Source organism: Pseudomonas cuatrocienegasensis (assembly GCF_900110925.1).
Lineage (GTDB): Bacteria > Pseudomonadota > Gammaproteobacteria > Pseudomonadales > Pseudomonadaceae > Aquipseudomonas > Aquipseudomonas cuatrocienegasensis.
Genome location: NZ_FOFP01000010.1, coordinates 56,720 through 113,915 on the forward strand (window position 1 = coordinate 56,720; position 57,196 = coordinate 113,915).

At 63.7% G+C, this 57,196-nt stretch carries 52 protein-coding genes (2 of these 52 cut by a window edge); 36 read left to right on the top strand and 16 right to left on the bottom strand.

Annotated elements, in window-relative coordinates:
* From rhlE1 to BMW49_RS14700, 4 genes are all read right to left on the bottom strand, one after another.
* Positions 1-897, bottom strand: the 5' portion of a protein-coding gene (rhlE1, locus tag BMW49_RS14690) for an RNA helicase RhlE1 (protein ID WP_069520531.1). The gene continues 432 nt to the left of window position 1, outside the view; only the first 897 of its 1,329 coding nucleotides appear in the window; it begins with the start codon at positions 895-897; the stop codon falls past the left edge of the window.
* 140 nt (positions 898-1,037) lie between these two features.
* Positions 1,038-1,214: a DUF6435 family protein gene (locus BMW49_RS24580; RefSeq protein WP_139133841.1), complete on the bottom strand. Its 177-nt coding sequence runs from the start codon at positions 1,212-1,214 to the stop codon at positions 1,038-1,040.
* Positions 1,215-1,310: 96 nt separating this feature from the next.
* Positions 1,311-1,922 (bottom strand): 3'-5' exonuclease, encoded by a 612-nt coding sequence (locus tag BMW49_RS14695; RefSeq protein WP_069520529.1) that lies wholly within the window; start codon positions 1,920-1,922, stop codon positions 1,311-1,313.
* 7 nt (positions 1,923-1,929) lie between these two features.
* Positions 1,930-2,409 carry an NYN domain-containing protein gene (locus BMW49_RS14700; protein WP_069520631.1) on the bottom strand — a complete coding sequence of 160 codons (480 nt, stop codon included), beginning with the start codon at positions 2,407-2,409 and terminating at the stop codon, positions 1,930-1,932.
* Positions 2,410-2,561: 152 nt separating this feature from the next.
* Between BMW49_RS14700 and BMW49_RS14705 the strand changes: the two genes are divergently transcribed.
* Positions 2,562-3,227 (top strand): YciC family protein, encoded by a 666-nt coding sequence (locus BMW49_RS14705; protein WP_069520527.1) that lies wholly within the window; start codon positions 2,562-2,564, stop codon positions 3,225-3,227.
* 37 nt (positions 3,228-3,264) lie between these two features.
* Here the strand turns inward: BMW49_RS14705 and speA are convergent, their stop codons facing one another.
* From speA to BMW49_RS14725, 4 genes are all read right to left on the bottom strand, one after another.
* Complete coding sequence (speA, locus tag BMW49_RS14710) at positions 3,265-5,178, bottom strand: arginine decarboxylase (protein WP_069520525.1); 1,914 nt, start codon at positions 5,176-5,178, stop codon at positions 3,265-3,267.
* A 261-nt stretch (positions 5,179-5,439) separates the two neighbouring features.
* On the bottom strand, positions 5,440-5,811 hold the full coding sequence (locus BMW49_RS14715) for a translation initiation factor Sui1 (RefSeq protein WP_069520523.1): 372 nt from the start codon (positions 5,809-5,811) through the stop codon (positions 5,440-5,442).
* A 227-nt stretch (positions 5,812-6,038) separates the two neighbouring features.
* Complete coding sequence (locus BMW49_RS14720) at positions 6,039-6,578, bottom strand: NUDIX hydrolase (protein WP_069520518.1); 540 nt, start codon at positions 6,576-6,578, stop codon at positions 6,039-6,041.
* Between the two features lie 3 nt (positions 6,579-6,581).
* Positions 6,582-7,652: a DUF2333 family protein gene (locus BMW49_RS14725; RefSeq protein ID WP_069520516.1), complete on the bottom strand. Its 1,071-nt coding sequence runs from the start codon at positions 7,650-7,652 to the stop codon at positions 6,582-6,584.
* A gap of 242 nt (positions 7,653-7,894) precedes the next feature.
* On the opposite strand from BMW49_RS14725, the gene BMW49_RS14730 reads away from it, so the two are divergent.
* The 19 genes from BMW49_RS14730 (at position 7,895) to urtE (ending at position 33,398) form a co-directional block, all read left to right on the top strand.
* On the top strand, positions 7,895-9,508 hold the full coding sequence (locus BMW49_RS14730; protein ID WP_069520515.1) for a response regulator: 1,614 nt from the start codon (positions 7,895-7,897) through the stop codon (positions 9,506-9,508).
* 1,167 nt (positions 9,509-10,675) lie between these two features.
* Positions 10,676-11,596: a methyl-accepting chemotaxis protein gene (locus tag BMW49_RS25650; RefSeq protein WP_425272765.1), complete on the top strand. Its 921-nt coding sequence runs from the start codon at positions 10,676-10,678 to the stop codon at positions 11,594-11,596.
* A gap of 117 nt (positions 11,597-11,713) precedes the next feature.
* Positions 11,714-13,477: a protein-disulfide reductase DsbD gene (locus BMW49_RS14740; RefSeq protein ID WP_069520513.1), complete on the top strand. Its 1,764-nt coding sequence runs from the start codon at positions 11,714-11,716 to the stop codon at positions 13,475-13,477.
* 558 nt (positions 13,478-14,035) lie between these two features.
* Positions 14,036-14,479, top strand: coding sequence for a type II 3-dehydroquinate dehydratase (gene aroQ, locus BMW49_RS14745; RefSeq protein ID WP_069522626.1), 444 nt, complete (start codon positions 14,036-14,038; stop codon positions 14,477-14,479).
* Positions 14,480-14,501: 22 nt separating this feature from the next.
* The gene (accB, locus tag BMW49_RS14750; RefSeq protein ID WP_069522624.1) at positions 14,502-14,960 is read left to right on the top strand and encodes an acetyl-CoA carboxylase biotin carboxyl carrier protein; all 459 of its coding nucleotides are present in this window, start codon (positions 14,502-14,504) and stop codon (positions 14,958-14,960) included.
* A gap of 17 nt (positions 14,961-14,977) precedes the next feature.
* Entirely contained in the window at positions 14,978-16,327 is a 1,350-nt protein-coding gene (gene accC, locus BMW49_RS14755) for an acetyl-CoA carboxylase biotin carboxylase subunit (RefSeq protein WP_069522621.1), read from the top strand.
* A 262-nt stretch (positions 16,328-16,589) separates the two neighbouring features.
* Positions 16,590-17,468 (top strand): 50S ribosomal protein L11 methyltransferase, encoded by an 879-nt coding sequence (gene prmA, locus BMW49_RS14760; protein WP_069522619.1) that lies wholly within the window; start codon positions 16,590-16,592, stop codon positions 17,466-17,468.
* Positions 17,469-17,813: 345 nt separating this feature from the next.
* Positions 17,814-19,199, top strand: coding sequence for a DUF3426 domain-containing protein (locus BMW49_RS14765; RefSeq protein ID WP_069519599.1), 1,386 nt, complete (start codon positions 17,814-17,816; stop codon positions 19,197-19,199).
* A gap of 179 nt (positions 19,200-19,378) precedes the next feature.
* Positions 19,379-20,377 (top strand): tRNA dihydrouridine synthase DusB, encoded by a 999-nt coding sequence (gene dusB / locus BMW49_RS14770; RefSeq protein WP_069519600.1) that lies wholly within the window; start codon positions 19,379-19,381, stop codon positions 20,375-20,377.
* Positions 20,374-20,694 (top strand): DNA-binding transcriptional regulator Fis, encoded by a 321-nt coding sequence (fis, locus tag BMW49_RS14775; protein WP_069519601.1) that lies wholly within the window; start codon positions 20,374-20,376, stop codon positions 20,692-20,694. Before dusB ends, fis begins: the two co-directional genes overlap by 4 nt.
* Before the next feature lie 73 nt (positions 20,695-20,767).
* Positions 20,768-22,375, top strand: a complete 1,608-nt coding sequence (purH, locus tag BMW49_RS14780; protein WP_069519602.1) for a bifunctional phosphoribosylaminoimidazolecarboxamide formyltransferase/IMP cyclohydrolase — start codon at positions 20,768-20,770, stop codon at positions 22,373-22,375.
* A 115-nt stretch (positions 22,376-22,490) separates the two neighbouring features.
* Positions 22,491-23,789 carry a phosphoribosylamine--glycine ligase gene (gene purD / locus BMW49_RS14785; RefSeq protein WP_069519603.1) on the top strand — a complete coding sequence of 433 codons (1,299 nt, stop codon included), beginning with the start codon at positions 22,491-22,493 and terminating at the stop codon, positions 23,787-23,789.
* A 114-nt stretch (positions 23,790-23,903) separates the two neighbouring features.
* Entirely contained in the window at positions 23,904-26,702 is a 2,799-nt protein-coding gene (locus BMW49_RS14790) for a hybrid sensor histidine kinase/response regulator (protein ID WP_069519604.1), read from the top strand.
* 110 nt (positions 26,703-26,812) lie between these two features.
* A complete protein-coding gene (locus tag BMW49_RS14795; RefSeq protein ID WP_069519605.1) occupies positions 26,813-27,409 on the top strand; it encodes a MarC family protein in 597 nt (198 codons plus the stop codon).
* Positions 27,410-27,607: 198 nt separating this feature from the next.
* Positions 27,608-28,876 carry an urea ABC transporter substrate-binding protein gene (urtA, locus tag BMW49_RS14800; protein ID WP_069519606.1) on the top strand — a complete coding sequence of 423 codons (1,269 nt, stop codon included), beginning with the start codon at positions 27,608-27,610 and terminating at the stop codon, positions 28,874-28,876.
* Between the two features lie 123 nt (positions 28,877-28,999).
* Positions 29,000-30,571: an urea ABC transporter permease subunit UrtB gene (gene urtB / locus BMW49_RS14805; RefSeq protein WP_069519607.1), complete on the top strand. Its 1,572-nt coding sequence runs from the start codon at positions 29,000-29,002 to the stop codon at positions 30,569-30,571.
* Complete coding sequence (gene urtC, locus BMW49_RS14810; protein WP_069519608.1) at positions 30,571-31,659, top strand: urea ABC transporter permease subunit UrtC; 1,089 nt, start codon at positions 30,571-30,573, stop codon at positions 31,657-31,659. The genes urtB and urtC overlap by 1 nt, the downstream gene beginning before the upstream one ends.
* Complete coding sequence (urtD, locus tag BMW49_RS14815) at positions 31,659-32,510, top strand: urea ABC transporter ATP-binding protein UrtD (protein ID WP_069519609.1); 852 nt, start codon at positions 31,659-31,661, stop codon at positions 32,508-32,510. The genes urtC and urtD overlap by 1 nt, the downstream gene beginning before the upstream one ends.
* Before the next feature lie 189 nt (positions 32,511-32,699).
* Positions 32,700-33,398: an urea ABC transporter ATP-binding subunit UrtE gene (gene urtE, locus BMW49_RS14820; RefSeq protein ID WP_069519610.1), complete on the top strand. Its 699-nt coding sequence runs from the start codon at positions 32,700-32,702 to the stop codon at positions 33,396-33,398.
* Positions 33,399-33,508: 110 nt separating this feature from the next.
* On the opposite strand, the gene BMW49_RS14825 is transcribed toward urtE, so the two are convergent.
* Positions 33,509-34,294: an aldolase gene (locus BMW49_RS14825; protein ID WP_069519611.1), complete on the bottom strand. Its 786-nt coding sequence runs from the start codon at positions 34,292-34,294 to the stop codon at positions 33,509-33,511.
* A 208-nt stretch (positions 34,295-34,502) separates the two neighbouring features.
* Here BMW49_RS14825 and BMW49_RS14830 point away from each other — a divergent pair, with 208 nt between their 5' ends.
* Entirely contained in the window at positions 34,503-35,822 is a 1,320-nt protein-coding gene (locus BMW49_RS14830) for an aspartate aminotransferase family protein (RefSeq protein WP_069519612.1), read from the top strand.
* A 74-nt stretch (positions 35,823-35,896) separates the two neighbouring features.
* On the opposite strand, the gene pdxR is transcribed toward BMW49_RS14830, so the two are convergent.
* Positions 35,897-37,393, bottom strand: coding sequence for a MocR-like pyridoxine biosynthesis transcription factor PdxR (gene pdxR, locus BMW49_RS14835; RefSeq protein WP_069519613.1), 1,497 nt, complete (start codon positions 37,391-37,393; stop codon positions 35,897-35,899).
* Positions 37,394-37,568: 175 nt separating this feature from the next.
* Here pdxR and BMW49_RS14840 point away from each other — a divergent pair, with 175 nt between their 5' ends.
* The 5 genes from BMW49_RS14840 (at position 37,569) to BMW49_RS14860 (ending at position 41,443) form a co-directional block, all read left to right on the top strand.
* Entirely contained in the window at positions 37,569-38,453 is an 885-nt protein-coding gene (locus BMW49_RS14840) for a transporter substrate-binding domain-containing protein (RefSeq protein ID WP_069519614.1), read from the top strand.
* Between the two features lie 104 nt (positions 38,454-38,557).
* Positions 38,558-39,199, top strand: coding sequence for an amino acid ABC transporter permease (locus tag BMW49_RS14845; RefSeq protein ID WP_069519615.1), 642 nt, complete (start codon positions 38,558-38,560; stop codon positions 39,197-39,199).
* 10 nt (positions 39,200-39,209) lie between these two features.
* Positions 39,210-39,872, top strand: a complete 663-nt coding sequence (locus BMW49_RS14850; protein ID WP_069519616.1) for an amino acid ABC transporter permease — start codon at positions 39,210-39,212, stop codon at positions 39,870-39,872.
* Positions 39,865-40,623: an amino acid ABC transporter ATP-binding protein gene (locus BMW49_RS14855; RefSeq protein ID WP_069519617.1), complete on the top strand. Its 759-nt coding sequence runs from the start codon at positions 39,865-39,867 to the stop codon at positions 40,621-40,623. The genes BMW49_RS14850 and BMW49_RS14855 overlap by 8 nt, the downstream gene beginning before the upstream one ends.
* 61 nt (positions 40,624-40,684) lie before the next feature.
* Positions 40,685-41,443 carry an SDR family NAD(P)-dependent oxidoreductase gene (locus BMW49_RS14860; RefSeq protein WP_069519618.1) on the top strand — a complete coding sequence of 253 codons (759 nt, stop codon included), beginning with the start codon at positions 40,685-40,687 and terminating at the stop codon, positions 41,441-41,443.
* A 108-nt stretch (positions 41,444-41,551) separates the two neighbouring features.
* Here the strand turns inward: BMW49_RS14860 and BMW49_RS14865 are convergent, their stop codons facing one another.
* Positions 41,552-42,274, bottom strand: a complete 723-nt coding sequence (locus tag BMW49_RS14865) for a sulfite exporter TauE/SafE family protein (RefSeq protein ID WP_069519619.1) — start codon at positions 42,272-42,274, stop codon at positions 41,552-41,554.
* 424 nt (positions 42,275-42,698) lie between these two features.
* On the opposite strand from BMW49_RS14865, the gene BMW49_RS14870 reads away from it, so the two are divergent.
* The 5 genes from BMW49_RS14870 (at position 42,699) to ureC (ending at position 46,572) form a co-directional block, all read left to right on the top strand.
* Complete coding sequence (locus BMW49_RS14870; RefSeq protein WP_069519620.1) at positions 42,699-43,532, top strand: urease accessory protein UreD; 834 nt, start codon at positions 42,699-42,701, stop codon at positions 43,530-43,532.
* Positions 43,533-43,631: 99 nt separating this feature from the next.
* A complete protein-coding gene (gene ureA, locus BMW49_RS14875; RefSeq protein WP_069519621.1) occupies positions 43,632-43,934 on the top strand; it encodes an urease subunit gamma in 303 nt (100 codons plus the stop codon).
* Positions 43,935-43,936: 2 nt separating this feature from the next.
* The gene (locus BMW49_RS14880; protein WP_069519622.1) at positions 43,937-44,455 is read left to right on the top strand and encodes a GNAT family N-acetyltransferase; all 519 of its coding nucleotides are present in this window, start codon (positions 43,937-43,939) and stop codon (positions 44,453-44,455) included.
* Positions 44,452-44,760: an urease subunit beta gene (locus BMW49_RS14885; RefSeq protein ID WP_069519623.1), complete on the top strand. Its 309-nt coding sequence runs from the start codon at positions 44,452-44,454 to the stop codon at positions 44,758-44,760. The genes BMW49_RS14880 and BMW49_RS14885 overlap by 4 nt, the downstream gene beginning before the upstream one ends.
* Positions 44,761-44,871: 111 nt before the next feature.
* Positions 44,872-46,572, top strand: a complete 1,701-nt coding sequence (gene ureC, locus BMW49_RS14890; RefSeq protein WP_069519624.1) for an urease subunit alpha — start codon at positions 44,872-44,874, stop codon at positions 46,570-46,572.
* Between the two features lie 18 nt (positions 46,573-46,590).
* Here ureC and BMW49_RS14895 read toward each other — a convergent pair whose 3' ends face one another.
* From BMW49_RS14895 to BMW49_RS14910, 4 genes are all read right to left on the bottom strand, one after another.
* Positions 46,591-47,034, bottom strand: coding sequence for a hemerythrin domain-containing protein (locus BMW49_RS14895; RefSeq protein ID WP_069519625.1), 444 nt, complete (start codon positions 47,032-47,034; stop codon positions 46,591-46,593).
* 251 nt (positions 47,035-47,285) lie between these two features.
* Complete coding sequence (locus BMW49_RS14900) at positions 47,286-47,552, bottom strand: DksA/TraR family C4-type zinc finger protein (protein WP_069519626.1); 267 nt, start codon at positions 47,550-47,552, stop codon at positions 47,286-47,288.
* Positions 47,553-47,703: 151 nt separating this feature from the next.
* A complete protein-coding gene (locus BMW49_RS14905) occupies positions 47,704-48,567 on the bottom strand; it encodes an isocitrate lyase/PEP mutase family protein (RefSeq protein ID WP_090390992.1) in 864 nt (287 codons plus the stop codon).
* A gap of 102 nt (positions 48,568-48,669) precedes the next feature.
* Positions 48,670-49,395, bottom strand: a complete 726-nt coding sequence (locus tag BMW49_RS14910; RefSeq protein WP_170829058.1) for a substrate-binding periplasmic protein — start codon at positions 49,393-49,395, stop codon at positions 48,670-48,672.
* Positions 49,396-49,697: 302 nt separating this feature from the next.
* On the opposite strand from BMW49_RS14910, the gene BMW49_RS14915 reads away from it, so the two are divergent.
* From BMW49_RS14915 to BMW49_RS14930, 4 genes are all read left to right on the top strand, one after another.
* A complete protein-coding gene (locus tag BMW49_RS14915; RefSeq protein WP_069519629.1) occupies positions 49,698-50,426 on the top strand; it encodes a VC0807 family protein in 729 nt (242 codons plus the stop codon).
* Between the two features lie 24 nt (positions 50,427-50,450).
* Entirely contained in the window at positions 50,451-50,903 is a 453-nt protein-coding gene (locus tag BMW49_RS14920) for a YqaA family protein (protein ID WP_069519630.1), read from the top strand.
* A gap of 117 nt (positions 50,904-51,020) precedes the next feature.
* Positions 51,021-51,968, top strand: coding sequence for a lysylphosphatidylglycerol synthase transmembrane domain-containing protein (locus BMW49_RS14925; RefSeq protein WP_069519631.1), 948 nt, complete (start codon positions 51,021-51,023; stop codon positions 51,966-51,968).
* A 120-nt stretch (positions 51,969-52,088) separates the two neighbouring features.
* Positions 52,089-53,354 (top strand): Hsp70 family protein, encoded by a 1,266-nt coding sequence (locus BMW49_RS14930; RefSeq protein WP_069519632.1) that lies wholly within the window; start codon positions 52,089-52,091, stop codon positions 53,352-53,354.
* A gap of 198 nt (positions 53,355-53,552) precedes the next feature.
* Here the strand turns inward: BMW49_RS14930 and BMW49_RS14935 are convergent, their stop codons facing one another.
* Positions 53,553-55,868, bottom strand: a complete 2,316-nt coding sequence (locus tag BMW49_RS14935) for a YgiQ family radical SAM protein (RefSeq protein WP_069519675.1) — start codon at positions 55,866-55,868, stop codon at positions 53,553-53,555.
* Between the two features lie 208 nt (positions 55,869-56,076).
* Here BMW49_RS14935 and BMW49_RS14940 point away from each other — a divergent pair, with 208 nt between their 5' ends.
* Positions 56,077-57,196: the 5' portion of a diguanylate cyclase domain-containing protein gene (locus BMW49_RS14940; RefSeq protein WP_425272766.1), read on the top strand. The gene runs 758 nt beyond the window's last position; only the first 1,120 of its 1,878 coding nucleotides appear in the window; it begins with the start codon at positions 56,077-56,079; its stop codon lies beyond the right edge, outside the window.

Below are 57,196 nucleotides of genomic sequence, written 5' to 3' on the forward strand. Positions count from 1 at the left end.
CACCAGTACCTTGACCTCGCCATCCTTGAAGCGCTGCAGGGCGCGCTGGCGGGTGGCCTGGGGCTTGTCGCCGTGGATCGAGTCGGCGCTGATGCCATGGCGTTGCAGCTCGGCTTCCAGCTCATCGACACCCTTGCGGGTTTTCACGAAGACCAGGGCCTGGCTCCAGCGCTTGTTCTGGTAGAGGTGCAGGAACAGCTCGCTCTTGCGCTTCTTGTCCACCGGCACCAGCCATTGCTTGACCGATTTGGCAGCGGCGTTACGCGGGCTGACCTCGATGCTCAGCGGGTCTTTGAGCATCTCGCCGGCCATGCTGCGAATGGCTTCGGAGAAAGTCGCGGAGAACAGTAAGGTCTGGCGCTGTTTGGGCAGGGCACGGAACACGCTCTGCAACTCGTTGGCAAAGCCCAGGTCGAGCATGCGGTCGGCTTCATCGAGCACCAGGGTCTGCACCTGGTTGAACTTGACCGCGTTCTGCCGGTACAGGTCGAGCAAGCGACCAGGGGTGGCCACCAGCACATCGAGGCCTTTGCGCAGCTTCATCATCTGCGGATTGATGCTGACCCCGCCGTACACCGCATAGGTGCGCAGCGGCAGGTGCTGGCCGTAGGTGACAAAGCTCTGGTGAACCTGCTCAGCCAGCTCGCGGGTCGGCACCAGCACCAGGGCGCGTACCGAGTTGCTGGCAACCACAGGGCCTTCCATCATCAGGCGCTGCAACACGGGTAACGCAAAACCAGCGGTCTTGCCGGTGCCGGTCTGCGCCGCCGCCATCAGGTCGCGGCCGTTGAGCACGGCAGGGATGGCCTGGGCCTGGACGGGTGTGGGGGTCTGGTAGTCGAGGCCATCGAGGCAGCGCAGCAGCGGCTCGATCAGGCCGAGGGAAGCAAAGGTCATAGGGGTAACCGGTAGACGCGGGGGACAATGGCGCACAGTTTATCCTGCCTGAGGCGCCACGGCCCGGTCTTGTATGCCCCTAGGATCTTTTGACGTTTCTTCGCCGGCCACGTTGCCGCGAACGAAACATCAACAGCGCCTCAGCGCTTGGCCTGCTCCAGTGGCTCGAGTTCTTTCCACAACGCCTGGGCCTCTTCGGTGAGGGTGGCATAGCCGCGGATATCACCGTTGCGCTGGGCCTGCATGGCCGCTTCGAGCTTGGCGCTGTACTGCTCACGCAGGCGCTTGACCGGGTCACGTTTGAACAGACCGAACATGCTGTATTGCCTCGATAAAACGGGTTGCCGATCAACCCGACACCTGCAGCTTAAACCCGCCAGGGGCATAAGGCCGGCGGGTACTGTGACAAGGTGCTACGCGCCGCGCCAGCGCTGCAGGGTCTGGCCAATCTTTGCCGCGGGCACTTTCTGCAGGTCGCAGAACAGCCGGTGGGACACCTCGGCCAGGCCGTGGCGTTCACGCAGTAGCGCGGCCATAAAGCAGGTCAGGTTCGCCGCCATTTCCGCATCGGCAAGGGCACGGTGGGCCTTGCCGGTGGACGGCAGTTGCGCCCAGCGGTTGAGCACACCGAGTTTGTGGCTCGGCGCCATGGGCAGCAGACGACGCGATAGCAGCAGCGAGCAGGCGAATGGCTGCACACGCTGGCGGCCCACCCGTGCCAGCTCGGCGTCCCAGAACTTCTGGTCGAACGCGGCGTTGTGCGCCAGCAGCGGCAGGTCGCCGACAAAGTCCGCAACCTCGTGCATCACCTGGGCGGCCGGCGGCGCATCACGCAGCATGGCGTTGCTGATGCCGGTCAGTTGTTCGATAAACGGCGGCACCCAGGCGCCGCTGTTCATCAGGCTCTGGTAGCGCGCAACGATCTGGCCCTGTTCGATGATTGCCACGCCGATTTCCGTGGCGCGGGCGTCCTGGGCCGGCGACATGCCGGTGGTTTCAAAGTCGATAACAGCGATGGGGCGCATGCAGGTCTCAGTGTTTGAGCAAGAGCGTGCCTTCGATCGGCACATAACGGCTGGCGGCGCGCACCAGCGATTGTGCGGTCAGGCCCGGCACGCCGTAGGCCACTGCCTCGACACCATGGCTGGCGCGCACCTTGTCCAGCAGCATGTCGAAGTCGCCATCACCGGAGGCCAGCACGATCTGATCGACCCGCGGCGCGGCGTCCATGATGTCGATGGTAATGCCCACGTCCCAGTCGCCTTTGGCCGAGCCGTCGCTGCGCTGGATAAACGGCTTGAGCTTCACCGTGAAACCCAGGTTGCGCAGGATCTGCTGGAACTGCTGCTGCTTGGGGTCGCCCCGGTCGATGGCATAGGCGTAGGCCTCGACAATCTGCCCGTGCTGGCTGATATCGGCCCAGAGCGCGGCGTAATCGAAGTGGCAGCCATAGGCCTGGCGTACCGTGTAGTAGAGGTTTTGTACGTCGGCGAATACCGCGATCGTCTTCAACGGGCCATCCTCGTCAGCCCGCAACGGGCCGCTGGGGCTCGCCATCAGGCATGGGCAAAGGAGCGCAGTATGCCAGACCTGCGCCGCCACGCGCGGGCGTAGGTGCCAGGGTCTGCTAAAGTGTCAGGCCAATCCCTGTTTATGCCCTTGCCATGAATGCACTCGATGCCCTACGCGACGCCTGCTACTTCTTCAGTCACAACCTGGCAGCCATCGCGCGCCTGTGCCTACCGCTGATTCTGCTCGAATCCGTGGTTCAGCAAGTGTTCGGTGGGCAGGTCGACACGGGCTCGGCAGCCCTGGCCAGCGTGATGATCGGGCTGCTGTTCTACCCGCTGTACAGCGGCGCGCTGATTCTGTTTCTCGCAGCACGCAGCCAGGGCGACACGCCCAGCAACCGTGACGTACTGGCCCACAGCCTGCGCCTGTGGCCGGCCTATGCCCTGCTGGCGAGTGTGAGCACCCTGGCGATCATGCTCGGCGCCTCGCTGTTCGTGCTGCCGGGGCTGTGGCTGATGATCAAGCTGTCGTTCGGCGAGTTCCTGTTGGTGCTGCGCGGCCTGCCCCCACTGAGCGCATTGCGCGCCAGCTTCGACATGACCACGGGGTACTTCTGGCCCATCCTGCTCTGCGTGCTGGCGGTGATGGTGCCGGTCTGGACCCTGGAGGTCTGGCTTTTTCCCACCCCGGAAAACCAGCCAGACGCCCTGCTCAGTGTGCTCATCAGCACCCTGGGCGGCTTCCTGCAGTTGTTCACCTGCGTGGTGCTGTTCCGCCTGTTTATGCTGCGCGAGAACCTGCCAACGCCAGCGGAATGACCTGGCGAACGGCCCCTGGGGCCGTTCGCAGGGCGCCTCAGGACGACAGGTAGGACGAACGGGTCAGGCCCAGGCGCAGGGCATCGAGGTACTGGGTGCGTTCGCGTGGGCTGATCTTGGCGCTGGCCACCTTGTCGCGGTAGTGGGTCATCAACTCCTCGGGCGACAGGTGCACGTAGCGCAGCATGTCCTCGATGGTGTCGTGGGTCTCGATACCGGCGTGGTACACGCTGCCATCAGTCTTCTGGTAGATGTTCACCGAATCGGTGTCGCCGAACAGGTTGTGCATGTCACCGAGAATTTCCTGGTAGGCACCGACCAGGAAGATCCCCAGCAGGTAGTCCTCACCCTCGCGCACTTCGTGCACCGGCAGGCTGGTCTCGATGCTCTGCTCATCGACGTACTGGCGGATCTTGCCGTCGGAGTCGCAGGTCAGGTCCTGCAGTACGGCGCGGCGCAGCGGCTCTTCGTCGAGGCGATTGAGCGGCAGAATCGGCAACACCTGGCCGATGGCCCAGGTGTCCGGCAGGCTCTGGAACACCGAGAAGTTGCAGATGTACTTGTCGGCGAGCTTGTCATTGAGCTCATCGAGCACCTGGCGGTGCGAACGCTGCCGCGCCTTGAGCGAGTTGTGCAGGCGTCGGCAAACGGCGAAGTAGCATTGCTCGGCCAGGGCCTTGTCAGTCAGGCTGAGCTTGCCTTCGGCGTACTGCGCAGCCACGTCGCTCATGTAGTGCGTCGCGCGCCAGTAGGTCTCGGTGACCATTTCCAGGTCAGTCGGGCCGAGCAGTTCAACCAGGTAACGTACGGTCTCCGGCAGGCCGGTGACGTCCTCGATGGTCGGGATGACGTCGTTGTGTTTTTCCACGTCAGTGACCTGCACCACCAGCATGGCGTGGTGCGCGGTCAGCGAGCGGCCGCTCTCCGAGAAGATGTGCGGATGGGGCAGCGCCTGGGCATCGCAGAACTCCTTGAGCATGCCGACCACTACACCGGCGTAGTCGTCCATGTCGTAGTTGATCGAGCTGGCATTACGCGAATGGGTGCCGTCGTAATCCACACCCAGACCGCCGCCCACATCGATATGGTCGACCGGCAGGCCGAGGCCGCGCAGCTCGCCGTAATAACGAATGGCTTCCTTGAAGCCGTGCTGGTAGTCGGCCAGGTTGGCGATCTGCGACCCCATGTGGAAGTGCAGCAGGCGGATGCCCTGATCCAGACCGGCCTCGCGGAAGCGCTCGACCACCGACAGCAGTTGCGCCGCCGACAGGCCGAACTTGGACTTCTCGCCGCCGGTGTCGGCCCACTTGCTCGAGGCAAGGGACGACAGGCGCACGCGCAGGCCGATCTGCGGGGCGACCTTGAGTTCGGCCGCCTCCTCGATCACCAACTGCACTTCGGATTCTTTCTCGATGACGATAAATACGTTGTGGCCGAGCTTCTGGCCCATCAGCGCCAGGCGGATGAACTCGCGGTCCTTGTAGCCGTTGCAGACGATGGTGCCGCCCTTCGGCGCCAGCGCCAGCACCGCCATCAGCTCAGGCTTGGAGCCAGCCTCCAGGCCGATGGACACGTCCTGGGTGGCGATGATGTTTTCCACCACCGCTTCCTGCTGGTTGACCTTGATCGGGTACAGCGCGGTGTAACGGCTTTCGTAGCCCAAACGCGCGATATTGGCGTCGAAGGCACCGGTCAGCTGGCGCACGCGGTCCTGAAGAATATCCGGGAAACGCACCAACAGCGGCAGGCTGAGGCCGCTCTGGCGCAGTTGGTCGACCTGTTCGAAGAGGTCGATCGGCGTGCTCTGCGGGCCGTTGGGACGCACTTCGACACGGCCCTGGTCATTGATCGCGAAATACCCCGCGCCCCAATGCCGGATGCCATAGACGCTGCGACTGTCCGCGACTGTCCACTGGCTGCCGTCATCTTTGCGTGTGCGTCGTGCAGACATCGAAGTCTCCCTTGGTGGCGATAGCGCCCGGCGAAACCGGACGGGAAAAGAATAAGTCATGCCATAGCTGGCTGTTGATGCAGCAATCGTGCAGGTGTAGGAGCGAATTTATTCGCGATTGTGCCGCGAATTTCGCGAATACATTCGCCCCTAGAACGCGCTCAACAGGTAACTCATACATGGCCGAAGAATAGGGTGTGGAAATGACAGTTACCCGGCAATTGACTGATCAATGGCCGGGGAAGTTTACAAGGCAGGCCATCAGCCGCCGGATTTCTTGGCCTTGAAGCCGCGTTTACCCAGCTCGTCGAGCAGCAACTCGACATGATCGCCCTGGATCTCGATAACCCCATCCTTGAGCGAGCCACCGCAGCCGCAGCGTTTTTTCAGGGCGCTGGCGAGATCCTTGAGTGGATCTTCAGCCAAGGGCACGCCGCTGACGGTGGTGACTGTCTTGCCGCCGCGACCTTTGGTCTCGCGGCGCACACGGGCAATGCCGTCACCTTCAGGGATCAGGGTCTGCTTGCAGATACAGGCATCCACCGGCTGACTGCACTCGGGGCAGTGGCGACCGCTGTCGGTGGAGTACACCAAACCGCTCAGGGCGGCGAATGACGAAGCTTTCTTGACCACCGGCTTTTCCTCGTAGGGGTCAGGATAGCGACTGGCCGACCGAAGACGACCGCGAGGCCCCACTCTGGCAGGGGCGGCGCATCCGAGCGCAGTGGCTCGGGCGGCGCAGTGTACCGGCAAACCCGCGCGCTGCTAAGGGTAAAAATGCGGCAAAAACCCGTGAAAGGGCGACGCCGTGCAGGATGCTGAACAGCCTGTAAACGATCCCAGGCCGCTGGCAGGTGAATTCAGGAAGTCGTGGACGCCAGATAGTGCCGCAGCGCCTGCAGCGAATCCGGGCAGTAGTCGCGCTCGGCGGCTTCGGCCAGAGCCTGCTGCGGGGGAATGAAGCGTGCTTCCAGCACCTCTTCGGGCTGCAGCAGCAGCGGCGCATCGGAAACCGCCGAGAACACCGCGCACCACAGGCGATTGTCCGGCTGATCGAAGAAAAAGCGTCGGTGCGCGCGCAAGGTCACGCCGCTCACGCCTAATTCCTCGAACAGCTCACGCGCCGCCGACTCTGCGTAGTCCTCGCCGGCCGCCACCATGCCGCCGGCGGCGACATCCCAGTACCCGGGATACACTGCCTTGCTCAGGGTGCGCCGGTGCACGCACAGCTCGCCACGGCTATTGAACAACAGAATAAAGGTGCCCCGACCGATCAGCCCGCGGGCACGCAACTCGGCGCGCGGCAGGCTGCCCAGCAGAACATCCTGCTCGTCCACCCAGGCGATCAGCTCGGCATCGGAGGCCGCACGGTGCGCGGCCTCACTGGCGCTATGCGACACGCCTCAACCCTGCGACAGCAGTTGACGCAGGTCGATCACCGCGGCATTGGCCCGCGAAATATAGTTGGCCATGACCAGCGAATGGTTGGCCAGCAAACCATAGCCGCTGCCGTTAAGGATCATCGGGCTCCACAGGGTTTCCTGGGCAGCCTCCAGCTCACGGATAATCTGCCGCACGCTGACGGTGGCATTCTTCTTGGCCAGTACATCGGCAAAGTCCACCTCGATCGCGCGCAGCAGGTGCGACAGCGCCCAGGCCTGGCCGCGTGCTTCGTAGAACACGTTATCGATCTGCAGCCATGGGGTTTCGTAGATGCGTTCGGTGACTTCCGGCACTTCGCCTTCGGCCAGGGTTGCTGGGTCTTTGGCATCAGTGTTCAGGCGCACCTGGCCGACACTCGCCGACAGGCGCTGCGACAACGAACCCAGACGCGTAGCTACATCGCCGAACCAGTTGTTCAGGTTGTCGGCGCGGGTATAGAACTGCGCATTCGACTGGCTCGGGTCGGCCAGGCGCGCCAGGTAGCGATCCAGCGAGGCAATACCGTCACGGTACTCGGCTTCCGAAGCCGGCAGCGCCCAGCTCTTGTTGTCGAAGTTGAAGCGCGGCTCGGCGCGCGCCAGGTCGGCGTCCTCAGTGGACTGCGACTGCGAGCGGGCGAAGTCCTTGCGCAGCGCGCGAGACAAGTCACGCACCTGCACCAGTACGCCGTATTCCCAGCTGGGCATGTTGTCGAGCCACAGACCAGGCGGCGCCAGGTCGTTGGACAGGTAGCCACCGGGCTTGTCCATCAGGGTGCTGGCGACCTGCTTGAGGGTTTCGACCGTGGTATAGCCCTTGGTCATCTGCCGCTGTGCCGACTGGGCCGCAGCCTCGGCATGCTGGGTCACCGGAAACAGATCAGGCTCCTGACTCCAGTACCAGCCGACCACCACGCAGGCGATCAGGTACAGGCCCAGCAGGACCGCCAGCAGGCGACCGATGCGCCCACCCGGCAGGCTTCGGCGAGTGCCGGAGTCCGCGGCGGTTGCGCCGTCAGAGCCAGCAGCGGTGCGGTTCTTCCAATCCAGCATGGCAGTATCCTTCCATCGAGAGGCATTCAGGTGTTCGACCACGACCCCAGCCAGGGGTTGCGCCCTTAATACCACCACTATAAGGGAGTGAAGGCACAAACGCAGCGCTGCACTGGCGCAGCCACCGCGCTGACGTAATGATGAAAGGCTGGCGCCAGTTGATCGACGGTACTAGTCGTGGCCACCCACGGTGCTAGCATACCGCCACCACTTGCGCAAATTTCTGCCCCAGGGGCCAGCCCATGCCCGACCACGAAGAACCCAGCCACGACCGCCTCAAACAGCACTTCGCACAGCGGGTGATCCACCAGGCGCGACAGGTTCTGGAAACCTGGCAGCGCATGCAGCGCAGTGAGTGGAGCGACAACGGCATGCAGGAACTGGCCGACGCCACGCTTCTGCTGCACCGCTACGCAGAGCGTTTTGAGCAGGCCGAGCACAGCCAGCTGGCCGCCAGCATCGTGCGCTGCCTGGATGCCGTGGCCAGTAACCGCGGGCGCCTCAACAGCGGCATGATCAGTGAGCTCAACCAGCTGATGCAGCGCCTCTCGCGGACTGGTCTACGCCGCGGCGACCATTTCGAACAGACCATTCTGCCGCCGCTGCGCAAGCCGGTTTACCTGGCCTTGCAGCATGTAGAGCGGGCTGAGCGCCTGGCCCATCAATTGGACTATTTCGGCATGAGCGCGCAACCCCTCGAAACGGCCAACGCCTTTCGGGCGGCCATGCTCGAACGTCACCCGGCGGCGATCCTGATGGATGTCAACTTCTCTGGCACCGGGATGGGCCTGGCCCTTGCCGAAGCCGTGCAACAAGGCCTGGAAGACAAGATCCCGCTGCTGTTCTACAGCCACGACGACACCGACACCCCTACCCGCCTCGCCGCCGTACGAGCTGGCGGGCAAGAATTCTTCACCGGCACCCTGGACGCCTCGAGTCTGCTCGAGCGTATTGAAGTGCTCACCCATGTCGCCCAGTACGACCCTTACCGCGTATTGATCGTCGACGATTCACGCGCCCAGGCTACCCATACCGAGCGGGTACTCAACAGCGCCGGCATCGTTACCCGTACGCTCACCGAGCCCATCGAGGCCATGGCCGAGCTGGCCGAGTTCCAACCAGACCTGATCATCCTCGACATGTACATGCCGGCCTGCAGTGGCACCGAACTGGCCAAGGTGATCCGCCACAATGACCGTTACGTCAGCGTACCGATCATCTACCTGTCCGCCGAAGATGACCTGGACAAACAGCTCGACGCCATGAGTGAAGGCGGCGACGACTTTCTCACCAAACCCATCAAACCACGCCACCTGATCGCCACGGTACGCAACCGCGCCGCCCGCGCGCGCAGCCTCAAGGCGCGCATGGTGCGCGACAGCCTGACCGGGCTGTACAACCACACGCATACCCTGCAACTGCTCGAAGATGCCCGCTACCGTGCCCAGCGTGACGAGCAGCCGCTGAGCTTCGCGATGATCGATATCGACTTTTTCAAGAAGGTCAACGACAACTACGGCCACCCCATGGGCGACCGGGTGATCAAGAGCCTGGCGCTGTTCCTCAAGCAGCGGCTGCGCAAGAGCGATCATATCGGCCGCTACGGTGGCGAAGAGTTCGCCGTGGTAATGCCCAATACCGACGCGCGTACGGCGGCCCATGTCCTCGACGAAATTCGTCGTCGCTTCGCCGAAATCCACTACCCCGCGCAACCTCAAGACCTGTGCTGCACGTTCAGTTGCGGTATCGCCGAGCTGGCTGGCGAAATGGACGGCAAGACCCTTTCACAGCAGGCCGACCAGGCGCTGTACGTGGCCAAGAATGGAGGCCGCAACCGCGTTGCGGTATTCGCCTGACAACAGGCGCCAGAGAAGCGTCTGTCATTTTACTGTCACCAAACTGCCATAACCTATGCGCCATGACGGCCACCCAGGCCGAGCCTTCGCCCCCTGCCGGTCGAGCCCGCCATGCGCCTCAAAACCCTTACCAACCTCAACACCCTGCTGCTGGTTACCGTGTGCATCGCCTTGGGCATGACCCTCTGGTGGTCCCAGCGCGCCCTGGAGCGCCCTTATCAGCTGATGGAGCGCTACCTCAGCCTGTCGCAAGACTTCCAGCAGCAAGTGGCCAACGACATCGACGCCTACCTCGCCAGTGGCGACGCCACGCGCCACAGCAGCGCGCTGCATAATCTGGACGCCCTCGCCCCACTGCTGGCCGAGCTGCCGGCGGATCTAGCCACGGACCTGCAGCGCAGCCTCGCAGAACTGGCCGAATTCAGCCGCGGCGAGTTGCTTGCCGCTGGCAAGCTGGCGGGTGATCCCCAGGGCCTGCTGCTGCAGGCTGAACGGGAAATGGCCGGCAACCTGGCGCAACTCGTCGCTTACGCCGACCAGGCCGGCAGCACCAGCGATACAGCCGCCTACCCACGCCGCCTGTTCGACATCGCCCAGCACCTGACACGCCTGGCCCACGCCCGTGAGCGCTTGATGAGCAGCGGCCGCAGCGAACTGGCAGCTGACGTCGAGCGCGAGCTGGCTGCCCTGGGTGAGCAACTGCGCCAACTCGAGGCATTGCCATTGCTCGGCGTAGCCCAGACCAGCGAAGCCGACCCAAGCAACAACTTCGCCGCGATGATGGGCCTGGAGCAGGAAACCGAGGCCGCTCCCAGCGAAGACCGCGGCATCGCCCTCAAGCGCGAACTGGCCAGTCTGGTCGCGCGCTACCCGGCCGAACTGGCGCGCACCCGCACACTGATCGAACAGCGCCAGGCCCTTGCCCAGCAAACCCAGGAGCGCATCGGCCAGGTGCAGCAGGCGCTTGCTGCGCTGGAGCCACGGGTACGTGCCGAGCACGGCCGCATCCAGGGCGAAGTGCGCCTGCTGCAAGGCGTGATGATCGGGCTGATCCTGCTGATCGCACTGACCATCGACAGCCTGCAGCGCCGCCTGAGCCGCCTGCTGAGCAATCTGGTGCCAACTCTGTCGGCCTGGGCAGCCGGCGACTTCTCGAGCGGGGTACAAATGGCCACGCGCACCCGCGAGCTGCAGGATATCGAGGCCTCGCTCAACCGTCTGCGCACTTACCTGGGCGAGCTGGTCGGCACCATTCGCCAGCATGCAGAAGCCGTGGCCAGCACCAGCGGCAGCCTGGCCGAACTCAACGGCGGCCTGCATGACAGCGCCGAACACCAGGCGGTCGAGACAGCGCAGATCCGCGATGCACTCGGCGCCCTGGAGCAGACCATCCAGCAGGTCGCCGGGGATACCCAGCAAGCCGCCGACGCCGGTCGCGAGGCCGAACGTGCGCTGAGCGCAGGTCAGCAGGTCATCGCGCAAAGCCTGAGTGGCCTGCATGCACTGGTCGATGAAGTGCAGCACAACGCCCAGGCCATCGAGTCCCTGGCAGCGGAAACTGCGACCATCGACAGCGTGCTGACGGTGATTCGCAGCATTGCCGAACAGACCAACCTGCTCGCGCTCAACGCCGCCATCGAAGCGGCGCGCGCTGGCGAGGCCGGGCGTGGCTTTGCCGTGGTCGCCGACGAAGTACGCTCACTGTCGCAACGCACCACCAGCGCCACCAGCGAGATCCAGGGCGTCATCGGTCGCCTGCAACAAGCCGCCCACCAATCGGTCAGCGCCATGCGTGCGCAAGTCGACCACGCCCAAGCCACCGCAACCCAGGCCGAATCGGCTGAAGGCGCGCTGGACGACAGCGTCGCGGCCATTCGCACCATAGCCAGCATGACCCAGCGCATCGCCGATGCGTCGGCGCAGCAACGTGACGCCGTTGCCGACGTGCGCGACCACAGCGAGGGCATTCACCAACTCGGCAGCGACAACCTGCAGCGCATCACCCAGAGCCGTGAGCAGGGCGACACCTTGCTGCAACTCGGCGGGCAACTGCATCGCGCCGTGCAACGCTTCCGCGTGCAGGCCTGACAGCCGGCGCCCAGGCGCCGCCAGCAATATCCGCTGACAGCCTGCGCCACTGCGCCGCCTGGGGTCGGCGCCAGGACTTGGGTATGATGCGCGCTCAGCCCGCCCTGCGAGTACACCATGCGCCGCCTGCTGCCCCTGCTTCTGCTGCTGTTGACCCTGCCGGCCAGCGCCGGCCTGTTTGATCAGCGCCCTGCCGCCACCCCACTCGGCGCGCCCTTGAACAACAGCGCGGACTTTCTGCCCGTGCACGAGGCGTTCAAGCTCAGCCTGGTCGAGAGCACGCCCGAGCGGATCAAGCTGCGTTTCGTCGCGGCCGAAGGCTACTACCTGTACCGCCATCGCCTGCAATTCAGCACCCAGCCAGACGGCCTGATCGCCGGCGAGGTGAGCCTGCCGCAAGGTCAGCACAAGACCGACGAGTTCTTCGGCGATGTCGAGGTCTACTACGAGGTGCTGGATGTCGACGTCCCCGTCAACAACCCGAATAACCAGCCGTTCAACCTGACCGTTGGCTACCAGGGCTGCGCCGACAAGGGCCTGTGCTACCCGCCGGAAAGCGAAGTGCTGAAAATTGGCGGTGGCCTGGTCGACGCAGGTACGGCGGCGCCAGCCAGCAGTTGGCAATGGCGCGACATGGCGCTGTTCTTCCTCGCCGGCCTGGGCCTGACCTTTACCCCCTGCGTGCTGCCGATGCTGCCGATCCTCTCCGGCGTAGTGCTGCGCGGGCGACCGAGCAACCGCCGCGGCCTGGTGCTGTCCCTGGCCTACGTGTTGCCGATGGCCGCCTGTTATGCCGTGCTCGGCGCCCTGATGGGCCTGTTCGGCGCCAGCCTCAACCTGCAGGCCATGCTGCAGTCGCCGTGGATCCTGGTGCCTTTTGCAGCGTTCTTCAGCCTGTTCGCTGCCGCCATGTTCGGCGTCTTCGAACTGCGCCTGCCGGCCTTTATCCGCGAGCGCCTGGACCGCAAGGCGGCGCAGACCCAGGGCGGCTCGATTGCCGGCGCAGCGACCCTGGGCGTACTCTCCAGCCTGATCGTCTCGCCGTGCATCACCGCCCCACTGACGGCCCTGCTGCTGTATATCAGCAGCACCGGCGATGCCGTCGGCGGCGGCTTGCAGCTGTTTGCCCTGGGCCTGGGCATGGGCACACCACTGGTGCTGTTCGGCGCCGGTGGCGGCGCGCTGCTGCCGAAGTCCGGCAACTGGATGGTGGTGGTGCGCAACGCCTTCGGCGTAATGCTGCTGGCGGTGTCGATCTGGCTGCTCGAGCGCGTACTGCCCGGCCCGCTGTCGCTTGCCCTGTGGGGCCTGCTGGCGGCAGGCGTGGCACTGTTCCTCGGCGCCCTGGAGTTCACTGCCAAGAGCAGCCGCGGCAAACTCGCCCAGCTCGCTGGCCTGGCCCTGCTGGTGTACGCCCTGGCCGCCTGGACCGGCGCCCTGCGCGGTGAAGAAGACCCGCTGCGCCCCCTCGGCCACCCGGTGAGCACAGCAACAGGCGCAGTCGTGCAGGCAGGTAACTGGCAGACCGTCAGCCAGCCCGCCGAACTGGACGCCGCACTGGCCAGCGCGGCTCAGGCCGGCCAGCCCCTGCTGCTCGACTGGTACGCCGACTGGTGCATCAGCTGCAAGGTGATCGAACGCGAAGTGCTCAACGCTCCCAGCGTCGGCAGCCAACTCGGCGACTACCGCCTGGTGCGCTTCGACATCACCGACAGCACCCCGGCGCAGCGTGCCCTGCTTGACCGCTACCAGTTGTTCGGCCCGCCAGCGATCCAGCTGTTCGCCGGCAACGGCCAGGAATGGCAGGACCTGCGCGTCGTCGGCGAAATCAACGCCCGCGACTTCGCCGCACGTCTGGAACAGGCCCGCACCCGCTTCTAGCAGACCCTCTGTGGCGTTCTGTAGGAGGGGCTTTAGCCGCGACCAACGTTCAGTCGCGCTGAAAATATCGCCGCTAAAGCGGAACACCGCCCGGCCGGACGAGATTTTCCGCCTGGGCGCACAGAACCACGACTCCAGACACACTCCTAGGGTCTGTTGCCGTTTCGTCGCGAGCCGCGTTGCCGCGAAAAATCTCGCCTGGCCGGGCGGCGTTCCGCTAGGCGGAGGACGCAGGTAATGGTTGTTCCCTTGCCAAGTCCTCCAACAACGCATGGCGAGATTTTGCGCGCAACCTAGGCGGCCCCACCCGAAGGGCCGGGCCAGTTTTAGCGCGATGCTGCGTTTCTCGATGGCTCATTTAGCCAGCTAAACCTCGCATCTCGTGCCTTGCCTCGCGCTAAAACTGGCTCCGGCGCGGCCGCGAACGAAACGGCAACAGACCCTAGTCATTTAACTCACGCAATCTACGGGCATCGTGCTGACTATTGCCGAGAACTGGACAGTCGCAAGGCGACTCCGGCATAGTCCTGCGCAAGCTAAAAACAAGGATTGCCCCGAATGTCCACCTTTCTGGTGCTGCATGGCCCCAACCTCAACCTGTTGGGTACCCGCGAACCCGGCGTCTACGGCGCCACCACACTGGAACAGATCAACCTCGACCTTGAACGCCGCGCCCGCGATGCCGGCCACCATCTGCAGTACCTGCAGAGCAACGCCGAGTACGAGCTGATCGAACGCATTCATGCCGCAAAGGCCGAAGGTGTCGACTTTATCCTGATCAATCCCGCTGCTTTTACACACACCAGTGTCGCATTACGTGACGCGCTGCTGGCGGTGAGCATCCCATTCATCGAAGTGCACCTCTCCAACGTGCACAAGCGTGAACCATTTCGCCATCACTCCTACTTCTCAGACGTTGCTGTAGGGGTGATCTGCGGCCTTGGCGCCAGCGGGTATCGGTTGGCCCTGGAGGCCGCACTCGAACAACTTGAACGACCCTGACCTCACCGGGAGTTAGACCACTATGGATATTCGTAAAGTCAAGAAACTGATCGAACTGCTGGAAGAGTCCGGCATCGACGAGCTGGAGATTCGCGAAGGCGAAGAATCCGTGCGCATCAGCCGTCACAGCAAGCAACCGACCTTTATGCAACAGCCGATGTACGCCCAGGCGCCTGCGCCGGCCGCTGCTCCGGTTGCTGCCGCCCCTGCTGCTGAGGCCGCTGCTCCCGCTGCTGCCAAGCTGAACGGCACCGTGGTCCGCTCGCCGATGGTCGGCACCTTCTACCGCGCCTCCGGCCCAACCTCGGCGAACTTCGTCGAAGTGGGTACGAGCGTGAAGAAAGGCGACATCCTCTGCATCGTCGAAGCAATGAAGATGATGAACCACATCGAGGCTGAGACCAGCGGCGTGATCGAATCCATCCTGGGCGAGAACGGCCAGCCGGTGGAATACGACCAGCCCCTGTTCACCATCGTTTGAACCGCGGAGAGCCTGCGATGTTGGAAAAAGTGCTGATCGCCAACCGCGGCGAGATCGCCTTGCGCATCTTGCGAGCGTGCAAAGAGCTGGGCATCAAGACCGTCGCGGTGCATTCCACCGCCGACCGTGAACTGATGCACCTGGGCCTGGCCGACGAATCGGTGTGCATCGGCCCGGCTGCCGGCGCCGCCTCCTACCTGAACATCCCGGCGATCATCAGCGCCGCGGAAGTCACCGGCGCCACCGCGATCCACCCCGGCTACGGCTTCCTCGCGGAAAACGCCGATTTTGCCGAACAAGTGGAGAACTCCGGTTTCGCCTTCATCGGCCCGAAAGCCGACACCATTCGCCTGATGGGCGACAAGGTCTCGGCCAAGCACGCCATGATCAAGGCCGGCGTCCCTGTGGTACCAGGCTCTGACGGCCCGCTGCCGGAAGACGAGGAAACCGCTCTGGCGATCGCTCGCGAGGTCGGCTACCCAGTGATCATCAAGGCCGCTGGCGGCGGCGGTGGTCGTGGCATGCGCGTGGTGTGGAAAGAAGAAGACCTGATCAAATCGGCCAAGCTGACCCGCAGCGAAGCCGGTTCGGTGTTCGGCAACCCCATGGTCTACCTGGAGAAATTCCTCGGCAATCCGCGTCACGTGGAAGTCCAGGTGCTCTCCGACGGCCAGGGCAACGCCATCCACCTGTACGACCGCGACTGCTCGCTGCAGCGCCGTCACCAGAAGGTACTGGAAGAAGCCCCTGCACCGATGATCGACGAACAGGCCCGTGCCGAAGTGCTGCAGCGCTGCGTCGATGCCTGCATCGAGATCGGTTACCGCGGCGCCGGCACCTTCGAGTTCCTCTATGAAGACGGCCGTTTCTACTTCATCGAGATGAACACCCGCGTACAGGTCGAGCACCCGGTCACCGAAATGGTCACCGGCGTCGACATCGTCAAGGAGATGCTCAGCATCGCCGCGGGCAACAAGCTGTCGTACAAGCAGGAAGATGTGAAGCTGCTGGGCCACGCCCTGGAGTGCCGGATCAACGCCGAAGACCCGGACAACTTCATGCCCTGCCCCGGCAAGGTGAAGCACTTCCACGCGCCAGGCGGCTTCGGCGTACGCGTCGACTCGCACCTGTACAGCGGCTACACCGTGCCACCGCACTACGACTCGCTGATCGGCAAGCTGATCACCTACGGCAAGGACCGCGACGAGGCCCTGGCCCGTATGCGCAACGCGCTGGACGAGATCGTCGTCGACGGCATCAAGACCAACGTGCCCCTGCACCGCGATCTGGTCCGTGACAAAGGCTTCTGCAAAGGCGGCGTGAATATCCATTACCTAGAGAAAAAGCTGGGTATGGATAAGCACTAAGCTCAATGACCTGCTGCGCGTCGGCGATACTGCGTTAAAAACGGCCTCGGAATGCTCATTTACAAAAGTAAACTCCGCTTCCTCGGCCGTTTTTGCCTTGTCTCGCTCTAGCTCGCGAGGTCATGACAGAAGTGCTAAACAAAGGCTGCCATTCGGCAGCCTTTGTCGTTTCAGCCTGACCGGCGGTGGCAGCGGCCCCACCGCTTCAAGTAAGCTGCGCGCCAATTTGCGCCATCCCGCCACAACGCTCACGAGGTTTCCCATGCCCTGGTTACAAGTCCGTCTCGCCATCACCCCAGAGCAGGCGCAAACCTACGAAGATGCGTTGCTGGAAGTCGGCGCCGTCTCCGTGACCTTTATGGACGCCGAAGACCAGCCGATCTTCGAGCCGGACCTGGGCACCACGCCGCTGTGGTCGCACACCCACCTGCTCGCGCTGTTCGAGGCCGATACCGACGCCAATGCGGTATTCGCTCACCTGCAACTGCTGACCGGCGCTGACTTGCCGGAGCACCACGCCGAAGTGATCGCCGACCAGGACTGGGAGCGCAGCTGGATGGACGGCTTCGAGCCGATGCGTTTCGGCCAGCGCCTGTGGATCGTACCCAGCTGGCACGCCGCACCTGAGCCGGATGCGGTCAATCTGCTGCTCGATCCGGGCCTGGCCTTCGGCACCGGCACCCACCCGACCACCGCGCTGTGCCTGGAATGGCTGGACGGCCAGGCCCTGCAGGACTGCAGCGTCATCGACTTTGGCTGCGGCTCGGGCATCCTGGCGATTGCCGCCCTGCTGCTCGGTGCGCCCCACGCGGTCGGTACGGATATCGACATTCAGGCCATCGAAGCCTCGCGTGACAATGCCCAGCGCAATGGCATCGACCCGGCCCGCTTCCCGCTCTACCTGCCGGAGGCCATGCCGCAGCAGCCGGCCGACGTGGTAGTCGCCAACATCCTCGCCGGCCCCCTGGTGGCGCTGGCGCCGCAGATCACCCGCCTGGTCAAACCGGGCGGGCGCCTGGCCCTGTCAGGCATTCTTGCCGAGCAGGCCGACGAGGTGCGCGCCGCCTATGCCGACGCGTTCGCCCTCGACCCCACTGCCGAGAAAGACGGCTGGGTGCGCATCAGCGGCAGCCGTCACTAGGGTCTGTTCCCGTTTCGTTCGCGGCCGCGCCGGAGCCAGTTTTAGCGCGAGGCAAGGCACGAGATGCGAAGTTTAGTGGGCTAAATGAGCCATCGAGAAACGCTGCATCGCGCTAAAACTGGCCCGGCCCTACGGGTTGCGCGCAAAATCTCGCCATGCGGTGTTGGAGGACTTGGCAAGGGAACAACCATTACCTGCGTCCTCCGCCTAGCCTGGCGAGATTTTTCGCGGCAACGCGGCTTGCGACGAAACGGGAACAGACCCTAGCTGAGCGGCTGCAGCTTCGCGCGGCACTTGCGGTAGACTAGCCGCCCTACCCTGCACCGCCGGCCACCGGATCGTCGCATGACCGAAAGTTACGTCACCCAGTGTCCTCAATGTCACACCCGCTTTCGCGTCAACCGTGCGCAACTCGGCGCCGCCCATGGCGCCGTGCGCTGCGGGGCCTGCCTGCACGTGTTCAATGCCGCCCAGCAACTGCGCGCCCAAGGCCAGCAGTTGGCGCAGCCTGCAGCCACTGCCGTCGCGCCGCCAGCGCCAGCAGTAGCCCCAGCGCTGAGCACAGCCGCCCCGCCACGCCCGACCAGCGCTAATCCGCCAGCCATCCCCGCCAAACCCGAGACCAAGAAGACGCCCAGCGAGACGCTGTGGATTCATGACGACCTGGACCTCGACAGCCTCGACCTGGACGAGGAGCTGGCCAAGCTCGAAGAGCAGGAGCAGCAGCTCTCGCAGCAGTTTCTTGCCCTGGAAAGCGCCACCCGCACGGCGCCGACATTCAAGGCCGATAAGGAGCAGGACGCGGTCGATCAGGATGAGCGTTGGGCCGAAGCCCTGCTGCGCGAAGACGAAGCCAACGCACCCTTGCAGCTCACTCCGTTGCAGGCGGTGCCCGACGCCTCCCACAGCGATCACCGCCCAACAGGGGCCGACGCCACGATTGAGCCAGCAGCCACCACGCTGCGCGAGCCGAGCACCCCGCCCGCCCGCGCGCTGCCACCTCGCAGCGAACCCAGCATCAGCGCCATTGCGGACGAGGATGACGACACTGCAGAACGCCGCCCGACACGCCATGCAGCGCTGAACGCCAAGCGTGACGAGGAGCCGGCGCCCGACGAAGAAATCGACGCCGATCCACCCCTGGCACCACGCCCACCACGCAGACGCAGCGAGCCCGCCCTGCGCGACGAGGCCCTGCTGAACCTCAACGACGACCCGCTGGACCTCGACTGGCAGCCACCGCGCACGCCCTGGGGTCGCTGGCTGGGCTGGGGCCTGCTGAACCTGATCGCCGTCGCGGCCCTGGCCGGGCAGTACATGCACTACCATTTCGCCGAACTGGCGCGCCAGGACCAATACCGCCCCTGGTTCGAGCAGCTGTGCCCCAGCCTGGGCTGCACCCTGCCGTCCAAGGTCGATATCAGCCAGATAAAAAGCAGCAACCTGGTGGTGCGCAGCCACCCGGAATTCAGCGGCGCCCTGGTGGTGGATGCGATCCTCTATAACCGCGCCCCGTTCGCCCAGCCCTTCCCCTTGCTGGAAATGCGCTTTGCCGACATCAATGGCAAGCTGCTCGCCAGTCGTCGCTTCAAGCCCAGCGAATACCTGGCCGGCGAGCTGGCCGGCAAGGCCGAGATGCCGACCCAGACGCCGATCCACGTGTCGCTGGATATTCTCGACCCCGGCGCCCGCGCAGTGAACTACAGCCTCAGCTTCCACTCCCCGGAATAGACGGCAGCGGCGCCGGCAACCGCCGGCGTTTGGCCGAGCCTGCGACGATAGCGCTCGGCAACTGTTCAGATTTTGTTCAAAACAACCTTTATCCGGTCATCCAGAGCGGGTATGATTCCCACCCTTTTTCGCACTCTCCTCGTTGGCTCAACAGTTCGTCTCTTGAGCAGGGAAGCCCTATGTCGGCGCTACGCATCGGCCCCTACACATTGCCCAATCGACTGATCCTGGCCCCCATGGCCGGGGTCACCGACCGGCCATTCCGCCAGCTGTGCCGCCGCCTTGGCGCGGGCATGGTGGTATCGGAGATGGTCACCAGCGATGTGCGCCTGTGGAACACGCGCAAGTCCAGCCTGCGCCTGATCCACGCCGACGAGGCCGAACCGCGCTCGGTGCAGATTGCCGGCGGCGACCCACAGATGCTCGCCGACGCCGCCCGTGCCAATGTCGAGCTGGGCGCGCAGATCATCGACATCAACATGGGCTGCCCAGCCAAGAAGGTCTGCAACAAGGCCGCCGGCTCGGCACTGCTCAAGGACCAGGCGCTGGTCCAGGCGATTCTCGAAGCCGTGGTTGCCGCCGTCGATGTGCCGGTCACCCTGAAGATCCGCACCGGCTGGGACAGGCAGAACCGCAACGGCGTGGACGTAGCCAAGATCGCCGAACAGGCGGGCATCGTCGCCCTGGCCGTGCATGGCCGCACCCGCGCCGACCTGTATACCGGCGAAGCCGAATACGACACCATCGCCGCGATCAAGCAGGCGGTGTCGATTCCGGTGCTGGCCAATGGCGATATCGACTCGCCGGCCAAGGCCCAGGCGGTGCTGACGGCAACAGGAGTCGACGGGCTGCTGATCGGCCGTGCGGCCCAGGGCCGACCGTGGATTTTCCGTGAGATCGAGCACTACCTGCAGACCGGCGAGCTGCTAGCCGCTCCCGCGCTGTACGAAGTGGAACAGATTATGCTGGCGCACCTGACCGAACTGCACGCCTTCTATGGCGATGTCATGGGTGTGCGCATCGCGCGCAAACATGTCGGCTGGTACCTCGCCACCCTGCCGGGCGCCGGGGAGTTTCGCGCCCAATTCAATCGTCTGGACTGTAAGGACGCTCAGTGCGCCACTGTTCGCGCGTTTTTCCGCGAACGGCATAACGATGGAGAAGAGGTGGCCGCATGACGATGTTGACCGAGACTTTAGGAAGTGGGACTGCGCCCGTGAGTGACAACACCAGTTTGAAACAGCACCTCAATACGCCGAGCGAAGAGGGGCAAACCCTGCGTGGCAGCGTGGAAAAGGCGCTGCACAACTACTTCGCCCACCTCGAAGGCGCGGACGTCACCGACGTCTACAACCTGGTGCTCACCGAAGTCGAAGCCCCCCTGCTGGAAACCGTGATGAATTACGTCAAGGGTAACCAGACCAAAGCCTCGGAGCTGCTCGGCCTGAACCGCGGCACCCTGCGCAAGAAGCTCAAGCAGTACGACCTGCTGTAACCCCGAACTCCCGAAAAGGGCGGCCATAACAGCCGCCTTTTTTGCTGACACCTCCGCTCTGATGGACGCTGAAATGACCGACCAGACCACCCGCCTCCCCGTTCGCCGCGCCTTGATCAGTGTTTCCGACAAGACCGGCATCCTCGAGTTTGCCCGCGAGCTGGTTGCCCTGAATGTGGAAATTCTCTCCACCGGTGGCACCTACAAGCTGCTCAAGGACAACGGCATCGCTGCCGTGGAAGTGGCCGACTACACCGGCTTCCCGGAAATGATGGACGGTCGCGTCAAGACCCTGCACCCGAAGATCCACGGCGGTATCCTCGGCCGTCGCGCCCTCGACGGCGCGGTGATGGACGAGCACGGCATCAAGCCGATCGACCTGGTGGCGGTCAACCTCTACCCGTTCGCCGCCACCGTGGCCAAGCCCGGCTGTGACCTGGCCGACGCCATCGAGAACATCGACATTGGCGGGCCGACCATGGTCCGTTCTGCCGCGAAGAACCACAAAGACGTGGCCATCGTGGTCAACGCCAGTGACTACAGCGGCATTATCGAATCGCTGAAAGCCGGCGGCCTGAGCTATGCCCAGCGCTTCGACCTGGCCCTCAAGGCCTTCGAGCATACCGCTGCCTACGACGGCATGATCGCCAACTACCTGGGCACCATCGACCAGCGCCGCGAGACCCTGTCCACCGAAGAGCGCGGCGCCTTCCCGCGCACCTTCAACAGCCAGTTCGTCAAAGCCCAGGAAATGCGCTACGGCGAGAACCCGCACCAGAGCGCGGCGTTCTACGTGGAAGCGCAGAAAGGTGAAGCCAGCGTCGCCACGGCCGTGCAACTGCAGGGCAAGGAGCTGTCGTTCAACAACGTCGCCGATACCGACGCCGCACTGGAATGCGTGAAGAGCTTCGTCAAGCCGGCTTGCGTCATCGTCAAGCACGCCAATCCCTGCGGCGTGGCCGTGGCCCTGGACAGCGAAGGCGGCATTCGCCAGGCCTACGAGCTGGCCTACGCCACCGATACCGAATCGGCCTTTGGCGGCATCATCGCCTTCAACCGCGAGCTGGACGGCGCCACCGCCCAGGCTATTGTCGAGCGTCAGTTTGTCGAAGTGATCATCGCCCCGAAAATCAGCGCCGAGGCCCGCGCCATCGTCGCTGCGAAAGCCAACGTACGCCTGCTCGAATGCGGCGAATGGCCCGCCGAGCGCAGTGCCGGCTGGGACTTCAAGCGGGTCAACGGTGGCCTGCTGGTGCAGAGCCGTGATATCGGCATGATCAAGGCAGAAGACCTGAAAATCGTCACCCAGCGCGCGCCGAGCGAGCAGGAAATTCACGACCTGATCTTCGCCTGGAAAGTGGCCAAGTTCGTCAAATCCAACGCCATCGTCTACGCCAAGAACCGCCAGACCATCGGCGTCGGCGCCGGTCAGATGAGCCGCGTCAACTCCGCCCGTATCGCCGCGATCAAGGCCGAGCACGCCGGCCTGCAGGTCGCCGGCTCGGTCATGGCCAGCGACGCCTTCTTCCCGTTCCGCGACGGCCTGGATAACGCTGCTGCCAATGGCATCACCGCGGTGATCCAGCCGGGTGGATCGATGCGCGATGCGGAAGTGATTGCCGCCGCAGACGAGGCCAATATCGCCATGGTATTCACCGGCATGCGTCATTTCCGCCATTGATGGCGTGGTGGATGGCTGCGGCCATCCACCCTACATCGCACCGATTTCGTAGGGTGGATAACGCTTCGCTTATCCACCAATCGGGCTCAAGGCCCGCCTCCACGGGGAGAAAAACATGAACGTATTGATCATCGGCAGCGGCGGTCGTGAACACGCCCTGGCTTGGAAAGTCGCGCAAGACCCGCGCGTACAAAAGGTTTTCGTTGCCCCGGGCAACGCCGGCACAGCCACTGAAGCCAAGTGCGAGAACGTCGCCATCGACGTGCTGGCCCTGGAACAGCTGGCTGATTTTGCCGAGCAGCATGTACAGCTGACCATCGTCGGCCCCGAGGCGCCGCTGGTGGCCGGCGTGGTCGACCTGTTCCGCTCGCGCGGCCTGGACTGCTTCGGCCCGACCGCCGGCGCCGCCCAGCTGGAAGGCTCCAAGGCCTTTACCAAGGACTTCCTCGCGCGTCATCAGATCCCCACCGCCGACTACCAGAACTTCACCGAAGTCGAGCCGGCCCTGGCCTATCTGCAAAAAGTCGGCGCGCCAATCGTGATCAAGGCTGACGGCCTGGCCGCGGGCAAAGGCGTGATCGTCGCCATGACCCTGCAGGAATCAGAAGACGCCGTGCGCGACATGCTTGCTGGCAATGCCTTTGGCGAAGCCGGTTCGCGGGTGGTCATCGAAGAATTCCTCGACGGTGAAGAAGCCTCGTTCATCGTCATGGTCGACGGCGCCAATGTGCTGCCCATGGCCACCAGCCAGGATCACAAACGTGTTGGCGACGCCGACACTGGCCCGAACACCGGCGGCATGGGCGCCTACTCACCCGCCCCAGTGGTCACCGCCGAGGTGCACCAGCGGGTGATGGACGAAGTCATCTACCCGACCGTGCGCGGCATGGCTGAGGAAGGCAACGTCTACACCGGCTTCCTCTATGCTGGACTGATGATCGACAAGGCCGGCCAGCCCAAAGTCATCGAGTTCAACTGCCGCTTCGGCGATCCGGAAACCCAGCCGATCATGGTGCGCCTGGAGTCCAGCCTGGTACTGCTGGTCGAGGCCGCTCTGGCCAAGGCCCTGGACAAGGTCGAAGCACGCTGGGACCCGCGTCCCACTGTCGGTGTGGTACTGGCCGCAGGCGGCTACCCGGGCGACTACGCCAAGGGTGATGTGATCGAAGGCCTGGACGCGGCAGCGGCGCTGGAAGGCAAGGTGTTCCACGCCGGTACTGCGCTCAAGGATGGCCAGGTAGTCACCGCCGGCGGTCGCGTCCTGTGCGCCACCGCCATCGGCAAGAGCGTGGCAGACGCCCAACAACAGGCCTATCGCCTGGCTGAGCAAATCCGCTGGAACGGCCTGTTTTACCGTCACGACATCGGCTACCGGGCGATTGCCCGGGAACAGCAAGAAAATGACGCCAAATAGCCGCTAGATAAAGCGTATTCGCCCACAAAGGCGGCCTATTGGCCGCCTTTTTCATGTTCCGCTTTGGCCGCGCTTGGCTATAATCGGAGCACTTATTTGTGAAGGGATTTCAGCGTGCGGCGGCTCAGGATTGCCACAGGATTACTTGTCAGCCTGCTTCTGGCCAGCCTTTGGTTGCCCGCGGCGCTGGCAGATGAGCGCAGCACCCTGCCACGCGTCACCGGCTGGTCGATGTTCATCGACCGCAGTGCCCAGATGCAGCTGGACGATGTCCGCGCCCTGCGCAACCAGTTCAGCCCGCTGGATAAACTGGCGTTCACCTTCCCGCCCAGCCAGCATGCGGTCTGGCTGCGCGTCGATATCAACACCTCAAGCGCACCAACCTGGCTGTGGCTATTCGCCCCGCGGGTGCAGTACCTCGACTATTACCTGCTGCGCGATGGGCAGCTGGAAACCACCACCCATACCGGTGAGGCGCTGCCGCTCAGCTCGCGCCCCCTGCCTTCGCGGGCCTATCTGCTGTCGCTGCCCAACGACCAGCAGCAGCGCGAAGTCTATGTGCGCATGACCTCCAATCACCCGCTTATGGCCTGGTTCAAGGTGATTGATGAGGCAGAACTGGTCAGCCTGGAAAAGCCCGCCTATGTGTTTGGCGCCCTGCTCGGCGGCCTGCTGCTGCTGATGCTCTACAACATCACACGGTTCATCTACAGCCGCTCCGCCAGCAGCCTGTGGCTCAGTGCCATGCATTTCGGCCTGGCCCTGTGTGCCGCCGCCAACCTGGGCATGCTTGCCGTCTGGATCCCCAGCCTGGGTTATAGCCAGTCGCTGATCGCCGACCTGTCCGCGCTCATCGCCGCATTCTGCCTGCAGGCATTCACCCTGACCTTCCTGGCAGGCACCAGCGCTCAGCACAGCAAGCTTAATCGCCTGCTCCAGGGCCACGCGCTGCTGACCCTGGGCGTGGCCTTGATCATCCTGTTCACCGGCCTGCTCTGGTACAGCTCACTGGTCTATCTGCTGGTGATCCTCGGTACCTTGAGCGTGATGGTGGTCAGCGGCCTGCATTGGCAGCGCGGTTATCAACCGGCACGCTTGATCATGGCAGGCATGCTGGTATTCAACCTCGGCTTCAGCCTGTTTATCCCGGTGTTGTTTGGCCTCGACCAACTCAACCCAGGCTGGCTGGTTACCGGGGTCTTCAGCATTGCCACGCTCAGCGGGCTGGTGCTCACGGTGTCGCTCACCGAACGCCAGCGGCAGATCCAGTACGAGACCCTGACCGAACGCACCCACATGGCCGCCAGCTCGGCCGAGCTGAAAGCCAAGGCCGAGTTTCTGGCCAAGATCAGCCATGAAATCCGCACCCCGATGAATGGTGTGCTGGGCATGACCGAGCTGCTGCTCGGCACCCCACTGTCGGCCAAGCAACGTGATTACGTGCAGACCATCCACAGCTCGGGCAATGAACTGCTGACCCTGATCAACGAGATTCTCGACATTTCCAAGCTGGAATCCGGGCAAATCGAGCTGGATGACGTGCAGTTCGACCTCAATGCGCTGGTCGAGGATTGCCTCGACATCTTCCGCGCCAAGGCCGAGCAGCAGCGTGTCGAGCTGATCAGCTTCACGCAACCGCAAGTACCGCGGGTGATCAGCGGCGACCCAACCCGCCTGCGCCAGACCTTGCTGAGCCTGCTCGACAATGCCTTCAAGCAGACCGACGAAGGCGAGATCCTGCTGGTCGTTGCCCTGGAAAGCGCCGGCGATGCCCCGCGCCTGCGCATTGCCGTGCAGGACAGCGGACAGCCACTGGATGCCGAAGAGCGCAATGCGCTGCTCAACACCGAACTGCACAGCAAGGACTTCCTCGCCGCCAGCAAGCTGGGCGGCCGTCTGGGGCTGATCATTGCGCGGCAACTGGTGCGCCTGATGGACGGCGAGTTCGGCATTCAGAGCGGCGGCACCCAAGGCTCAACCCTGTGGCTGACCTTGCCGCTGGATGCCCAGCGCCTGCAGCACCCTACCGCCGACCTCGATGGCCCGCTGCAGGGCGCACGCCTGCTGGTGGTCGACGACAATGAAACCTGTCGCAAGGTGCTGATGCAGCAGTGCAGCGCCTGGGGGCTGAGCGTCAGCGCGGTGCCGTCCGGCAAGGAGGCCCTGGCCCTGCTGCGCACCAAGGCGCACATGCGCGAGTACTTCGACGTGGTCCTGCTCGACCAGGACATGCCCGGCATGACCGGCATGCAGCTGGCCAGCAAGATCAAGGAAGACCCCAGCCTCAATCACGACATTCTGGTGATCATGCTCACCGGCATCAGCAATGCGCCGAGCAAGGTCATCGCACGCAACGCCGGAATCAAACGCATCCTGGCCAAGCCAGTGGCGGGCTATACCCTCAAAACCACCCTGGCCGATGAGCTCGCCCAACGCAGCAAGGGTGGCTCGGCGCTGTTTATGCCGACCACGATCAGCGCCGCCCCGCTGCAGGTTCCCGACGACTTCCGCATCCTGGTCGCCGAAGACAACAGCATCTCGACCAAGGTCATCCGCGGCATGCTCGGCAAGCTCAACCTCAAGCCAGACACCGCGAGCAATGGCGAGGAAGCCCTGCAGGCGATGAAGAAGCAGCGCTACGACCTGGTGCTGATGGACTGCGAAATGCCGATACTCGACGGCTTCTCCGCCACCGAGCAGCTGCGCGCCTGGGAAATCACCGAGCGGCGCGACCGTACGCCGGTGGTGGCGCTGACCGCGCATATTCTCAGCGAGCACAAGGAGCGCGCCCGCCAGGTCGGCATGGACGGGCACATGGCCAAACCGGTCGAACTCTCACAATTGCGTGAGCTGATCGAATACTGGATCGCCGAACGGGAAATCCGCCGGCAGAGCGACCCACTGCCCTCCTGATCAGCATCAGGGTATCGGCACTGGCCAAGCCCGTGCCGATACCGGATCATATCGCCCCAATACGGGGCAACCCAGCCTCTCTCCCCAGTTGTGATTCGAGACCGTTCGCCATGGCGTCAGCGTTGTTCAGCCTGTACCTCAAACTGCTGGTGCTCTACAGCCCCTTCTTCGTGCTGTCGTGCTTCATCGGCCTGAGCCGCGGCTACACAGTGAAAGAGCGCAAGCGCCTGGCCTGGAAGGTGGCGACCGGGGTGCTGGTCTCCAGCGTGCTGCTGTACCTGTTCGGCAAGCACATTTTCACCCTGTTCGGCATCACCATCGACGCCTTCCGTATTGGCGCAGGCTCGGTGCTGTTCATCTCGGCCTTGGGCATGGCCCAGGGCAAGCCGGCGGTGCAAAGCGACAACGTGCAGCAGGACGTGACCATAGTGCCGCTGACCATCCCCCTGACCGTCGGCCCCGGCACCATCGGCGCCCTGCTGCTGATGGGCGCCAGCCAGCCACACTGGGACGACAAGCTGTTGGCGGTGGTCGGCATCTTCCTGGCCAGCCTGACCGTCGGCGTGGTGCTCTACCTGTCCAACCAGTTCGAGCGCCTGCTGGGCGACCAGGGCCTGCAGATTGTCAGCCGCCTGATGGGGCTTTTCGTCTGTGCCCTGGCCGCGCAGATCATCTTTACCGGGGTGAAAAACTACCTTTCGCTCTAACTTGGTGCAAACCGCCGCCAGGCAAGCGCTACACGGCGGTGCATGCACCACAGGCGCGCACAAGGGCGTTCTGAGTGACTGGTCAGAATCGCTGCAAGCCTTCTAGATCAAGGCTTTAGCCAGCTTGGCACGGATGCTGCCATTGGACTGACGACCCTTCATGGTCTCTACCCACATGATGCGCACGGAGCCATAACAATGAAACGCCGTCCTTTTCTGAAGTCGACACTCGCCGCCAGTGCCCTGCTGCTCAGCGGTCTGTTCCCCTATACCCTGCACGCCGCCGAAACCATCAAGGTCGGCGTGCTGCACTCGCTGTCCGGCACCATGGCCATTTCCGAGACCTCGCTCAAAGACATGGCGCTGATGACCATCGACGAGATCAACGCCAAGGGCGGCGTACTGGGCAAGCAGCTCGAAGCCGTGGTCGTCGACCCCGCCTCGAACTGGCCGCTGTTCGCTGAACGCGGGCGCCAACTGCTGACCCAGGACAAAGTTGCCGTGACCTTCGGCTGCTGGACCAGCGTGTCGCGCAAATCCGTGCTGCCGGTCTATGAAGAACTCAACGGCCTGCTGTTCTACCCGGTGCAGTACGAAGGCGAAGAGATGTCGCCAAACGTCTTCTACACCGGCGCCGCGCCAAACCAGCAAGCCATCCCGGCGGTCGAGTACCTGATGAGCGAAGACGGCGGCGCCGCCAAACGCTACTTCCTGCTCGGCACCGACTACGTCTACCCGCGCACCACCAACAAGATCCTGCGCGCCTTCCTGATCAGCAAGGGCGTGGCCGAGAAGGACATCGAAGAGGTCTACACCCCGTTCGGTCACAGCGATTACCAAACCATCGTGGCCAACATCAAGAAGTTCTCCGCCGGCGGCAAAACCGCGGTGATCTCCACCGTCAACGGCGACTCCAACGTGCCGTTCTACAAGGAACTGGCCAACCAGGGCATCGAAGCCACCGACATCCCGGTAGTCGCCTTCTCGGTCGGCGAAGAAGAACTGCGCGGCATCGACACCAAGCCGCTGGTGGGCCAACTGGCCGCCTGGAACTACTTCCAGTCGGTCGAGAACCCGGTCAACACCAAGTTCGTTGCCGACTGGAAAGCCTACGCCAAGGCCAAGAACCTGCCGAACGCCGATACCGTGGTCACCAACGACCCGATGGAAGCCACCTACGTCGGCATCCACATGTGGGCCCAGGCCGTTGAAAAGGCCGGCACCACCGATGTGGATAAAGTGCGCGAGGCCATGTACGGCCAGACCTTCGCCGCGCCGAGCGGTTACACCCTGACCATGGACAAGAGCAACCACCACCTGCACAAGCCGGTGATGATCGGCGAAGTTCAGGAAGACGGTCAGTTCGAAGTGGTCTGGGAAACCAGCAGCCCGGTGCGCGCCCAGCCATGGAGCCCGTACATCGAAGGCAACGACAAGAAGCCGGACTACGCGGTGAAGTCGAACTGAGCCAGCACGCCTCACCCGCTGTAATCCTGTAGGAGCCGGCGTGTGGGCGATCAGGCCTCGCCGCTAGCGAGCCTGATGCCCGCACGCCCGCCTCCACAGCGTCCCTCTTCCAGGACACTTTCTATGCCCACTGCCCTGTACCGATTCCTGCTGTCACTGGTGCTGTTGCTGCCAGTGATCGCTCACGCTGGCGACGCCAGCGATTTTGCCGCCGCCAGTTCTTCGCAGCAGGCTGCCCTGCTCGAGCGCTGGTCGGCCGAACCCGATGCCGCACGCCTGCCGCTGCTCGAAGCGCTGCAGCAAGGTCGCGTTGCCGCCGACAGCAACAAGGCCGCCTTTATCGAAACCGATGGCGTATACCAGCCCGCCGACGGCACGGCCGCAGCGGCTGAAGCGCCGCGCAAATTGCGCCTGAACAACCGCCTGCGCGGCCTGATCGCCACCGCCGTGGCCAGCCACCAGTTGCTCGCCGAAGACCCGGCGCTGCGCCTGGCCGCAGCCCAGCAGTTGCAGAAGAGCGCCAAACCCGAGCAACTGGCCCTGCTCAATGCCCGCGTCGCCGCTGAAGAAGATGACGGCGTGCGCGACGCCCTGAGCCTGGCCCTGGCCAACCTGCAACTGGTCGACAACGACCCGGCCGTGCGCCTGGCTGCGGTGCGCCTGCTGGGCGAAACCGGCGACCCGCTGGCCCGTACGCGCCTGGAAAGCCTACTCGACCCTGGCGTGGAAAGCGACGCCACGGTACGCACCGCCGCCGAAACCAGCCTGGCCCAGGTCAAACGTAAACTGCTGATCGGCGAACTGCTCGGCCAGGCCTTCAGCGGCCTGTCGCTCGGCTCGATCCTGCTGCTGGCCGCCCTGGGCCTGGCCATCACCTTCGGCCTGCTCGGGGTGATCAACATGGCCCACGGCGAGATGCTGATGCTCGGCGCCTACTCCACCTATATGGTACAGGTGCTGTTCCAGCGCTTCGCCCCGGAGGCCCTGGCGCTCTACCCGCTGGTGGCGCTGCCGGTGGCGTTCTTCGTTACCGCTGCCATCGGCATGGCCCTGGAACGCACGGTCATTCGTCACCTCTACGGCCGCCCGCTGGAAACCCTGCTCGCCACCTGGGGCATCAGCCTGATCCTGATCCAACTGGTGCGTGTGCTGTTCGGCGCGCAGAACGTCGAAGTGGCCAACCCCTACTGGCTGTCCGGCGGCATCCAGGTGCTGCCGAACCTGGTGCTGCCGTACAACCGCATCGTGATCATCGGCTTCGCCCTGTTTGTCGTGGTGCTGACCTGGCTGCTGCTGAACAAAACCCGCCTGGGGCTCAACGTCCGTGCGGTCACCCAGAACCGCAATATGGCCGCCTGCTGCGGCGTACCCACAGGTCGGGTAGACATGCTGGCGTTTGGTTTGGGCTCGGGTATCGCCGGTCTCGGCGGCGTGGCCCTGAGCCAGATCGGCAACGTCGGCCCGGACCTCGGCCAGAGCTATATCATCGACTCCTTCCTGGTGGTGGTGCTTGGCGGCGTCGGCCAGCTTGCCGGCAGCGTGATGGCGGCCTTCGGGCTGGGCATCGCCAACAAGATTCTCGAACCGCAGATCGGTGCCGTGCTCGGCAAGATCCTGATCCTCGCGCTGATCATTCTGTTTATTCAGAAACGCCCGCAAGGTCTGTTTGCACTTAAAGGACGGGTGATCGACTGATGAATGCCACCAATCAAACGCTACTCGCGCGCGCCAGCGCCAAGCTCGGCCCGCAAGTGTCCATCGCCATCGGCCTGCTGGTACTGGCCGTGCTCGTGGCCATGCCGCTGCTGCACCTGCTCCCGGCGGACAACGCCCTGCATGTCTCGGCCTATACCCTGACCCTGGTCGGCAAAATCCTCTGCTACTGCATCGTCGCGTTGGCGCTCGATCTGGTCTGGGGTTACGCCGGCCTGCTGTCGCTCGGCCACGGCCTGTTCTTCGCCCTCGGTGGTTACGCCATGGGCATGTACCTGATGCGCGAAGCGGCCGGCGATGGCCTGCCGGCGTTTATGAGCTTCCTCGCCTGGACCGAGCTGCCCTGGTACTGGTACGGCACCGACAACTTCCTCTGGGCCATGTGCCTGGTGGTGTTGGCGCCGGGCTTGCTGGCCCTGGTGTTCGGTTTCTTCGCCTTCCGTTCGCGGATCAAGGGCGTGTACTTCTCGATCATGACCCAGGCACTGACGTTCGCCGGCATGCTGCTGTTCTTCCGCAACGAAACCGGCTTTGGTGGCAATAACGGCTTTACCAACTTCCGTACCATTCTTGGTTTCGATATCACCTCGGCGCACACCCGTGCGGTGCTGTTCCTCGCCACCGTGCTGCTGCTGGTTGCCAGCCTGTACCTGGGCTGGACCCTGGCGCGCAGCAAGTTCGGCCGAGTGCTGACCGCACTGCGCGATGCGGAAAACCGCCTGATGTTCTGCGGCTACGACCCACGCGGCTACAAGCTGTTTATCTGGGTGCTCAGTGCCGTGCTCTGCGGCCTGGCCGGCGCGCTCTATGTGCCACAGGTGGGCATCATCAACCCCAGCGAAATGTCGCCGACCAACTCCATCGAAGCCGCCGTGTGGGTGGCCCTCGGCGGACGCGGCACGCTGATCGGTCCACTGCTCGGCGCCGGTCTGGTCAACGGCATGAAGAGCTGGTTTACCGTGGCTTTCCCCGAGTACTGGCTGTTCGCCCTGGGCTTTCTGTTTATCGTCGTAACCTTGTTCTTACCCAAGGGTGTAATCGGCCTTCTTCGTAAAAAGGGAGAGCAATGATGCGCGCCACTCCGGTACCCGAATTTATGCTCGAACCTGTCTTCGACGCCGCTGGCAGCGGCCGCGATGCGATTGGTGCTAGCACCCTGGCCAGCAAAGGCCTGAATGTGCGTCACGGCACCATCCTGACCCTGGAAGACATCAACGTCAGCTTCGATGGCTTCAAGGCGCTGACCAACCTGACCCTGTATATCGGCGTCGGTGAACTGCGCTGCATCATCGGCCCCAACGGTGCCGGCAAGACCACCATGATGGACGTGATCACCGGCAAGACCCGCCCGGACAACGGCGTCGCCTACTTCGGCGAAACCCTCGACCTGACCCAGATGAGCGAAGTCGAGATCGCCCAGTCCGGCATCGGCCGCAAGTTCCAGAAGCCCACTGTGTTCGAGGCGCTGAGCGTGTTCGAAAACCTCGAACTGGCGCAGAAAACCAACAAGTCGGTGTGGGCCAGCCTGCGTGCCAAGCTGACCGGCGAGCAGAAAGACCGTATTGACGAAGTGCTGCAGACCATCAAGCTCGACGCCTCGCGCCAGCGCCCCGCCGGGCTGCTGTCCCACGGGCAGAAGCAGTTTCTGGAGATCGGCATGCTACTGGTGCAGGACCCGCAACTGTTGCTGCTCGATGAGCCAGTGGCGGGCATGACCGACGCCGAAACCGAGTTCACCGCCGAGCTGTTCAAGTCCCTGGCGCGCAAGCACTCGCTGATGGTGGTGGAACACGATATGGGCTTTGTCGGCTCCATCGCCGACCACGTCACCGTACTGCACCAGGGCAGCGTGCTGGCCGAAGGTTCGCTGGAACAGGTGCAGAACGATGAGCGGGTGATTGAGGTTTATCTCGGCCGCTAAGGAATTCGTAGGGTGGATGAGGCTTTTTTCATCCACCAATGACATCGCACGGTGGATTGATAGAACGCGAGCTACGCGCCCCGATCCACCCTACGCGCGACCTGTGGAGGGGGCTTTAGCCGCGAGTTTTTTAAGATCCAAGGCGTCGCGGCTGAAGCCCCTCCCACAAGAACAATGAAGGACACACCCATGCTGCAAGTTGAGCAACTGCATCAATACTACGGCGGCAGCCATATCCTCCGCGGCCTGTCGTTCGAGGCCAAGGTCGGTGAAGTCACCTGCCTGCTCGGGCGTAACGGCGTGGGCAAGACCACCCTGCTCAAGTGCCTGATGGGCCTGATCCCAGCCAAGCAAGGCGCAGTCAACTGGGAAGGCCAGCCGATCACCGCATTCAAGCCGCACCAGCGTGTGCATGCCGGTATTGCCTATGTGCCCCAGGGCCGGGAAATCTTCGGTCGCCTGACCGTCGAAGAGAACCTGCTGATGGGCCTGTCGCGCTTCCCCGGCAGCGAAGCCAAGGTGGTGCCGGAATTTATCTACGAACTGTTCCCGGTGCTGCGCGAGATGAAGCAACGCCGTGGCGGTGACCTCTCCGGCGGCCAGCAGCAACAGTTGGCCATCGGCCGAGCGCTGGCGAGCAAGCCGCGCCTGCTGATCCTCGATGAGCCCACCGAAGGCATCCAGCCCTCGGTGATCAAGGAGATCGGTGTGGTCATCAAGAAACTCGCCGAGCGCGGCGATATGGCCATTTTGCTGGTCGAGCAGTTCTATGACTTTGCCGCCGAACTGGCCGACCAGTACCTGGTGATGAGCCGCGGCGAAATCGTCCAGCAGGGCCGTGGCGAGACCATGGAAGCCGACGGCGTGCGCGGGTTAGTGGCGATCTGATAAGCCTCGTAGGGTGGACGACGCTTCATCCGTCCACCGCTCTGCGATTGCAATGGTGGATGAAAAAAGCGTCATCCACCCTACGTCCGCTTTTGCTTTAATTCAGCCCTTCACTCGGCAAAATCCGAGCCTTCGCGCAACAACTGGCGTTTCACACTCTCCAGGTGCAGATGCGCGCTCTCGGCGTTGCCCTGCTGCATCTGCCGGCTGGCCGCACTGGCGATGGCTGGCGGCACTGCCTTGAGCGGCCGGCCGCTGGCCATGGCTTTGAGCTGCACTTCGGCGGCGCGCTCCAGGTAGTACAGATCGTCCCAGGCTTCGGCGATGCTCGGCCCCAGCACCAGCGGACCGTGGTTTTTCAGCATCAGCACAGCGGCATCGCCAGCCGCGCGGGCGATGCGCTCGCCCTCTGCATAATCCAGCGCCAGGCCGTTGTAATCCTCGTCCACTGCCAACCGCTCGTAGAACTTCAGCGCAGTCTGCCCGGCCCAGACAAAGGGTTCGCCCTCCAGCAAGCACAGCGCCGTGGCATTGGGCATATGGGTGTGGAAGGCGGCCGTGGCCTGGGGATTGAGCCGGTGCAACTGGGCATGGATAAAGAATGCAGTGGCCTCCGGGCGGCCCTCGCCGGCCACCACTTGGCCATGAAAATCACAGATCAGCAGCGACGACGCGGTGACCTCGGCGAACGCCAGGCCATAGGGGTTGACCAGAAACAACTCGGGGTGCCCTGGCACGACGAAAGAAAAGTGATTGCAGATGCCTTCGCCCATGCCCAGCCGGGCCGCCATGCGCAAACAGGCAGCCAGATCAATGCGTGCCTGACGGATCGCAGGAGTATCGAGGCCGCTAACGACAGTTACGGGTGCAGCCTTGATATCAAATGCGTGGGCCATGCTAAGGCGCTCCAAAAGAAAGATCAGGCCACAGCCTAGCGCGCCAACCAGGCGAGCCAAGGGACAGATGACGCCAGTCGACGGGCCAGATGTGGCTGACTCAGGCATTGCGCCCATCTGGCCCTACGGCAAGCGGTAACGTTGCTCCTATCGTGAAACCCATAGATACCGGCCCCACCGGTCAGCCCTGCGGTCACGAGAGGTCACCATGAGCAACCCGATCAGCAACCAGTATGTTTACGACCTGGATCGTCAGCACGTCTTCCACTCCTGGTCGACCCAGGGCAGCCTCAACCCGCTGGTGATAGCCGGTGGCGAGGGTTGCATGCTGTGGGACTACGACGGCCGTCGCTACCTCGACTTCAGCAGCCAACTGGTCAACACCAACATCGGCCACCAGCACCCCAAGGTCATCGCTGCGATTCAGGAACAGGCCGGCAGCCTGGTGACCATCGCCCCGGCGACCGCCAACCTGATGCGTGGCGAAGCAGCCAAGCGCATCCTCGCCCGTGCGCCGGCCGGTTTCGGCAAGGTGTTTTTCACCAATGCCGGCGCCGACGCCAACGAGAACGCCATGCGCATGGCGCGCCTGTACACCGGGCGCGACAAGATCCTCTCTGCCTACCGCTCCTACCACGGCAGCACCGGCGCGGCCATCGTCGCCACCGGCGACCCGCGCCGGGTGCCCAATGAATTCGCCCGCGGCCATGTGCACTTCTTCAACCCCTACCTGTACCGCAGCGAGTTCAACGCGGCCAACGAAGAAGAAGAATGCGCGCGTGCCCTGCAGCACTTGCGCCGGGTCATCGAGTGCGAAGGGCCTGGCGCCATCGCCGCGATTCTGCTGGAAAGCATCCCCGGTACCGCGGGTATCCTGGTGCCGCCCAAGGGCTATATGCAGGGCGTGCGCGCGCTGGCCGACGAATTCGGCATCCTGCTGATCCTCGACGAAGTCATGGCTGGCTTCGGCCGCACCGGCGCCTGGCTGGCGCTGGAGCATTTCGACGTGGTGCCGGACCTGATCGTCTTCGCCAAAGGCGTCAACTCAGGCTACGTGCCGGCCGGCGGGGTGATGATCTCCCGGCCGATCTGTGCGTACTTCGACAACCACTTCTTCCCCGGCGGCCTGACCTACTCCGGCCATCCCCTGGCGATGGCGGCGATTGTCGCCACCCTCGACGCCATGAGCGCGGAAGGCATGGTCGACAATGCCCGCCAGATCGGTCAGGAGGTACTCGGCCCAGGCCTGCTGAAACTCGCCGAACGCTACCCGATGATCGGCGAAGCCCGTGGCGTCGGCCTGTTCTGGGCGTTGGAGTTCGTCAGCGACTCAGTGAAAAAGACGCCGATGCCAGCGCCGGTGATGCAGGAAATGAAAGCCGCGCTGACCGCCCGCGGGCTGCTCAGCTTCGTGGTGGAGAACCGCATCCATGTGGTGCCGCCGTGCATCGTCAACGCCGCCCAGGTCAATGAGGCCCTGGCGATCTTTGACGAGGTGTTCGCGCTGTTTGCCCCGCGCTTTGCCTGATAACCGTCGCGGCTAAAGCCCCTCCCACAGATGCTCCGTAGGTCTGTGGGAGGGGCTTTAGCCGCGACCGCCCGTTACAACCGCGCCAGCACCTCTCCCAACTTCTGCACACCCGGCCGAATACGTTCGGCGTCGATGGCATGAAAACCCAGGCGCATAAAGTTTGTCGGTGCCGGCGCGCTGCCAAGGAAGAACTGCGCACCGGACTCGATCAGCACACTCTGCTGCGCCGCGGCCCAGGCCAGTCGCTGGGTATCCACTCCAGCCGGCGCCGCCAGCCAGCAGGCGCTGGCGCCGGGACTGCCCATCGGCTGGCAATCGGCCAGATCGCTGCGCAAGGCCTGATACAGCAGCTCACGGCGGCGGCAATGTTCTTCGCGAAAACGCCGCAGGTGGGCGTCGTAGTGCCCCTGGGCAAGAAACTCGGCAAGCATGCGCTGGTTGTTCAACGGTGGGTGGCGGTACATCAGCCGGCGCAGGGCGCGCAGTTCGTCGATCAGCTCGGCATCGGCGACCATGTAGCCGATGCGCAAGCCCGGCGCGAAGGCCTTGGACAGGCTGCTCAGGTAGATCACCCGGCCGCTGCTGTCGCTGGCCTTGAGCGCTGGCAGCGGGTGATTGTCGAGGTTGAATTCGGCGTCGTAGTCGTCCTCGATCAGCACCTGGTCGTGCTGGCGGATCTGCCGCAACAGCTCGCCACGCCGCGCCGCGCTCATGGCCACACCAGTGGGTACCTGGTGCCCTGGGGTGACATAGAGGTATTCACAGCTATCGAGGCGCGCGTCGACCACCAGGCCCTCGGCGTCAACATCCTGCAACTGCACCCGCGCGCCCTGGATATCGAAGATGCTCATGGCATCGCGAAAGCCGGGGTTTTCCATGCCCACGGTCACGCCCCGGCTCATCAGCAAGCTGGCCAGCAGATAAAGCGCATTCTGCGAGCCCAGGGTGACCAGAATCTCATCGGCCCGCGCCCAGATGCCGCGCTTGGGCAAGACGCGGGTACGCAACTGCTCAATAAGCATGTCGTCGTCGCGGTCGAAGCGATCACCCAGCCAGCTTTGATCACGTTCGGCGCGCAGGTTATTGCGCGACACCTCACGCCAGCGCTCCAACGGGAACACATCGCTGATCGGCTGACCATAAATGAACGGGTAGGTAAAACTCGTCCAGTTGCTCGGGCGCAGCACGCCGTGCTTCAAACTGGGCTGCATGCGCAGGCGCGTGGCCCAATCCAGCGCACGCTCCGCGGCCGGCTCGTCGGAGTGCTCCTGCTTGCGCAGCGGCGTCATACGCAGAACCGCCTCGCCAGCCTGACCGCAGTAATCCGGGTGCAGGTAGTAGCCACTGCGCGGGCGGCTGACCAGGTAACCGTTGTCGAGCAGGCTCTCGTACACCAGCGCCACGGTATTGCGCGAGATGGACAGCTGCTGGGACAGCTTGCGGCACGACGGCAAGGGCTCATCAGCCGGGAAACCGCGGCCGAGAATGGCCGACACCAGAGACTCGCGCAGCTGCTCCTGGAGGCCGCGCTGCGGGTCGAAATCGAGGTGGTAAATATGATCGATCATGGTGCTCCCAACATCCAAACAACCCTGTGACGTAGCAAGTAGCGCGCCACTGTCGCTGGCCAGAACAAAGGCGAAAACTGCCCCTATCGCCGTCTCGTCAGGCGTCTCTAAGGTGAAAACCAAACCGCCGCTGAGCGGCCTGGACAACCCTGTTCGACACCTCTGGAGCACGCCCATGAAACACTCGACTACGGACTGCAAACCCTTCGGCCTGTTGCGCAAACTTGCCCTGGCCAGCTGCCTCCTCGGCGCCTCGCTGAGCGCCCATGCCGACCTCGCCGACATCAAGAGCAAGGGCAGCATGAGCGTCGCCACCGAGGATGACTACGCGCCGTTCAACTTCATCGTCGACGGCAAGCCGGAGGGGTTTCACAAGGAACTGCTGGAAGATCTCAAGGCCTATGCCAAGGAACAGGGCATCGAGGTGAAGCAGGAAATCCTGCCCTGGACCGGTCTGCTCGCCTCGGTCTCGGCCGGCCAGTACGACATGGCCTTTACCGGCGCGCTGGTCACCGACGACCGCCTGCGCGTCTTCAACTTCGCCCCGCCGTTCGCCTCCGCCCAGCACTTCTACGTCAAGCGCGCCGGCGATGACAGCCTCGGCGATATCGCCAGCCTGTGCGGCAAAACCGCCGGCGTACAGGCTGGCAGCGCCCTGCTCGCACGCCTGCCCGAGCTGAAGAAGATGATGGCAGCCGAGGGCTGCGAAATCGGCGATGTGATCGAATACCCGTCCTACCCGGAAGCCTATGCCGACCTGGCCAACGGCCGCCTGGACTACGTGGTCAACGCGCTGATTTCGGTCAACGACCTGGTCAAGACCCGCGGCGACACCTTCGCCAAGGGCATCGCCGTGTCCGGTGACGGCTTCGCCGCCTGGCCGGTGCCCAAGAGCAGCCCGGAACTGCTGGAGTTCCTTGTCGGCTTTATGAACCAGGTACGCGACAACGGCCGCCTGGCCGAGCTGCAGACCAAGTGGTTCGGCGAAGCCTTCCCGAGCATGCCCAAGGAGCCGATCAGCAACGTCGAGCAGTTCCACAGCCTCGCCGGCATGGAATAACCCCTTCGGGGCGCCCATCGCCGGCGCCCCGTACGCCAGGGCCGACCCTGGCCCTGATCGTGCTTACACCTCAAGTACCCTCGTTTAGTTCCTAGGAGCCCGACATGACCGGAAACGCCTGGCTATTGCTGCTCGAAGGTGCCTGGACGACCCTGTGGATCTCTTCGATCGCCATTGCCCTGGGCGTAGTCATCGGCCTGGGCATTGCCCTGGTACGCATGGCGCGCTTGCCCTTTATCGACCAGTTGCTGGTGCTCTATGTCAGCCTGGCGCGGGCTACGCCGCTGGTTACCCTGGTGCTGTTCATCTTCCTCTCGACGCCGACCTTCGGCCTGGCGATGGACCGCTACAGCGCCGCGATTCTGGCCCTGACCCTGAACACCGCGGCGTTCAACGCCGAAGTCTGGCGGGCCGCATTTATCAGTTTTTCCCGCGAGCAGAAGGAGGCTGCGCTGGCCTGCGGCATGACCAATGGCGTGTTCTTCCGGCGCATCATGCTGCCGCAGATGATCACCAGCAGCCTGCCTGGCCTGTTCAACGAAATGTCTTTTTTGATCAAGAGCAGCCCGGCCATCGCGGTGATCGGCATCGTCGACCTGACCCGGGTGACCAACCGCATCAGCGCCGTGACCTACGAACCGCTGCCGCCGATTCTCGCCGCCGCCCTGCTGTACATGCTGATCATCGGTGTTCTGCTCAAGCTGCAGGCCATCGCCGAGAAGAAAGCCAATCGCCTGGCGATGTGAGGAAGCCCCCATGACCGAATGGAGCATTATCTGGGAGGCGCGCGGCGCCTTCCTCAACGGCGCCCTGAACACCCTGATCCTGTTTATTCTCTCGGTGCTCGCGGCCTTCGCCATTGGCTGCTTCACCGTCTACCTGCTGGAGGCGCGCAACGCCCTTTCCACTGTGTTGCGCTGGGCGATCAACCTGATGCGCATGCTGCCCTTTCTGGTGCTCGCCTACCTGCTGTACTACGGCCTGCCCAGCCTGGGCGTCAAACCCAGTGCCTGGGGCGCCGGCCTGGTGGCACTGGCGATTTACCACGCCGCCTACTTCGCCGAGATTCTGCGCGGTGCGCGCATCGTCCTGCCGGCCGGGCAGATCGAGGCCGCCAAGGCCCATGGTTTTCGCTCCGCGCGGCTGTACTGGCGGATCATCCTGCCGCAACTGGTGATCCGCACCCGCCCGCTGCTCGGCAACCAGTTGATCTACGCGCTCAAGGACACCGCCTTTCTCACCATCATCACCGTGCAGGAACTGACGGCGGCGGCCAACTCGGTACAGGCCACCTACTTCATCCCCACCGAGGCCTTTATTGTGGTCATCGCCCTGTACTGGGTCATCAGCATCTGCCTGGAACTGGCGCTCAAATGGGCGGGCCGGTTCGGCGCAAAACGAGGTTTCGAACATGCCTGAGGTACCTGCGGTTCAGATCGACAGCCTGTCCAAGAGCTTCGACGGTGTCGAAGTGCTGCGCGACATTTCCCTCACTGTGAACAAGGGCGAGGTGGTCAGCGTGCTCGGCTCCTCCGGCTCTGGTAAATCGACCCTGTTGCGCTGCATCAACTGGCTTGAGGAGCCGGATCGCGGGGTTATCCATATCGCCGGCGAACGTATCGGGGTCGACGCCCACGGCAAGCGCATGAATAATCGCGACCTGGCAGCGATCCGCGCACGCACCGGAATGGTCTTTCAGAGCTTCAACCTGTGGCCACACCTGACCGTGCTGCAAAACGTCATGGAGTCGCCGGTGCAGGTCAAACGCATGCGCAAGGACGAGGCCCGCGCCATCGCCGAGGCGCTGCTGGAAAAGGTCGGTATGGAGCACAAGGCCGATGCCTATCCCTATACCCTGTCCGGCGGGCAGAAACAGCGCGTGGCCATTGCCCGCGCCCTGGCCATGAGCCCGGAGGTGATCCTCTTCGATGAGCCGACTTCGGCCCTCGACCCGGAACGCGTCGGCGAAGTGCTGACGGTGATGAAGAACCTCTCCAGCGAGGGCTACACCATGATCGTGGTGACCCACGAAATGGAATTCGCCCGGGCGGTGTCCGACCAGGTCGTGTTTCTGGAAAAGGGCCTGCTGATCGAAAAATCCGCCCCGGAAAAATTCTTTACCAACCCGGAGACCGAGCGCGTACGCAAGTTCCTCGAACTCTCCGCCTGACCCCGACGGCCGCCCGCCTTGCCGGCTGGCCGAGAACCGCAAGACCGACACGAGGTTGTTTATGAACAAGGTGGTATTCATCACGGGCGCCACATCCGGCTTTGGCCGCGCCACCGCCCGCCGCTTCGCCGAGGATGGCTGGTCGCTGGTACTCAGCGGCCGTCGCCTGGAGCGCCTGGAAGAACTGCAACAGGAGCTGCAGGCCCAGGTGCCGGTGCACATCGCCCAACTGGACGTGCGCGATGCCGCGGCCGTGCAGCGTATGGTCGCCGAACTGCCCGAGGGTTTCCGTCAGGTTCGCGCACTGATCAACAACGCCGGCCTGGCCCTGGCCCCCGAGCCGGCGCAGAAGGTCGCGCTGCAAGACTGGCACACCATGATCGACACCAATATCACCGGTCTGGTCAACGTCACCCACGCCGTACTGCCAGCCCTGCTGGAAACCGGCAAGGGCGCCAGCATCGTCAATATCGGCTCGGTGGCCGGTGAATGGCCCTACCCCGGCGGCCATGTGTATGGCGCCAGCAAGGCATTCGTCAAACAGTTCAGCTTCAACCTGCGTTGCGACCTGATCGCCACCGGCGTGCGGGTCACCGATATCGCACCCGGCATGGCCGAGACCGAATTCACCCTGGTGCGCACCAAGGGCAACCAGGCCGCCTCCGATGCGCTCTACGGCAGCACCACACCACTGACCGCCGAGGACATCGCCGAGCAGATCTTCTACGTCGCCAGCCTGCCCGACCACATCAACATCAACCGCCTGGAAATCATGCCGAGCCGCCAGGCCTGGTCGCCCTTCGCCGTCGACCGCGACTAATACGGCAACACCACAGCCTCGCCCCGAACCCTCGGGGCGAGGCCGCCGTAGGATGGATTAGCCGAAGGCGTAATCCGTCACCGCTAGCATGCCTTAATCCAGCAGACCCTAGCCGCCGACCACGCTGCGCCACAGCGTCAGCGCCGACAGCAGCACCAACAACCCACCAACCAGCACCCGCACCGACCCCGGCGGCCAGCGCCGGTGCGCCCATTGCCCCAGTAGATTGCCCAGCAGAGCCGGCACCAGCAGTTGGCCGACCAGCCGCCCGTGCTCACTCTGCAAGACGCCAAACGCCCACAACCCGAGTAGCGCGCAGGCACTGCTGGCAAGAAAGAACAGGATGGCCGTGCCACGCATCTGCTGCGGCAGTACACCACTGCGCACCAGGTAGAGCATCAGCGGCGGGCCACCTGCGGAGGCCAGGCTGGTGGCCAGTCCGGAAACCAGCCCCGCCAACACCGCCACAGGCCGTCGCGACGGCTTGATCCGCTGCGGTGCCGGTTGCCAGAGCACGGCCACCCCGCCGAACAGGCATAGCAGCGCAATCAGCGGCGTCAGCCAGGCGCCGGAAACCCAGGACAGCAGCCAGGCACCCGGTAATACGGCGAGCAGCATGCCGCCCACCAGGCAGGTCGTCACCGGCCGATCAAACTGCCGCAGGGCGCTCGGCAGCAGACTGATGCTGCACAGCAGATCCAGCATCAGGGTCACCGGGATCGCCAGTGTAGGCGGCAGATACAACAACAGCCCGAGCGCCAGGATGATGGCAAAGCCAAACCCGCTATACCCCCTGACAAGGCCAGCCACACAGGCCATCACAGCAAACACGGCGCACCTCCGCGAACAGTGCCACGACAAAAATAATTGGGCGTTATCTGTAGGAGCGAAGGGGGCGCCTAGCCTTTATTCGCGATAATCCTTGAGAGCGCTGAAAGGGTCGCGGCTAAAAAGCGGAGCGCCACCCGGCGGCCCCTCCCGCGCAGCCTGGCATTGACCGACCTTTGATTCGTGACACGACCCTAACCCCCTCGCCCAGCGCGAGCAAAGCCAGTTACCCGCCGAGCATGGGCCAGTCAGCGCGCACACTTAACGCACACCCAATCGACGGAAAGCACCAAAAAAGTGCAATTATTTAGCCGCAAGCTCATTCAAGAGGCACTTGTGCAGCAGCATCCAGCAGGCACGCACCGTCGTAGCGCACCGGGCACGGCAATTGCTCCACAGTTGCCATGAGCCTGATAAGCGAACCGACATGAATGCCCTGTCCCCTGCCTTTACCCCCAGCTGGCACGCCGAGCTGGAGCTGGGCTATGGCCGCGATGGCGCCCACACCCGGCCCACCCTGCGCCGCCACCTGGGCCCGCTGCGGGTGCAAAAGCACCTGCACGCCGAAGGCCCGGAGGTCTGCCAGCACATCATTGTCCATCCACCGGGCGGCATCGCCGGCGGTGATCGCCTGGACATCAGCGCGACCGTCGGTGAGCGGGCCTGGGCGCAACTGACCAGCCCGGGCGCGGCCAAGTGGTATCGCGCCGCTGGCCCGGCTTACCAGCAGGTCAAGCTGCGCGTCGAAGCCGGCGCGACCCTCGAATGGCTGCCCCAGGAGACCATCGTCTATGCCGCGGCCCAGGCGGAATTGAGCACCGATATCGAGCTGCTCGGCGACGCCCGCCTGTTCTACTGGGACATAGTCGCCCTCGGCCGCCCCGCCAGTGGCGAGCGCTTCGATAGCGGTCACTTCCAGGCCCAGCTGAATATTCGCCGTGACGGCCAGTTGCTCTGGCACGAACGCCAGCGCGTGGTCGGCGGCGATGGCCTGCTCGACTCGCCGATCGGCCTGGGTGGCCAACCGGTGTTCGCCACCCTGCTGATCAGCGCAGAGGCGCCGGCCGAACTACTCGAACGCTGCCGCGACCTACCTTCCCGGGTGCGCGGCGACCTGACGCAACTGCCCGGCCTGCTGGTCGCCCGCTGCCTGGCCGACGAAGCCCTGCACGCCCGCGCCTGGCTGATCGAACTCTGGCGCCTGCTGCGCCCGGCTATGCTGGGTCGCGAAGCGCTGGCGCCGAGAATCTGGAGCACCTGAACCGCACACATATTCCTGGCCTGTACGCTGAACACGTGGCCAGGATCAAGGCACGCACCTTGCGTGAAAAATCCGCCTTACGCCTTTGATGGAACTGCCATGGACCTCACACCCCGCGAAAAAGACAAACTGCTGATCTTCACCGCCGGCCTGGTCGCCGAGCGTCGCCTGGCCCGTGGGGTCAAGCTCAACTACCCGGAGACCATGGCCTACATCTCCGCCGCCCTGCTTGAAGGCGCCCGCGACGGCAGAACCGTGGCCGAACTGATGCACTTCGGCACCACCTTGCTGAGCCGCGATCAGGTCATGGAGGGCGTGCCGGAAATGATTCCGGAGATCCAGGTCGAAGCCACCTTCCCCGACGGCACCAAATTGGTGACCGTGCACCAGCCGATCGCCTGAACATGACGTACTCGATACGTGATGCCCGTGACGACGACCTGGAAGATATCCGCGCGATCTTCAACGACGCGGTACTCACCACCACGGCGATCTGGATGGATGACATCGTCGACCTGGCTAACCGCCAGGCCTGGCTGGCCGCACGCCGCCAACAAGGCTACCCGGTGCTGGTTGTGGTGGACGCTGCAGACAGCGTGCTCGGCTACGCCGCCTACGGTGACTGGCGCCCCTTCGATGGCTTCTGCAACACCGTGGAAAACTCCCTGTACGTGCGCGCTGACCAGCGTGGCCGCGGCCTCGGCGTGTTACTGCTCGGCGCGCTGATCGAGCGCGGCAGAAACGCCGGCAAACACGTGATGGTCGCCGCCATCGAGAGCAGCAACAGCGCCTCGATTCGCCTGCACCAGCGCCTGGGCTTCAGTATCACCGGGCAGATGCCCCAGGTCGGACGCAAGTTCGGCCGCTGGCTCGACCTGACTTTTATGCAACTGACTCTGACCCCCGAGAGGACCGCGCCATGATTCCCGGCGAATACCAGATCCAGGACGGCGAGATCGAACTCAATGCCGGCCGCCGCACCCTGACCCTGAACGTGGCCAACAGCGGCGACCGGCCGATTCAGGTCGGCTCGCACTACCACTTTTTCGAGACCAACGACGCGCTGCTGTTTGACCGCGCAGCTGCCCGCGGCATGCGCCTGAACATCCCATCCGGCACGGCCGTGCGCTTCGAGCCGGGGCAGAGCCGTGAAGTGGAGTTGGTCGACCTGGCTGGTCAGCGCCGCGTGTTCGGCTTTGCCGGCCGGGTAATGGGCGAGCTGGATTAAGCACACTTTATCAGGGCCTGTGGGAGGGGCTTTCGCCGCGACTCCAGCGACATCGCGGCTAAACCCCCTCCCACAGGGCTAAACCGAACGCACTGTGTCAGGACTTCATTGATGAAAATTTCCCGCCAAGCCTACGCCGACATGTTCGGCCCCACCGTCGGCGACAAAGTGCGCCTGGCCGACACCGAGCTGTGGATCGAAGTCGAGAAGGACTTCACCACCTACGGTGAGGAAGTGAAATTCGGTGGCGGCAAGGTGATCCGCGACGGCATGGGCCAGGGCCAGCTCTGCGCTGCCGATGTGGTCGACACCCTGATCACCAATGCATTGATCATCGACCACTGGGGCATCGTCAAAGCCGACGTCGGCCTCAAGGACGGCCGCATCGCCGCCATCGGCAAGGCCGGTAACCCGGACATTCAGCCCGACGTGACCATCGCCGTCGGTGCCGGCACCGAAGTGATCGCCGGTGAAGGCATGATCCTCACTGCCGGGGGTATCGACACCCATATCCACTTTATCTGCCCGCAGCAGATCGAAGAGGCGTTGATGAGTGGCGTCACCACCATGATCGGCGGCGGCACCGGGCCGGCCACCGGCACCAACGCCACCACCTGCACCTCCGGGCCCTGGCACATGGCGCGCATGCTCCAGGCCGCCGACGCCTTCCCGATGAACCTGGGCTTTACCGGCAAGGGCAACGCCTCCTTGCCAGAACCGCTGATCGAGCAGGTCAAAGCCGGCGCCATCGGGCTGAAGCTGCACGAGGACTGGGGCACCACCCCGGCGGCCATCGACAACTGCCTGAGCGTGGCCGACCAGTACGACGTACAGGTGGCGATCCATACCGACACCCTCAACGAGTCCGGTTTTGTCGAAACCACCCTGGCCGCGTTCAAGGGCCGCACCATTCACACCTATCACACCGAAGGTGCCGGTGGCGGTCATGCGCCGGACATCATCAAGGCTTGCGGTTTCCCCAACGTACTGCCCAGCTCGACCAACCCGACGCGGCCGTTCACCAAGAACACCATCGACGAACACCTGGACATGCTGATGGTCTGCCACCACCTCGACCCGAGCATTGCCGAGGACGTGGCCTTTGCCGAGAGCCGCATCCGCCGCGAGACCATCGCTGCCGAAGACATCCTGCATGACCTCGGCGCGTTCAGCATGATCAGCTCCGACAGCCAGGCCATGGGCCGGGTTGGCGAGGTGATCACCCGTACCTGGCAGACCGCCGACAAGATGAAACAGCAGCGCGGCGCCCTGCCCGGTGATGGCGCGGGCAACGACAACTTCCGCATCAAGCGCTATATCGCCAAGTACACCATCAACCCGGCGATCACCCACGGCATCAGCCATGAAGTGGGCTCCATCGAAGTGGGCAAATGGGCCGACCTGGTGCTCTGGCGCCCAGCGTTTTTCGGCGTCAAACCGACGCTGATTCTCAAAGGCGGCGCAATTGCCGCCAGCCTGATGGGCGACGCCAACGCCTCGATCCCGACGCCGCAACCGGTGCACTACCGGCCGATGTTCGCCAGCTACGGCGGCAGCCGCCACGCAACCAGCATCACCTTTATCAGCCAGGCGGCGTTCGATGCCGGCGTGCCCGAGCAGTTGGGGTTGAAGAAGCAGATTGGTGTGGTCAAGGGCTGCCGCGAGGTGCAGAAAACCGACCTGATTCACAACGACTATTTGCCGAATATCGAGGTCGATCCGCAGACCTATCAGGTCAAGGCTGACGGCCAGTTGCTCTGGTGTGAACCGGCCGACGTGCTGCCGATGGCCCAGCGCTATTTTCTGTTCTGAAACCCTAGACAGGCGTCCTCAGGACGCCTGCTTCATCTCGTCATAGGCACTCAGGTAGTCGTCCGCCAGACGCTCTTTCTGGGTGTCGCTGAGCAGCTTGCCGGCCATCTGGAAAAAGCTGTGCTCTTCTTCCTTGAGGTGGTGGTGGACCTTTTCCGACAGGGCTTTGGCTTGCACCAGCCAGCTGGGGTTGCTGGGATCGGTTTCTTCCAGGCCTTCGACCATCTCATCCATTTCGTGGTGCTCGGCAATCGCATGGCGCGACAGGTCGACGCCGCCATCCTGCTGCATCAGGGCAATATAGAAGTGACGCTCTTCAGCCACTGAATGCACTGCCAGTTCGTGCTTGAGCTGGGCAAACAACTCATGGCGCTCGGGCGTGTCGCCCTGGGTGGTGGTCAGTTTCTGCGCCAGTTCGCGCTGAATGTCGTGGCTGATGCGCAGGGCTTCAAAAATCGTCATAGAGGCACCTCTTCCTAAGTCGGGGGAGTAGTAGCACTATGACTATTCACCCGCCCCACAGGTGCCGACTATTTTTCGGCCATGTCCCAATTGAATGTTGCATGGGCGGCTTGGGGACGAGCGGCGCGAGTAGCAGTAGGGTGCGCCGCGCGCACCAAGGCTCTGCAGCCTGCGCCGGTGCGCACGGCGTACCCTACGGCCTTAGGCCCCAGCACCTGAACGTTACACAAAACGAGGACATCGTCTATTTTTCAGCGCAGTTGGCTGTCCTTGCTGCCGCGCCGGTTGTAACCCGCGGCGCCACCCTGCTGGCGATCATGCTCGCTCTGGCACGCCACGCACAGGCGCACGCCGGGTACCGCCTGACGGCGCGCCTCGGGGATGGGCGCATCGCATTCTTCGCAATGCAGCAGGCTTTCACCCGTGGGCAACTGGCTGCGCGCCCGTGCGACGGCATCCTCGAGGCTGCTGTCGATCTGCTCCTGTACCGCACCATCGCTGGCCCATCCACCTGCCATCGCTCACCTCCGGGGTCCGCTTATCGCACCAACGTATGGGATTGGACAGGTATGCCGCGCAGCGGTTGCACTGGCGTAACCGGCTTACCAAGAGCGGCTAAAGCCCTTCACTTCTAGAAAAGCCAACTCGGGTTGCAGTCGCGCGTCCTGCTTATTCCTTGACGTCCATAAACTGCGCGGCCCAGACGATGTACTCCTCGGGCAGCGTGTACTTGTGGGTCAGTTCAGTGGCGTTGAGCGTACCCGGCTCGATACCGCGTTGCTCGGCCAGGCAGTCGTAGGTCGCCTTGATCGCCGCGAAGTAGGCAGCATGGCCGTTGACCACAATACGCACGCCGAGCTTGGCCAGGCGTGGGTTGTCGCGCAACTTGGGGTTGCCGTAGGTCACCAGCATCAGCGGCACGCTGAGGTGCGCGGTGACCTGCTCAAGGTGGTCAAAGTCCTCGATACCGACGATGCAGATACCATCGGCGCCCGCCTCCTGATAGGCCTGGGTACGGCGAATCACTTCGTCTGCGCTGAGCACGCCGGCATGGGTCCGGGCAATGATCGACAGGTCCGGATCGACCCGTGCTTCCAGGGCCGCGCGGATTTTGCCAACGCCTTCTTCGACGCTGATCAGGTCAGTGGACTTGCGCCCGAACTGCGCCGGCAGGAGCGTGTCCTCGATGGTCAGAGCCGCCACACCGGCACGCTCCAGCTCGACCACGGTGCGCATCACGTTGAGCGCGTTACCGTAGCCATGGTCGGCGTCGGCGATTACCGGCAGGCGGCTGACACGGCCAATGCGGCTGGCCTGCTCAACGAATTCGCTGAGGGTAATCAGGGCAAAGTCCGGCGCGCCCAACACCTGCAGCGAGGCCACGGAACCACCGAGGATGCCGACCTCGAAACCCAGGTCGGCGGCGATGCGCGCCGACATCGGGTCGAAGACCGAGGCGGTGTGGTAGCAGCGGTCGGCCGCCAGCAATTGGCGGAAGGCATGACGCAGTTCGTGGTGGGAGGCGCGTTGCAGAATCGGCATGAAATCATTCCAAAAACGGTGAATACAGGCCCATGAGGGCTCGACAAAAAGGACGCGATGGCAAGCACGAAGCAACCTTTGCGCCAGCCCAGGCTATGGCGTGGTGCGCCCGCCGCGAGGCGGCTCACCGCCGACCCAACGCTCGGCAATCGCAGCCAGGCTGCCGTCGTCTTTCATCGCCTGCAACTGCGCTTGCCAGCGCGCGACCAGCGCCGGCGAGGTGCTGCGTGAGAAGGCGATGTAGGAATCGCTGGGCATGAAACTGAACTGCAGCTCGACCTCCTCAGGGGTCATGCCGTGCTCGGCAAGCATGCCGCGCAAGGTCGCGCTGTTGGCGACTAGCACACGGATGCGGCCGTGCTTGAACATGTTCAGCATGTGCCGCGGGCTGGGTACGCCGTACAGATTACTCAGCCCCTGAGCCTTGAGCACTTCGTAGCTGTACCACTGCTTCGGCACCGCGAGCGTACCCTGGGCTTCGACATCAGCCAGGGTACGCAGGCGCAGGCCGCTGCCTGCGCGGGTGTAGAAGCCGGTATAACCCTCGGCGATCGGCCCAACCCATTGGAACAGCGGTTCGCGCTGCGCCGTGCGCACGGTGGCAAATAGTGCCGTGTCGGGCTGGTGCTGAACTTCATGATAGCCCCGGGTCCAGGGCACGAATTCGATCTGCGCCGCGCTGCCGGTGCGGGCAATCAGTGCCTGCACCACTTCAACGGCCATGCCGTCAGCAACACCCTGGCGGGTAAAACTCAGCGGCGGATACTCCTCGGTGTACAGGCGCAGCTCAGCGGCCTGGCCAACGCCGGCAAGCAGCATCAGGGCCAGCAACCTTGCGGCCCATCGACTGCCTCTGCGCTGATTTACCGCGAACCCTTGCATGCACTGCACCTCAACCCCGGCCACCCCTGCGACACAGCCATCGCACAGGCGTGACAGTATGACGCGTCCAGCGCCCCTCTACCTGCCCGATTTCGTAACTTTTCCCGCCACAAAGCCCAACCGGCGTGGCGGTAGGCCGCCACTAGCGCACAACTTTGTCACAGTCGAGGCGACGGCTGGGCTGGCGGTCTGCGCCCGGGCAGGCGATCATCGGCGCTCCCCACCGCCGCCTGAATGACATGACCGACCTCACGCCCCGCCCTGTACCCACGCACAAACCTCGGCCGATGATCGACCTGCTGGTCAGCATCCTGATTCCCTCACTGATTTTGATGAAGCTCAGTGGTGACGCCAACCTCGGCGCTGACCGTGCCCTGGTGCTGGCCCTGGCGTTCCCGCTGTGCTGGGGTGCGTATGAGCTGATCACCTACCGCAAATTCAACTTCATCGCCTTGCTCGGCCTGATCAGCGTGCTGCTGACCGGCGGCATCGGCCTGCTCAAACTGGACAACCAGTGGCTGGCGATCAAGGAAGCCGCGATTCCAGGGCTGATCGGTATCGCCGTGCTGGTGTCCACACGCACCCGCTACCCGCTGATCCGCACCATGCTGTTCAACAAGACCGTGCTCAATGTCGACAAGATCCAGGCGCGCCTGGAACAAACCGGCAATACCGAGCGATTCGAGGCGCGCCTGCTCACGGCCACCTACTGGCTGAGCGGCACCTTCTTTTTCTCCTCGGCGATGAACTACGTGCTGGCCAAGTGGATCGTCATCAGCCCGGCCGGCAGCGAAGCCTTCAATGAAGAACTGGGGCGCATGAACCTGCTCAGCTACCCGATGATCGCGATTCCGTCGATGATCATGCTGATGGCGGTGTTCTACTATTTGTGGCGCACCATCCATGGCCTGACCGGTCTCAAACTGGAAGACGTGATGGCCAACAGCGACGCCGACAAGCAGGCCTGAGCCCTCGACAGCCGGTGCTGTGCAATGCTGATCCTGTCGACCTATCTGGGGCTGTTCCTTTCCGCCCTGGCCGCGGCCAGCCTGCTGCCCCTGCAATCCGAAGCACTGCTGGTCGCCCTGTTGCTGGCCGGCCAACAACCGGTGCTGTGGCTGATTGCGGTCGCCAGCCTGGGCAATGTACTGGGCTCGCTGCTCAACTGGTGGCTGGGCCGCTCGCTGGAGCGTTTTCGTCACGCCCGCTGGTTTCCGGTCAGCGAGAAGCGCCTGCTGCAGGCCCAGCGCGGCTACGCTCGCTACGGTCGCTGGAGCCTGTTGCTGAGCTGGATGCCAGTGATCGGCGACCCATTGACCCTGGTGGCCGGGATAATGCGCGAGCGCCTGTGGGTGTTTCTGGCCATCGTCAGCCTGGCGAAAACCACGCGTTATGCCGTACTGGCCTGGCTCACGCTGTGCGCCTCCGGTGCATGTGCCAGTTGAGCAACGGGCTGGCGTCCGTGATACTGCGCAGCCTGCGCCCACAAGCCCAGGGCTGACCGAGCGCCTACAACGCGCACTACAAACAGGGGATCAGAGTTGCAAGGGATTAAGCCGAGGATGAAGCGCAGCGACCTGATCTGGACCCTGATCGGCCTCAGTGCGGTGGTGCTGTCGTGCTTTCTGCTCTATCACGAGGTGCGCACGATTTCCCTCGATGAAATCGCCGACAGCCTGAATGCCATTTCCACCCGCCACTGGTTGCTCGCCGCCGGCGCGACCCTGGGTGCTTACTGCGCCCTGGCCTGGTACGACCGCATTGCCATTGCCCACCTGGGTAAAAAGATCCCCTGGCACTTCATCACTCTGTGCTCCTTCACCACCTATGCACTGGCCCACAACATCGGCGCCTCGGTGTTCTCTGGCGCACTGGTGCGCTACCGGGCGTATCGCACCAAGGGCCTGTCGCCCCAGGAAATCGGCATCCTGATCGTCTTCTGCTCGTTCACCTTTGCCCTGGGCACGCTGCTGGCCACAGGTTGCGTGCTGATCCTGCAACCCTCGGTCATGCAACGTGTGCTGGACGTCCCGAGCGCCTTGGCGATGGGCATCGGCGTGCTGTTGCTGCTGCTCGTAGGCCTGTATGTGCTGGGCTCCTGGCGGCAGTTCAAGCCCTGGCGGCTGGGCAAATGGCACATCGAGTACCCGCGCCTGGGTATCGTCGCCCGCCAATTGCTGGCAGGTCCGCTGGAGCTGGCCTGCGCGGCAGCGATCATCTACTTCGCCCTGCCGGCTGAGCACAATCCGGGTTACCTGATCGTCCTCGGGGTGTTTCTGGCGTCCTTCTCGCTCGCCCTGCTGTCCCATGCCCCCGGCGGCCTGGGCGTGCTCGAAGTGAGCTTCCTTGCCGCCCTGCCCGACGTGCCCACCTCTAGCGTGCTGGCGGCACTGATCGTATTTCGCGGTTTCTACCTGCTGCTGCCCTTCGCCCTGTCACTGCTCGTGGTACTGGGCTTCGAGTGGGGCCAGTGGCGCACCCGCCGCGAAGAGCGGCAAAACCTACCTTAAAAACCGGATAACCGGGGCAGCATTGCGCGCCGCACTCGCATAGAATGCGCGGCCGTTTTTGCTAGGCAGCTTTGCGCCTGGTCAGAACGGTCCGCATTCACTTCAGGAACAGCGCGCCGCATGACTTATTCCACGCCCGCCCGCGCCTGCGGCATCGACTTTGGCACCTCCAACTCCACCGTCGGCTGGCTACGCCCCGATGCCGAGACGCTTATCCCGCTGGAAGACGGCAAGATCACCCTGCCCTCGGTGGTGTTCTTCAACCTCGAAGAACGTCGCCCGGTGTATGGCCGCCTGGCCCTGCAGGAATACCTGGAAGGCTATGAAGGCCGCCTGATGCGCTCGCTGAAAAGCCTGCTGGGCAGCAAGCTGCTGAAAAGCGAAACCACCGTGCTCGGCAGCGCCCTGCCGTTCAAGGACCTGCTCGGCTTCTTTATCGGCGAACTGAAAAAACGCGCCGAAACGGCTGCAGGGCGGCCGTTCGAGGAAGTGGTGCTGGGCCGCCCGGTGTTCTTTGTCGATGATGACCCGGTCGCCGATCTGGAGGCGCAGAACACCCTGGTGGCCGTGGCGCACAAGCTCGGTTTCAAAGACGTGTCCTTCCAGTACGAGCCGATTGCCGCGGCCTTTGACTACGAGTCCGGTATCGAGCGGGAAGAGCTGGTGCTGATCGTCGATATCGGCGGCGGTACTTCGGACTTCTCCCTGGTACGCCTGGCCCCGGAGCGGCGCTCCATCGCCGACCGGCACAGCGACATCCTCGCCACCGGCGGCGTGCATATCGGCGGCACCGACTTCGACAAACAGCTGTCTCTGGCCGGCGTCATGCCGCTATTCGGCTACGGCAGTCGGATGAAGAGTGATGCGCCTATGCCCACCAGCACCCACCTGAGCCTGGCCACCTGGCACACCATCAATGCGGTGTACTCGGCACAGTCCCAGCGCCAGCTGCAGAGCATGCGCTACGACATCGTCGACCCCACCGGCATCGACCGCCTGTTCAAGCTGATCGAGCGGCGCGACGGTCACTGGCTGGCCATGCAGGTGGAAGACAGCAAGATCGCTCTGACCGAGCAGGATGCCCGACCGATCGACCTCAGCCGCCTGGAAGAGGGCCTGGTCGCCGAACTGACCCGCGAGCTGTTTGAAGGCGCTATCGAGCCGCTGCTGGAGCGCGTGCGCGCCAGCGTCACGCAGTTGCTCGGCGATGCCGGAGTCAGTGTGGCGCAGGTCGATACCGTATTCTTTACCGGCGGTTCCAGCGGTATTCCGGCCTTGCGCCAGAGCGTCGCGGCCATGCTGCCCAATGCACGGCATGTGGAAGGCAATACCTTTGGCAGCATCGGCAGCGGCTTGGCGATCGAAGCCATGAAGCGTTACGGCTGATTAGCGGCGCGCTGCCCCCGCAGTACGGATGCAATCCGGGCTATCAGAGCCGCATAGCAGCTGACTGCAAAAACTCGCGGCTAAAGCCCCTCCCACTGGACCTGATGCGCTTGTGGGAGGGGCTTTAGCCGCGACAAAACCGCAAACGCCCCCATAAAAAACGCCAGCACGAAGCTGGCGTTTTTTATTTCCGCACAATCAGCGCGGAACGGCTGGTTTCTTGGTGGGCTTCTTGCCCTTTCCTTTCGCCGCATCGGCGCGCTCTTTGGCTGCCTGCTGGTTACGCACTTGCGCAGCCGCTTTGGCCTTCTCGCGCTTGTCCCAGGGGTTGCCACCGGCCGCACCGGTATCACGCGGCGGCAGGCCGGTGTGCTGGGTGAGCATCGGTTTGCTCTTGCTGGTGTCTTTGGCGACCTTGTGGCTGCCGGCAGGCGTCGAGTTCTTGCGACGTGCGCTCTGGTAGCTGTCGGTGGCCGGCTGATGCAGCGGGATCAGCTGGTTCTTGCCCGGCCCGATCAGGTCGGCGCGGCCCATGCGGGTCAGCGCTTCGCGCAGCATCGGCCAGCCTTTCGGGTCGTGATAGCGCAGAAAGGCCTTGTGCAGGCGGCGCTGCTCTTCGCTCTTGACGATGGTCACGCCGTCGCTCTTATAGCTGACCTTGCGCAGCGGGTTCTTGCCCGAGTGGTACATGGCCGTGGCGGTGGCCATTGGCGATGGGTAGAAGGCCTGTACCTGATCGGCGCGAAAGCCGTTGCCCTTGAGCCACAGGGCCAGGTTCATCATGTCTTCATCGGTGGTGCCCGGATGCGCCGCGATAAAGTACGGGATCAGGTACTGCTCTTTGCCCGCCTCTTTCGAGTACTTCTCGAACATGCGCTTGAACTTGTCATAGCTACCAATGCCCGGCTTCATCATCTGATTCAGCGGGCCTTCCTCGGTATGCTCCGGGGCGATTTTCAGGTAGCCACCAACGTGGTGGGTGACCAGCTCCTTCACATACTCCGGCGACTCGACGGCCAGGTCGTAACGCAGGCCCGAGGCAATCAGGATCTTCTTCACCCCCGGCAGCGCGCGGGCGCTGCGGTACAGCTGAATCAGGCTGGAGTGATCGGTATTCAGGTTCGGGCAGATGCCGGGGAACACGCAGGACGGCTTGCGGCATGCGGATTCGATTTCCGGGCTCTTGCAAGCGATGCGGTACATGTTTGCGGTCGGCCCGCCGAGGTCGGAAATCACCCCGGTAAAGCCTGGCACCTTGTCGCGGATTTCTTCGATCTCGCGGATGATCGACTCTTCCGAACGGTTCTGGATGATCCGCCCTTCGTGCTCGGTGATTGAGCAGAAGGTACAGCCACCGAAGCAGCCGCGCATGATATTCACCGAGAAGCGAATCATGTCGTAGGCCGGAATCTTTTCCTTGCCATACGTCGGGTGCGGCACACGCTGATAGGGCATGCCGAACACGTAGTCCATCTCTTCGGTGGTCATGGGAATGGGTGGCGGGTTGAACCACACGTCCACCTCACCATGCTTCTGCACCAGGGCGCGGGCGTTACCCGGGTTGGTTTCCAGGTGCAGCACGCGGTTGGCGTGGGCGTACAGCACCGGGTCGTTACGCACCTTTTCCATGGACGGCAGGCGGATCACCGTCTTGTCCCGGGTCATCCGTGGGCTGGCGAGCAGTTGCACCACCTTGGGCTCGTTCGGGTCTTCCAGCGGCGCCTTGTTCTGCTCGATGGCGCAGGCTTCGGTGTCCTGGGTGTTCACGTACGGGTTGATGATCTTGTCGACCTTGCCCGGCCGGTCGATACGGGTAGAGTCCACCTCATACCAGCCCTGGGGCGTATCACGGCGAATAAACGCGGTGCCACGCACGTCGGTGATGTCTTCGATCTTGTGGCCGTAGGACAGCCGCTGCGCCACTTCGACGATGGCCCGCTCGGCGTTGCCGTACAGCAGGATGTCGGCGCTGGCATCGATCAGGATCGAGTTACGCACGCGGTCCTGCCAGTAGTCGTAATGGGCGATGCGCCGTAGCGAGGCTTCGATACCGCCGAGCACGATCGGTACATGCTTGTAGGCTTCCTTGCAGCGCTGGCTGTACACCAGGCTGGCGCGGTCCGGACGTTTGCCGGCCAGGCCACCGGGGGTGTAGGCGTCGTCGGAGCGGATTTTCTTGTCGGCGGTGTAGCGGTTGATCATCGAGTCCATGTTGCCGGCCGCGACGCCGAAAAACAGGTTGGGCTCGCCGAGCTTCATAAAGTCGTCTTTCGACTGCCAGTTCGGCTGGGCGATGATGCCCACGCGAAAACCTTGCGACTCCAGCAGCCGGCCGATAATCGCCATACCGAACGACGGGTGATCCACATAGGCATCACCGGTGACGATGATGATGTCGCAACTGTCCCAGCCAAGCTGATCCATTTCTTCCCGGCTCATCGGCAGGAAAGGTGCAGGTCCGAAACACTCGGCCCAGTACTTTGGATAATCGAATAACGGCTTGGCGGCTTGCATGGACATGACCGGGATCTGCAGGATTTAACGGCCGCGAAATATAGCACAAAAAATAACCAAATCCGACCTCTATGCTCGGTTGTTTAGCGGCCCCATATGCTCACGAAAGGCAGGCATGCGGCGCGCCAATGGCTATACTCGGGCGATTAACTGGGCCGGCCAAGAAGCCAGGTACAAGGAGTTCGGGGTGCAGTCGTTCCTCTGGTCAATCGTATTGTTCGCATTCCTTGCAAGCCCTGCCAGTGCGGCGCCCTATGCTATCGACAGTGCGAGCAGCGGCGCGGCGCTCAACGACTCCATCGAACTGCTTGAAGATGTCGGCGGTCGCCTGAGCATAGACGACATGGCCGACCCGGCCGTGCAACAGCGCTTCGCCCCTGCCAATGGCCGCGCCACCGTTGGCCAGAGCCGCAACCCCTGGTGGATCAAACTGACCCTGCAGCGCACGGCTGAGGCGCCATCGCAGTGGTGGCTGGCCGTCAACGCGGTGACCCAGCTCGACCTGCGCCTGTACCTGCCAACACCGACAGGCACCTGGCAGGAGCGCCGCTCGGGTGAGCGCGTTGACTATCGCTCCGGGCGCGACCACGACAGCCGTCACATGCTGTTTCGCCTGCCACCTCTGGAGCAGGAGCCGCTGACCCTCTACCTGCGCAGCTATGACCCCGCTGGCAATTCCTTTCCGCTGCGGCTCTGGCAACTGCAGCACCTGTCGGATAAGGCCGCAGTCGAGAACCTCGCCCTGGGGATGGTCTACGGCGTGATTGCCGCTCTGCTGCTGTACAACCTGTTCATTTTCTTCAGCCTGCGCGACTCGGCCTACTTCTGGTACGTGCTGACCACCGGCGGCGCACTGCTGATGATCCTCAGCATGAGCGGCCATGGCTTTCAGTACCTGTGGCCCAACTCCCCGGTGCCGTTCTGGCTGGACCGCGTCACCCTGCCTTCGCTATGGGGCTTTTGTGCCTGCCGCTTTACTCAGGTGCTGCTGCAGACCCGCAGCCAGGTGCGCTGGGCTCATCACCTGCTGAGCTTCGCCTGCGCCTGCTATGTCCTGGCCATCGGCCTGGAAGCCTTCGGCCAGCGTAATCTCGCCGCCTGGATCATCGCCCTGCTGTCGCTGACCAGCATCCCCGCAGCACTGGGCTCCGCCCTGATTCGCTGGCGCCAGGGCTATTTTCCCGCGCTGCTCTACCTGTGCGGCTACGGCCTGATCCTGGGCAGCATCAGCCTCGCGCTGATGCGCGCCACCGGTCTGGTTCAGCCGGCGACCTGGAACGCCTACGTATTTCCCATCGCCGTGGCGGCCGAGTCGATTCTCTTCTCGT

What these genes read in the sequence shown, in the direction of transcription:
- ureC (WP_069519624.1), top strand. Translation starts at nt 44,872, where the DNA reads ATGAAAATTTCCCGCCAAGCCTACGCCGACATGTTCGGCCCCACCGTC.
- BMW49_RS14860 (WP_069519618.1), top strand. Translation starts at nt 40,685, where the DNA reads ATGAACAAGGTGGTATTCATCACGGGCGCCACATCCGGCTTTGGCCGC.
- BMW49_RS14895 (WP_069519625.1), bottom strand. Translation starts at nt 47,034, where the DNA reads ATGACGATTTTTGAAGCCCTGCGCATCAGCCACGACATTCAGCGCGAA.
- BMW49_RS14885 (WP_069519623.1), top strand. Translation starts at nt 44,452, where the DNA reads ATGATTCCCGGCGAATACCAGATCCAGGACGGCGAGATCGAACTCAAT.
- pdxR (WP_069519613.1), bottom strand. Translation starts at nt 37,393, where the DNA reads ATGATCGATCATATTTACCACCTCGATTTCGACCCGCAGCGCGGCCTC.
- BMW49_RS14825 (WP_069519611.1), bottom strand. Translation starts at nt 34,294, where the DNA reads ATGGCCCACGCATTTGATATCAAGGCTGCACCCGTAACTGTCGTTAGC.
- urtC (WP_069519608.1), top strand. Translation starts at nt 30,571, where the DNA reads ATGAATGCCACCAATCAAACGCTACTCGCGCGCGCCAGCGCCAAGCTC.
- prmA (WP_069522619.1), top strand. Translation starts at nt 16,590, where the DNA reads ATGCCCTGGTTACAAGTCCGTCTCGCCATCACCCCAGAGCAGGCGCAA.
- BMW49_RS14730 (WP_069520515.1), top strand. Translation starts at nt 7,895, where the DNA reads ATGCCCGACCACGAAGAACCCAGCCACGACCGCCTCAAACAGCACTTC.
- BMW49_RS14910 (WP_170829058.1), bottom strand. Translation starts at nt 49,395, where the DNA reads ATGCTGCTTGCCGGCGTTGGCCAGGCCGCTGAGCTGCGCCTGTACACC.
- BMW49_RS14930 (WP_069519632.1), top strand. Translation starts at nt 52,089, where the DNA reads ATGACTTATTCCACGCCCGCCCGCGCCTGCGGCATCGACTTTGGCACC.
- dusB (WP_069519600.1), top strand. Translation starts at nt 19,379, where the DNA reads ATGTCGGCGCTACGCATCGGCCCCTACACATTGCCCAATCGACTGATC.
- BMW49_RS14935 (WP_069519675.1), bottom strand. Translation starts at nt 55,868, where the DNA reads ATGCAAGCCGCCAAGCCGTTATTCGATTATCCAAAGTACTGGGCCGAG.
- BMW49_RS14925 (WP_069519631.1), top strand. Translation starts at nt 51,021, where the DNA reads ATGAAGCGCAGCGACCTGATCTGGACCCTGATCGGCCTCAGTGCGGTG.
- BMW49_RS14830 (WP_069519612.1), top strand. Translation starts at nt 34,503, where the DNA reads ATGAGCAACCCGATCAGCAACCAGTATGTTTACGACCTGGATCGTCAG.
- BMW49_RS14845 (WP_069519615.1), top strand. Translation starts at nt 38,558, where the DNA reads ATGACCGGAAACGCCTGGCTATTGCTGCTCGAAGGTGCCTGGACGACC.
- purH (WP_069519602.1), top strand. Translation starts at nt 20,768, where the DNA reads ATGACCGACCAGACCACCCGCCTCCCCGTTCGCCGCGCCTTGATCAGT.
- BMW49_RS14765 (WP_069519599.1), top strand. Translation starts at nt 17,814, where the DNA reads ATGACCGAAAGTTACGTCACCCAGTGTCCTCAATGTCACACCCGCTTT.
- urtE (WP_069519610.1), top strand. Translation starts at nt 32,700, where the DNA reads ATGCTGCAAGTTGAGCAACTGCATCAATACTACGGCGGCAGCCATATC.
- BMW49_RS14740 (WP_069520513.1), top strand. Translation starts at nt 11,714, where the DNA reads ATGCGCCGCCTGCTGCCCCTGCTTCTGCTGCTGTTGACCCTGCCGGCC.
- aroQ (WP_069522626.1), top strand. Translation starts at nt 14,036, where the DNA reads ATGTCCACCTTTCTGGTGCTGCATGGCCCCAACCTCAACCTGTTGGGT.
- BMW49_RS14725 (WP_069520516.1), bottom strand. Translation starts at nt 7,652, where the DNA reads ATGCTGGATTGGAAGAACCGCACCGCTGCTGGCTCTGACGGCGCAACC.
- accC (WP_069522621.1), top strand. Translation starts at nt 14,978, where the DNA reads ATGTTGGAAAAAGTGCTGATCGCCAACCGCGGCGAGATCGCCTTGCGC.
- BMW49_RS24580 (WP_139133841.1), bottom strand. Translation starts at nt 1,214, where the DNA reads ATGTTCGGTCTGTTCAAACGTGACCCGGTCAAGCGCCTGCGTGAGCAG.
- BMW49_RS14850 (WP_069519616.1), top strand. Translation starts at nt 39,210, where the DNA reads ATGACCGAATGGAGCATTATCTGGGAGGCGCGCGGCGCCTTCCTCAAC.
- BMW49_RS14695 (WP_069520529.1), bottom strand. Translation starts at nt 1,922, where the DNA reads ATGCGCCCCATCGCTGTTATCGACTTTGAAACCACCGGCATGTCGCCG.
- BMW49_RS14855 (WP_069519617.1), top strand. Translation starts at nt 39,865, where the DNA reads ATGCCTGAGGTACCTGCGGTTCAGATCGACAGCCTGTCCAAGAGCTTC.
- speA (WP_069520525.1), bottom strand. Translation starts at nt 5,178, where the DNA reads ATGTCTGCACGACGCACACGCAAAGATGACGGCAGCCAGTGGACAGTC.
- BMW49_RS14795 (WP_069519605.1), top strand. Translation starts at nt 26,813, where the DNA reads ATGGCGTCAGCGTTGTTCAGCCTGTACCTCAAACTGCTGGTGCTCTAC.
- purD (WP_069519603.1), top strand. Translation starts at nt 22,491, where the DNA reads ATGAACGTATTGATCATCGGCAGCGGCGGTCGTGAACACGCCCTGGCT.
- ureA (WP_069519621.1), top strand. Translation starts at nt 43,632, where the DNA reads ATGGACCTCACACCCCGCGAAAAAGACAAACTGCTGATCTTCACCGCC.
- BMW49_RS14705 (WP_069520527.1), top strand. Translation starts at nt 2,562, where the DNA reads ATGAATGCACTCGATGCCCTACGCGACGCCTGCTACTTCTTCAGTCAC.
- BMW49_RS14840 (WP_069519614.1), top strand. Translation starts at nt 37,569, where the DNA reads ATGAAACACTCGACTACGGACTGCAAACCCTTCGGCCTGTTGCGCAAA.
- BMW49_RS14870 (WP_069519620.1), top strand. Translation starts at nt 42,699, where the DNA reads ATGAATGCCCTGTCCCCTGCCTTTACCCCCAGCTGGCACGCCGAGCTG.
- urtD (WP_069519609.1), top strand. Translation starts at nt 31,659, where the DNA reads ATGCGCGCCACTCCGGTACCCGAATTTATGCTCGAACCTGTCTTCGAC.
- BMW49_RS14915 (WP_069519629.1), top strand. Translation starts at nt 49,698, where the DNA reads ATGACCGACCTCACGCCCCGCCCTGTACCCACGCACAAACCTCGGCCG.
- BMW49_RS14900 (WP_069519626.1), bottom strand. Translation starts at nt 47,552, where the DNA reads ATGGCAGGTGGATGGGCCAGCGATGGTGCGGTACAGGAGCAGATCGAC.
- BMW49_RS14880 (WP_069519622.1), top strand. Translation starts at nt 43,937, where the DNA reads ATGACGTACTCGATACGTGATGCCCGTGACGACGACCTGGAAGATATC.
- fis (WP_069519601.1), top strand. Translation starts at nt 20,374, where the DNA reads ATGACGATGTTGACCGAGACTTTAGGAAGTGGGACTGCGCCCGTGAGT.
- BMW49_RS25650 (WP_425272765.1), top strand. Translation starts at nt 10,676, where the DNA reads ATGGCCACGCGCACCCGCGAGCTGCAGGATATCGAGGCCTCGCTCAAC.
- urtB (WP_069519607.1), top strand. Translation starts at nt 29,000, where the DNA reads ATGCCCACTGCCCTGTACCGATTCCTGCTGTCACTGGTGCTGTTGCTG.
- accB (WP_069522624.1), top strand. Translation starts at nt 14,502, where the DNA reads ATGGATATTCGTAAAGTCAAGAAACTGATCGAACTGCTGGAAGAGTCC.
- BMW49_RS14920 (WP_069519630.1), top strand. Translation starts at nt 50,451, where the DNA reads ATGCTGATCCTGTCGACCTATCTGGGGCTGTTCCTTTCCGCCCTGGCC.
- urtA (WP_069519606.1), top strand. Translation starts at nt 27,608, where the DNA reads ATGAAACGCCGTCCTTTTCTGAAGTCGACACTCGCCGCCAGTGCCCTG.